The 40,581-nt window shown below is 44.0% G+C and carries 47 protein-coding genes and 1 pseudogene; 32 read left to right on the top strand and 16 right to left on the bottom strand.

From position 1 onward, the window contains the following. Nucleotides 1–946 (bottom strand): IS110 family transposase (locus tag DA100_RS10260; protein WP_138972052.1); only part of this gene is annotated, 946 nt, incomplete at its 3' end. A 382-nt stretch (nucleotides 947–1,328) separates the two neighbouring features. Then, nucleotides 1,329–2,357 (bottom strand): IS110 family transposase, encoded by a 1,029-nt coding sequence (locus DA100_RS10250; RefSeq protein WP_138972051.1) that lies wholly within the window; start codon nucleotides 2,355–2,357, stop codon nucleotides 1,329–1,331. Nucleotides 2,358–2,471: 114 nt separating this feature from the next. Here DA100_RS10250 and DA100_RS10245 point away from each other — a divergent pair, with 114 nt between their 5' ends. Next, entirely contained in the window at nucleotides 2,472–4,079 is a 1,608-nt protein-coding gene (locus DA100_RS10245) for a DUF4435 domain-containing protein (RefSeq protein WP_138972050.1), read from the top strand. A 337-nt stretch (nucleotides 4,080–4,416) separates the two neighbouring features. Here the strand turns inward: DA100_RS10245 and DA100_RS10240 are convergent, their stop codons facing one another. Then, complete coding sequence (locus tag DA100_RS10240; RefSeq protein ID WP_138972049.1) at nucleotides 4,417–5,445, bottom strand: IS110 family transposase; 1,029 nt, start codon at nucleotides 5,443–5,445, stop codon at nucleotides 4,417–4,419. A 105-nt stretch (nucleotides 5,446–5,550) separates the two neighbouring features. On the opposite strand from DA100_RS10240, the gene DA100_RS10235 reads away from it, so the two are divergent. From DA100_RS10235 to DA100_RS10180, 11 genes and pseudogenes are all read left to right on the top strand, one after another. Continuing rightward, a complete protein-coding gene (locus DA100_RS10235; protein ID WP_138972048.1) occupies nucleotides 5,551–6,261 on the top strand; it encodes a hypothetical protein in 711 nt (236 codons plus the stop codon). 103 nt (nucleotides 6,262–6,364) lie between these two features. Next, nucleotides 6,365–6,772, top strand: a complete 408-nt coding sequence (locus DA100_RS10230; protein WP_138972047.1) for a VOC family protein — start codon at nucleotides 6,365–6,367, stop codon at nucleotides 6,770–6,772. A gap of 253 nt (nucleotides 6,773–7,025) precedes the next feature. Beyond that, a complete protein-coding gene (locus tag DA100_RS10225; protein WP_240800905.1) occupies nucleotides 7,026–7,361 on the top strand; it encodes a hypothetical protein in 336 nt (111 codons plus the stop codon). Beyond that, nucleotides 7,324–7,788: a hypothetical protein gene (locus DA100_RS10220; RefSeq protein ID WP_138972046.1), complete on the top strand. Its 465-nt coding sequence runs from the start codon at nucleotides 7,324–7,326 to the stop codon at nucleotides 7,786–7,788. Before DA100_RS10225 ends, DA100_RS10220 begins: the two co-directional genes overlap by 38 nt. Nucleotides 7,789–7,962: 174 nt before the next feature. Beyond that, nucleotides 7,963–8,397, top strand: coding sequence for a GNAT family N-acetyltransferase (locus tag DA100_RS10215; RefSeq protein WP_138972045.1), 435 nt, complete (start codon nucleotides 7,963–7,965; stop codon nucleotides 8,395–8,397). 116 nt (nucleotides 8,398–8,513) lie between these two features. Continuing rightward, entirely contained in the window at nucleotides 8,514–8,969 is a 456-nt protein-coding gene (locus tag DA100_RS10205; RefSeq protein WP_138972043.1) for a GNAT family N-acetyltransferase, read from the top strand. A 384-nt stretch (nucleotides 8,970–9,353) separates the two neighbouring features. Then, nucleotides 9,354–9,782 carry a hypothetical protein gene (locus tag DA100_RS10200; RefSeq protein ID WP_171052198.1) on the top strand — a complete coding sequence of 143 codons (429 nt, stop codon included), beginning with the start codon at nucleotides 9,354–9,356 and terminating at the stop codon, nucleotides 9,780–9,782. Nucleotides 9,783–9,983: 201 nt separating this feature from the next. Beyond that, nucleotides 9,984–10,265, top strand: coding sequence for a type II toxin-antitoxin system Phd/YefM family antitoxin (locus DA100_RS10195; RefSeq protein ID WP_025633738.1), 282 nt, complete (start codon nucleotides 9,984–9,986; stop codon nucleotides 10,263–10,265). A 7-nt stretch (nucleotides 10,266–10,272) separates the two neighbouring features. Next, nucleotides 10,273–10,560, top strand: a complete 288-nt coding sequence (locus tag DA100_RS10190; RefSeq protein ID WP_138972041.1) for a type II toxin-antitoxin system RelE/ParE family toxin — start codon at nucleotides 10,273–10,275, stop codon at nucleotides 10,558–10,560. Nucleotides 10,561–10,665: 105 nt separating this feature from the next. Continuing rightward, on the top strand, nucleotides 10,666–11,034 hold the full coding sequence (locus tag DA100_RS10185; protein ID WP_138972040.1) for a VOC family protein: 369 nt from the start codon (nucleotides 10,666–10,668) through the stop codon (nucleotides 11,032–11,034). Nucleotides 11,035–11,075: 41 nt separating this feature from the next. After that, nucleotides 11,076–11,264: pseudogene (locus DA100_RS10180) on the top strand (AraC family transcriptional regulator); the annotation flags it as partial. A 14-nt stretch (nucleotides 11,265–11,278) separates the two neighbouring features. Here DA100_RS10180 and DA100_RS10175 read toward each other — a convergent pair. Further along, a complete protein-coding gene (locus tag DA100_RS10175) occupies nucleotides 11,279–12,007 on the bottom strand; it encodes a UTRA domain-containing protein (protein ID WP_138972039.1) in 729 nt (242 codons plus the stop codon). Nucleotides 12,008–12,218: 211 nt separating this feature from the next. Here DA100_RS10175 and DA100_RS10170 point away from each other — a divergent pair, with 211 nt between their 5' ends. Genes DA100_RS10170 through DA100_RS10145 form a run of 6 tightly spaced genes read left to right on the top strand, consistent with a single transcriptional unit; the run spans nucleotide 12,219 to nucleotide 17,503 of the window. After that, nucleotides 12,219–13,304, top strand: coding sequence for an ABC transporter substrate-binding protein (locus DA100_RS10170; RefSeq protein ID WP_138972038.1), 1,086 nt, complete (start codon nucleotides 12,219–12,221; stop codon nucleotides 13,302–13,304). A 12-nt stretch (nucleotides 13,305–13,316) separates the two neighbouring features. Then, on the top strand, nucleotides 13,317–14,141 hold the full coding sequence (locus tag DA100_RS10165) for an alkaline phosphatase family protein (protein WP_138972037.1): 825 nt from the start codon (nucleotides 13,317–13,319) through the stop codon (nucleotides 14,139–14,141). Beyond that, the gene (locus DA100_RS10160; RefSeq protein WP_138972036.1) at nucleotides 14,138–15,037 is read left to right on the top strand and encodes an ABC transporter permease subunit; all 900 of its coding nucleotides are present in this window, start codon (nucleotides 14,138–14,140) and stop codon (nucleotides 15,035–15,037) included. Before DA100_RS10165 ends, DA100_RS10160 begins: the two co-directional genes overlap by 4 nt. Continuing rightward, complete coding sequence (locus DA100_RS10155) at nucleotides 15,037–15,822, top strand: ABC transporter permease (protein WP_138972035.1); 786 nt, start codon at nucleotides 15,037–15,039, stop codon at nucleotides 15,820–15,822. The genes DA100_RS10160 and DA100_RS10155 overlap by 1 nt, the downstream gene beginning before the upstream one ends. Then, a complete protein-coding gene (locus tag DA100_RS10150; RefSeq protein WP_138972034.1) occupies nucleotides 15,822–16,841 on the top strand; it encodes an ABC transporter ATP-binding protein in 1,020 nt (339 codons plus the stop codon). The genes DA100_RS10155 and DA100_RS10150 overlap by 1 nt, the downstream gene beginning before the upstream one ends. A 2-nt stretch (nucleotides 16,842–16,843) precedes the next feature. Next, nucleotides 16,844–17,503 (top strand): HAD family hydrolase, encoded by a 660-nt coding sequence (locus DA100_RS10145; protein WP_138972054.1) that lies wholly within the window; start codon nucleotides 16,844–16,846, stop codon nucleotides 17,501–17,503. Between the two features lie 114 nt (nucleotides 17,504–17,617). On the opposite strand, the gene DA100_RS10140 is transcribed toward DA100_RS10145, so the two are convergent. After that, nucleotides 17,618–18,013, bottom strand: coding sequence for a hypothetical protein (locus DA100_RS10140; RefSeq protein WP_138972033.1), 396 nt, complete (start codon nucleotides 18,011–18,013; stop codon nucleotides 17,618–17,620). Between the two features lie 265 nt (nucleotides 18,014–18,278). On the opposite strand from DA100_RS10140, the gene DA100_RS10135 reads away from it, so the two are divergent. The 3 genes from DA100_RS10135 to DA100_RS10125 all read left to right on the top strand — a co-directional run bounded on the left by DA100_RS10135 (nucleotide 18,279) and on the right by DA100_RS10125 (nucleotide 19,668). After that, nucleotides 18,279–18,695, top strand: coding sequence for a hypothetical protein (locus DA100_RS10135; protein ID WP_138972032.1), 417 nt, complete (start codon nucleotides 18,279–18,281; stop codon nucleotides 18,693–18,695). A gap of 116 nt (nucleotides 18,696–18,811) precedes the next feature. Further along, on the top strand, nucleotides 18,812–19,162 hold the full coding sequence (locus DA100_RS10130) for a hypothetical protein (protein ID WP_138972031.1): 351 nt from the start codon (nucleotides 18,812–18,814) through the stop codon (nucleotides 19,160–19,162). A gap of 17 nt (nucleotides 19,163–19,179) precedes the next feature. Continuing rightward, nucleotides 19,180–19,668, top strand: coding sequence for a GNAT family N-acetyltransferase (locus DA100_RS10125; protein ID WP_138972030.1), 489 nt, complete (start codon nucleotides 19,180–19,182; stop codon nucleotides 19,666–19,668). A gap of 33 nt (nucleotides 19,669–19,701) precedes the next feature. On the opposite strand, the gene DA100_RS10120 is transcribed toward DA100_RS10125, so the two are convergent. After that, the gene (locus tag DA100_RS10120) at nucleotides 19,702–20,595 is read right to left on the bottom strand and encodes a cation diffusion facilitator family transporter (RefSeq protein ID WP_138972029.1); all 894 of its coding nucleotides are present in this window, start codon (nucleotides 20,593–20,595) and stop codon (nucleotides 19,702–19,704) included. Nucleotides 20,596–20,788: 193 nt separating this feature from the next. Further along, entirely contained in the window at nucleotides 20,789–21,667 is an 879-nt protein-coding gene (locus DA100_RS10115) for a LysR family transcriptional regulator (protein WP_138972028.1), read from the bottom strand. 144 nt (nucleotides 21,668–21,811) lie between these two features. Between DA100_RS10115 and DA100_RS10110 the strand changes: the two genes are divergently transcribed. Continuing rightward, nucleotides 21,812–22,390, top strand: a complete 579-nt coding sequence (locus DA100_RS10110) for a class I SAM-dependent methyltransferase (RefSeq protein WP_138972027.1) — start codon at nucleotides 21,812–21,814, stop codon at nucleotides 22,388–22,390. 52 nt (nucleotides 22,391–22,442) lie between these two features. On the opposite strand, the gene DA100_RS10105 is transcribed toward DA100_RS10110, so the two are convergent. Continuing rightward, nucleotides 22,443–24,443 (bottom strand): acetoacetate--CoA ligase, encoded by a 2,001-nt coding sequence (locus tag DA100_RS10105; protein WP_138972026.1) that lies wholly within the window; start codon nucleotides 24,441–24,443, stop codon nucleotides 22,443–22,445. Between the two features lie 226 nt (nucleotides 24,444–24,669). Here DA100_RS10105 and phhA point away from each other — a divergent pair, with 226 nt between their 5' ends. After that, the gene (gene phhA, locus DA100_RS10100; RefSeq protein ID WP_138972025.1) at nucleotides 24,670–25,461 is read left to right on the top strand and encodes a phenylalanine 4-monooxygenase; all 792 of its coding nucleotides are present in this window, start codon (nucleotides 24,670–24,672) and stop codon (nucleotides 25,459–25,461) included. Continuing rightward, nucleotides 25,454–25,783 (top strand): 4a-hydroxytetrahydrobiopterin dehydratase, encoded by a 330-nt coding sequence (locus tag DA100_RS10095; RefSeq protein WP_138972024.1) that lies wholly within the window; start codon nucleotides 25,454–25,456, stop codon nucleotides 25,781–25,783. Before phhA ends, DA100_RS10095 begins: the two co-directional genes overlap by 8 nt. A 53-nt stretch (nucleotides 25,784–25,836) precedes the next feature. On the opposite strand, the gene DA100_RS10090 is transcribed toward DA100_RS10095, so the two are convergent. Beyond that, nucleotides 25,837–28,119, bottom strand: a complete 2,283-nt coding sequence (locus DA100_RS10090; protein ID WP_346763719.1) for a bifunctional diguanylate cyclase/phosphodiesterase — start codon at nucleotides 28,117–28,119, stop codon at nucleotides 25,837–25,839. A 197-nt stretch (nucleotides 28,120–28,316) separates the two neighbouring features. Then, nucleotides 28,317–28,892, bottom strand: coding sequence for a hypothetical protein (locus DA100_RS10085; RefSeq protein WP_138972022.1), 576 nt, complete (start codon nucleotides 28,890–28,892; stop codon nucleotides 28,317–28,319). Nucleotides 28,893–28,946: 54 nt separating this feature from the next. Between DA100_RS10085 and DA100_RS10080 the strand changes: the two genes are divergently transcribed. The 4 genes from DA100_RS10080 to secF all read left to right on the top strand — a co-directional run bounded on the left by DA100_RS10080 (nucleotide 28,947) and on the right by secF (nucleotide 33,041). Continuing rightward, the gene (locus DA100_RS10080) at nucleotides 28,947–29,618 is read left to right on the top strand and encodes an SH3 domain-containing protein (RefSeq protein WP_171052197.1); all 672 of its coding nucleotides are present in this window, start codon (nucleotides 28,947–28,949) and stop codon (nucleotides 29,616–29,618) included. 102 nt (nucleotides 29,619–29,720) lie between these two features. Beyond that, on the top strand, nucleotides 29,721–30,203 hold the full coding sequence (locus DA100_RS10075) for a hypothetical protein (RefSeq protein ID WP_138972021.1): 483 nt from the start codon (nucleotides 29,721–29,723) through the stop codon (nucleotides 30,201–30,203). 85 nt (nucleotides 30,204–30,288) lie between these two features. Then, nucleotides 30,289–32,136, top strand: a complete 1,848-nt coding sequence (secD, locus tag DA100_RS10070) for a protein translocase subunit SecD (RefSeq protein WP_138972020.1) — start codon at nucleotides 30,289–30,291, stop codon at nucleotides 32,134–32,136. A gap of 2 nt (nucleotides 32,137–32,138) precedes the next feature. Further along, complete coding sequence (gene secF / locus DA100_RS10065) at nucleotides 32,139–33,041, top strand: protein translocase subunit SecF (protein ID WP_138972019.1); 903 nt, start codon at nucleotides 32,139–32,141, stop codon at nucleotides 33,039–33,041. Between the two features lie 50 nt (nucleotides 33,042–33,091). Here the strand turns inward: secF and DA100_RS10060 are convergent, their stop codons facing one another. The 5 genes from DA100_RS10060 to DA100_RS10045 all read right to left on the bottom strand — a co-directional run bounded on the left by DA100_RS10060 (nucleotide 33,092) and on the right by DA100_RS10045 (nucleotide 37,263). Further along, nucleotides 33,092–33,823: a dienelactone hydrolase family protein gene (locus tag DA100_RS10060; RefSeq protein WP_138972018.1), complete on the bottom strand. Its 732-nt coding sequence runs from the start codon at nucleotides 33,821–33,823 to the stop codon at nucleotides 33,092–33,094. 101 nt (nucleotides 33,824–33,924) lie between these two features. After that, entirely contained in the window at nucleotides 33,925–35,073 is a 1,149-nt protein-coding gene (yiaY, locus tag DA100_RS10055; RefSeq protein WP_138972017.1) for an L-threonine dehydrogenase, read from the bottom strand. Nucleotides 35,074–35,365: 292 nt separating this feature from the next. Next, on the bottom strand, nucleotides 35,366–36,016 hold the full coding sequence (elbB, locus tag DA100_RS10050; protein WP_138972016.1) for an isoprenoid biosynthesis glyoxalase ElbB: 651 nt from the start codon (nucleotides 36,014–36,016) through the stop codon (nucleotides 35,366–35,368). Between the two features lie 70 nt (nucleotides 36,017–36,086). Continuing rightward, a complete protein-coding gene (locus DA100_RS21505) occupies nucleotides 36,087–36,221 on the bottom strand; it encodes a hypothetical protein (RefSeq protein WP_276608339.1) in 135 nt (44 codons plus the stop codon). 133 nt (nucleotides 36,222–36,354) lie between these two features. After that, nucleotides 36,355–37,263 (bottom strand): LysR family transcriptional regulator, encoded by a 909-nt coding sequence (locus DA100_RS10045; RefSeq protein ID WP_138972015.1) that lies wholly within the window; start codon nucleotides 37,261–37,263, stop codon nucleotides 36,355–36,357. Between the two features lie 95 nt (nucleotides 37,264–37,358). Between DA100_RS10045 and yjjG the strand changes: the two genes are divergently transcribed. Beyond that, on the top strand, nucleotides 37,359–38,033 hold the full coding sequence (yjjG, locus tag DA100_RS10040) for a pyrimidine 5'-nucleotidase (protein WP_138972014.1): 675 nt from the start codon (nucleotides 37,359–37,361) through the stop codon (nucleotides 38,031–38,033). Nucleotides 38,034–38,122: 89 nt separating this feature from the next. After that, the gene (locus DA100_RS10035; RefSeq protein WP_138972013.1) at nucleotides 38,123–38,338 is read left to right on the top strand and encodes a cold shock domain-containing protein; all 216 of its coding nucleotides are present in this window, start codon (nucleotides 38,123–38,125) and stop codon (nucleotides 38,336–38,338) included. Here DA100_RS10035 and DA100_RS21595 read toward each other — a convergent pair. Next, complete coding sequence (locus tag DA100_RS21595; RefSeq protein WP_346763718.1) at nucleotides 38,318–38,494, bottom strand: WYL domain-containing protein; 177 nt, start codon at nucleotides 38,492–38,494, stop codon at nucleotides 38,318–38,320. The two genes, DA100_RS10035 and DA100_RS21595, sit on opposite strands and share 21 nt — an antisense overlap. Before the next feature lie 340 nt (nucleotides 38,495–38,834). Here DA100_RS21595 and DA100_RS10030 point away from each other — a divergent pair, with 340 nt between their 5' ends. Beyond that, nucleotides 38,835–39,431 (top strand): DUF1294 domain-containing protein, encoded by a 597-nt coding sequence (locus DA100_RS10030; RefSeq protein WP_138972012.1) that lies wholly within the window; start codon nucleotides 38,835–38,837, stop codon nucleotides 39,429–39,431. A gap of 362 nt (nucleotides 39,432–39,793) precedes the next feature. Next, entirely contained in the window at nucleotides 39,794–40,312 is a 519-nt protein-coding gene (locus tag DA100_RS10025) for an Hcp family type VI secretion system effector (protein ID WP_138972011.1), read from the top strand. The last annotated feature ends 269 nt before the right edge of the window (nucleotides 40,313–40,581 follow it).

Here is a 40,581-nt window from a genome sequence, read left to right as displayed (position 1 = left end):
CAACCTTTTTCCCACGTCTTACCGTCATTGCTTTAAGCCATTGCTCTTTTGATGTACGAGCTTCTCGCTTTTCTAATTTGCAAACGACCCCAATGGCTCCATTGTAGAGGGCGTTACGCAGAGTGTTGTTGCCACAGCGTTTAGCAATAGCCCCTATATTTTGTTTGCCTCCACTACTATGTTGAACAGGAGTTAATCCCAGACAGGCAGAAGCATGTCGTCCTTTTGAAAAATGGTCTTTTTGGCTGAGGGCAATTTTCAATAAAGCCGCACAAATAGGGCCGACACCTTCTAATGCTTGTAGGCGTTTGCACAATAGGTCTTGAGATGTAGTGACTTTCAGTTTTTGTGTAATGTTATCGATTTGGTGAACTAAATCGACGAATCGGTCATACATCATTGCTAGGGTTTCCCTGAATGTCCAGGTGAGACTATTTTCAGCCTCTTCGAGTATGAGGGGGATTTCGGTCCTAAGCGCAAAATCGCCTTTGTTGATAGGGAAGCCAAACTCAAGTAACAGCGCTCTTAATTGATTTGCGGAGCTGACTTTCTGTCGGACAAGCAATTCGCGAATATGAACAATAGATTGTTGGCACTGGTCTTCAATATTAAGTATTCGGCAAGCTTTCACGTTAGGTTGCATAGCGGCGATAGCGATGGCTAAAGCATCATTAGCATCTGTTTTTTGACCTTGCCGGAATGCAGAGACTCGTTTAGGAGCGATGGCTTTTACTTTATGACCGAGTTTAATAGCTAGTCGTCCCCAGTGATGAGCGGTCGCGCAAGATTCCATGGCAATGAGCGATGCTTTTTCTTTGATAAGAAGCTCTGTAAGTTTTTTTCGAGAGACTTCTTTGTTGAAAATAATTCTTCCATGTCGATCCATCTTACAAACTTGGAAAACGTTTTTTGCTAAGTCGATAGCGAGCACCGTAGAATGAGTCATGTGTTGGCTTCCTTGTAAAAGTGTCGTTACTTATTACGTTACTCCCGAGGGAGATAGGGAGTCCATACATCTTGGTATTTTTGCTATGCGTTGCGTTTAGTGTTTAAGGTGGTATGCGGTGGCTTTAGTATTGCGTTGCTCACCCCTTAACAGGGCTACATGGACTCCCTCTTTTGTCAACAATAGCTACCGCTGACAACAGTGGATCGGACAGCAGCTCTACATTCGGTGTTTTGCCGGATTCTATCCGTCACCCTGATGATATTCGCTTGATGCTGACCTCATTCGTTAGACAGTATTTGTTACTTCCCAATTAAACAGGTTTAAGCATCTCGGTCTGACCGTATTGTCATCAATTGCTATTGCTTTGACTCGGTGAGGGCTAACCGTTTATATAGTTAGCTTTATACTCGTTTCCTGTCGTCAATAATGCCCATATTATTCGTGCATTTTTGGCTGCTAGGGCGACAGCCGCGCGCTTGTAACCTCGTCGCTCAACGAGCTGTTGTAACCATAAGCTGTTTCTATCTGTTTTTTCTTTGCAGCGGGCAATAACAGCTCTCGCACCATGGATAAGCAGAGTACGAATGTGTTTTTCGCCTCTTTTACTGATACGACCAAGATGTACGTGACCACCTGTTGAGTATTGCCTTGGTACTAGGCCAATCCACGCCGCGAATTGGCGACTCGAGCCAAACTGTTTTCCGTCACAGACTGTTGCAACAATGGCGGTAGCACTGTGCTCACCCACACCCGGCACGGCCATGAGTTTGGCAGCTTGCTTCATTTCCTTACTCAAAAGATAGACTTTTCTATCATAACGAAGGATTTCTTCGTTAAGCTGGCGGATGTTATTCACTAAACCACTCAGCAACTCCCGAGCGAGGAATGGGATACCGTTTTCCGCATCCTCAAGAATGTCAGGCACCATTTTTTGAAGTGGATAGCGGCCTTGAGGAATGATAATTCCAAACTCGGAGAGTAAGCCACGAAGTTGATTAATCGTAGCTGTTCTATTTTTCACGAGACTGTGACGAATTCGATGCAAGCAAAGTACGGCTTGTTGCTCTTCACTTTTTACCGAAACAAAACGGGTTTTCGGTCTTGAAACAGCCTCGCATATCGCTTCGGCGTCGTTCGCATCGTTCTTCTCACTTTGTCGGTATGGAATGACGAATTTAGACGCCATGATTTTAGGCGTATGACCCAGTTTTCTGAGTTCACGAGACCAATGATGAGCACCTGAGCAGGCTTCCATGCCGACTATGCAAGGCGGTAAAGTGGCAAATGTGTCTAAGAGTTTGTTTCTTTTGACTGTTTTGCGTAAGACGCACTTGCCATATGCATCAACGCCGTGAATACTGAACACATTCTTGGCGAGATCAATGCCAATAGTTTGAATGTTGGACATGATAACCTCCAGTTTTTCAGCGTGTACTGAGTTAGTATGGCACGCGGAGTGTCAGGGAGAGGGAGTCCATATCATTCGTTATGCAGCAATAAAAATTTTAGTTAGGTGATACAGATGCATTCAATTATTTTACAAACAAAAGATAACGAACAAAAAGAGATACAGACCGATAAAAGTCTGTTGTTTGTAGGGGCAAACGGTTCAGGTAAAACTCGTTTAGGTACATGGATTGAAATGGAATCTCCCCAAAAGGATAAAGTTCACCGAGTTTCAGCGCAAAAATCACTAACAATGCCTGACTCTACAACTCCGACATCTTTAGAGCGTGCGCAAAAGGACTTATTGTATGGGTATGCTGAAGCCCCGTCAGATCAGGCTTGGCACTTTAAGTCTGGTCGCAGGTGGAACCAAAAACCAGCAGTAAGTATGTTAAATGATTACCAAAAACTGATGGTTTTTTTATTTTCTGATCATACGGAAGAAAGTGCGAAGTATCTGGCAGCATCAAAAGCCACCAACGAACGTGTTGTGCCTCCTGAAACAAATCTGGATAAGGTAAAAAAGGTTTGGGAGAAAATACTTCCTCATAGAGAGCTGAAAATCGGTGGTTTAAAAATAGAAACGCTTGTCAAAGGAGATCCTTCATCGAACTATAATGCCTCGGAAATGAGCGATGGAGAGAGGGTTATATTTTATTTAATTGGTCAGTGTTTAGCCGCCCCCCAAGATGGCATTATTGTTATTGATGAACCCGAGGTGCACCTACACAAGTCAGTTCAAGTACCGCTGTGGCAAGAAATACAGAAGTTAAGAGATGATTGTGTTTTTATCTTCCTAACACATGATGTCAGCTTTGCGTCTGGAATGAATGAGACTCAAAAAATATGGCTAAAATCATATGATGGTAATAGTTGGGATTGGGAAGTCGTTGAAGCGATAGATAACTTTCCAGAAGAGTTACTTATTGAGGTTTTAGGCTCAAGAAAACCGATTGTGTTTGTTGAGGGTGAAAATGGAAGTTACGACACGGCGCTTTATCAAGCCATTCTGAAAGAATACCTAGTTATTCCGAGAGGCTCTTGCTCAGAAGTGATTATGAGTACTAAGGCGTTAAGAGCAAGTAACCAACTACATCATTTAAATGTTATCGGTATAATTGACCGAGACCGGAGAGTTGATGAAGAACTTGCAGCTCTTAAAGCCGCTGGCATTTATTCACTCGAAGTCGCCGAAGTTGAAAACTTATTCTGTGTACCTGAAGTTTTAAAAGTAGTTAGCGAATATCTTTTAAGGGATAGCAGCGAAGATATTCAAGCGATATCTAATTTTGTTTTTAAAAATTTGCAAAAAGAGTTAGACACTCAGGTTTCTTTGAGGACCGCTGGAGAAATAAAGTTTAGGCTCAACTTGTTTGACGAAAAAGCTAAAGGCAAAGAAAAATTAAGCCTCGCTTTAACTAATTTATCTAGTTCAATCAATGTGTCGGACATTTATGATAATATTGAATCACAATTTACGAATATCATAGAGAGTAAAGATTATACTGGGTTATTAAGGTTGTATAATCGAAAATCTATTTCAGCACAGATAAGTAAATACTTTGATTTGACAAATGGTGGTTTAGCTCAATTAGTCGTAAGATTGGCTCTTAGTAATCAAAAAGATGATATAGTTGCAGCTATAAAGCCTTATTTGGGTGACCTCGAAGAACCAGCTGCATAACAAGCAATTCAAGCTGATTCGCAACGCTCGGCACTTTCGGTTTCAACTTGTTTGGTGATTACGGTGCAGTGTTTTAGTAAGGTGGCAGCGTTGCTCACAACTTAATTGGGCTACATGGACTCCCTCTTTTGTCAACAATAGCTACCGCTGACAACAGTGGATCGGACAGCAGCTCTACATTCGGTGTTTTGCCGGATTCTATCCGTCACCCTGATGATATTCGCTTGATGCTGACCTCATTCGTTAGACAGTATTTGTTACTTCCCAAGTAAACAGGTTTAAGCATCTCGGTCTGACCGTATTGTCATCTATTGCTATTGCTTTGACTCGGTAAGGGCTAACCGCTTATATAGTTAGCTTTGTACTCGTTTTCAGTCGTTAATAATGCCCATATTATTCGAGCGTTTTTGGCTGCTAGGGCGACAGCCGCGCGCTTGTAACCTCGTCGCTCAACGAGCTGTTGTAACCATAAGCTGTTTCTATCTGTTTTTTCTTTGCAGCGGGCAATAACAGCTCTCGCACCATGGATAAGCAGAGTACGAATGTGTTTTTCGCCTCTTTTACTGATACGACCAAGATGTACGTGACCACCTGTTGAGTATTGCCTTGGTACTAGGCCAATCCACGCCGCGAATTGGCGACTCGAGCCAAACTGTTTTCCGTCACAGACTGTTGCAACAATGGCGGTAGCACTGTGCTCACCCACACCAGGCACGGCCATGAGTTTGGCAGCTTGCTTCATTTCCTTACTCAAAAGATAGACTTTTCTATCATAACGAAGGATTTCTTCGTTAAGCTGGCGGATGTTATTCACTAAACTACTCAGCAACTCCCGAGCGAGGAATGGGATACCGTTTTCCGCATCCTCAAGAATATCAGGCACCATTTTTTGAAGTGGATAGCGGCCTTGAGGAATGATAATTCCAAACTCGGAGAGTAAGCCACGAAGTTGATTAATCGTAGCTGTTCTATTTTTCACGAGACTGTGACGAATTCGATGCAAGCAAAGTACGGCTTGTTGCTCTTCACTTTTTACCGAAACAAAACGGGTTTTCGGTCTTGAAACAGCCTCGCATATCGCTTCGGCGTCGTTCGCATCGTTCTTCTCACTTTGTCGGTATGGAATGACGAATTTAGACGCCATGATTTTAGGCGTATGACCCAGTTTTCTGAGTTCACGAGACCAATGATGAGCACCTGAGCAGGCTTCCATGCCGACTATGCAAGGCGGTAAAGTGGCAAATGTGTCTAAGAGTTTGTTTCTTTTGACTGTTTTGCGTAAGACGCACTTGCCATATGCATCAACGCCGTGAATACTGAACACATTCTTGGCGAGGTCAACGCCAATAGTTTGAATGTTGGACATGATAACCTCCAGTTCTTCAGCGTGTACTGAGTCAGTATGGCACGCGGAGTTTCAGGGAGAGGGAGTCCATATCATTCGTTAGCTGAATAGAAGGAAAATTTGAGTATGGAGTGGATAGCTAAGATTCTGATATTTTTGATCGGCGTGTACTGGACTGGAGATCGGGTCAAATCAAATCCTCATGTTGGGCAGCTCCTTACCGAAGCAGAAGGTGGGTTTTCCTCTTTAATTCTGTCGTTAAAAGCACTGAAGATGCCAGACGCATTGAAATTCCTTTCAAAAGTTTATTGTGTGCTAACTATTGTTAGTTTTTGCACATTGCTAGCACTCAGCGAGATTAGTGTTCAGACCGGAGTTAAAGAAATTGTACTTTTAATCTTTGGCACCTCATTTTTAATGTACAGTTCGTTGGGGTGGGTCTTAAGTCATAAAAATGTCATTAAATCCAATTGGTTAATGATTTTTATTTTCTTGTCGTGGCCATTTTTTATGGGTTGGCTTGAGTTCTCTCAAGGGATTCCAGTTTTAAATGACCCCTTTTTAACCATGAATCGTATACTTGTAGTGACCAATATAGGTGATTTAAGTGGCATTGGGGTATGGTGGCAGGCCGTGGCACTGTCAGGTTTTTCAGCGATTCTTTTGATTTTTTACTATGTTATAGCGTGGCTCGGAGCTCTGCTATTTACCTCAATTTCAGTTTTTCTAGTTCTGATTCCAGTATACTTGGCGAAGCTTATTCATAGGTTTTTCCCAAATGATTCGTTTTTCTTTTTTACCATTATACTCTTTGGCTTGTTGACGATATTCAGCTAACAATAAATTTAAGAGTGATTCACAACGCTTGGCAGTTTCGCTTCGCTCAAGTATAGCCAAGCCGCTCACACCTCAATGCGGCGTCATGTGAATAGGAAAAATAATGACATTACGAGTAGTTCCAGAGCTGTACTGTATCGATATAAATGTGAGCAAAGTTTTTTTCACAGATATTCTCGGTTTTTCCGTCAAATATGAAAGACCAGAAGAACAGTTTGTACATTTGACACTAGATGGTGTCGATTTAATGCTAGAAGGTCTATCGAGTAAAAGCCGAAAGTGGCTTACTGGTAAACCCGAGTTTCCACTGGGCTGTGGTGTGAACTTTCAGTGGGACGTTAACGATATTGAAAGCTTATATAGTGAAGTTTGCTCGAAATCTAATGACTCGATTTATCTAATGCTTGAATCTAAATCGTATGAATGTGGTACCAAGTCTGTTATACAAAAGCAGTTCATTGTGCAATCGCCAGATGGGTACTTGTTTAGGTTTTGTCAGGATGTTCTTTAACAGAATTTCCCATACAAGCATTTAAGAATGACTCACAACCCTTGGCGATCTCAGTTTAGACTCGGCTTTAGTGTTTAAGGTGCAATGGTTTGAGTTAGGTGTTTAGCGTTGTTCACGCCTTAATTTGGCGTTATGTGTCCTTTGAAAATCCGATAATATAGTGATCTTTCTGCATATTTTAATTGGTCGTTTTGTCATTTGATTGGCGAGCAATTAGTCTGCTTTAGAAGAATTACACTTTCGTGAGGTTCATATGGCAGAGCTTGGTTACTGTTCTATTAATAACTTAAAGTTATCTAGTCGAAGTCGGGATTCCGTAAAACAAATTCAAAGTATTATAGAAAGTAGTCGGTTATTTACCCTATCTTTATCAGCGGTTCCCATTTTAGACATTTTTTTAGGCCGTAAGAATGCCGCTAATCAATTGATCGACATAGCTGCATATGATTGGGTAGAGTTTGGTAAACTGGCTCAAGCTAGCGGTGCTATTACGAAAAAACGGATTCGAGATATAGCTGAACCTATGACGTGGATGACACAAGGAGAAGAAGGTGAATTTTGGAGGTGCGTTAGTCGTGCTGCACTATAAATTATTTTTGGCATTATCGATTTTCTCTGTTTCTGGCTGTGCCGCATCATTCGAAGAAAGGTTCGAAGACTATGCAAATAAAATTGAGGAATGCAAAGTTATTGAACTAGAAAACTCAGAGAGTTTTCCAATGACTCCTTGGTTTGTCTCACTGAATGAAGAAGATCAGAAAAGAGTCGTGTTGTATCTATCTATAGACAATAGAGATAATTGCTCAAAAACTGAAAGAGAGGCTTTGAAAGACTCTGAAAGTCAGTTGTCTCAAGAGCAAAAATCACTATTTGATGCTATGGGAGTAACAGAGCTCCCAAATCATGCACAATACATTGATGGCCTTGATCTAAAGGAAATTCAAAAGATTCAGTCACTATATGGAATGCCGTTTGACTCAATTAAGTTAGGTGAGTCTCTAGGTCTTTTAAGGTAATCAGTGACCGGGAACATAACAAGCAATTTAAGAGGGATTCACAACGCTTGGTACTTTTTTGCTTCTACTTCAGTTTTAGTGTTTATGGCACAATGGTTTAAGTAAGGTGGTAGCGTTGTTCATACCTTAATTTGGCGTTATTATCTATCCGTAGTTGTAGGTTTGGAGAGTTAGGTGTACGAAACCCGTAAAGCTGAAAATAGTGACTATGAGTTCCTATTCGAACTTAAGAAATCAGCAGAATTTGAACCAATCAAAGCTGTATTTGGTTGGGACGAAAGTGTTCAAAGAGAAATTCATCACAATGAGTGGGGCGAAGAAAAGCCAACCATAATCGAAGTCGATGGAGCCCCAGTGGGCAGTTACTTGGTGCAGTGCCATTCTGAGCATCTGTACTTTGGTCGTTTTTTCCTATTACCAGAATATCAGGGTAAAGGAATTGGTAGCCAAGTATTAAAAGCGGTCATTGAGCTTGCTGCACAAAAGTTGTTACCGATAAAGCTTTGCTACTTACAAGGAAACCGAGTAGGGCAACTTTACAAAAGGTTTGGCTTTGAGGTTACAGGGCAGGACGAACAGTTCGTGCACATGCTCAAACCACGCTTATAACAATAAATTTAAGAGTGATTCACAACGCTTGGTGCTTTCACTTCAAGCCCGTTTAGTGTTTACAGCACAATGCTTTAGGTCAGGTGTTAGTGTGGTTCACCCCTTAATTTGGCGTTATGATGCATATGGATATTCAGCTAATACAAATAGAAAGTGATGAATTTGAAAGTCTGTTTTCTGTTGTGAAACAGGGACTTTATTCGCATGTTGATGCCGTCTTTGGTTGGTGTGATGATTTTCAGGTCAATCGTTTACAAAGTGACTATGAGCCGCATTGGTTTCACTGGGTTTACCTGCATGAGACGCGAGTTGGAATGCTATGCTTCAAGCCTTACGATAATGCACTTCATGTACATTTACTCATTGTGTTCCCAGAATTTCAAAATCAAAAATTGGGTGAAAGCGTCATGAATATGGTTCACAAAATAGCGCGAGATCAAGGGCGTAGTCACGTAACCTTATCAAGCTTCACTAGAAATGAGTCAGCAGTAAGGTTTTACAAATCTCTCGGCTATAAGGTGACTGAATGCGATGAAAACTTCCTTTCTTTGTCGCTTCAAGTTGCATCATAACAAGCATTTAAAAGGGATTCTCAACGCTTGGTATTTTTGCTTTTACTTCAAATTTAGTGTTTATGGCACAATGCCTTAGGTAAGGCGTTGGCTTTGTTCAAACCTTAATTTGGCGTTATGTTTATCGACATACTGTGACTTCTATTCAGTGTGCACCAAGTTTCTCAATCTGTTGGCTTTTATTGGTTTAAACTGCCTTCACATTTGTTAGTTTGGAGTTCATATGTCTTTAAAAGACTACTGTTCCGTTAAAGGACTGAAACTCTCTGCTCGACCATGCGATGGCATCTATTAATCCTTTATTGAGAAAGCAAGTTTACTATCTTGCTCAACAAGAAGAGCTGTTTACTTATGGTGAAGAACAAAAGTTTTGGAAGTGTGTCAGTGAAGCTGCTCTGTAGCATTGCTTTTATATCATTGGTTGGTTGTACGGCTTCGCCTCCAAGCTTGACTCAGCCATATAGTCAGTTAATGGCTAAAAAAGAAGCCTGTTTTGAGAAAGCTAAAAATGGTTTACATTCGTTCCCTGAGTCTCAATGGTTACGAAGTCTAACTGAAAACAAGCAAAAACAAGTACTTAGTTATCTAGCGCAGTATGCTTTCAATTCGTGCATTAGCGAAGAGGTCAATAACGTTGAAATGTCATTGGCAAAGCAATCTGATGACATACAACTGTTTTTTAATCAGTATGTTGGTTTGCATGAGTTCAAGCAAGAGCCTCCAAAAGGCGTTGGTATCCCAGAACTAAACACTCTGCAAAAAGAGATTAAACAGCCATTTATCGCCAATGAGATATACGAAAGTATAAGATAAACATACAACGCGTTTAAGAATGATTCGCAACGCTTGGTGCTTTCACTTCAAGCCAGTTTAGTGTTTACAGCACAATGCTTTAGGTTTGGGTGCAGGCGCTGTTGAGCCCTTAATTGGGCTATAACACAAAATCAGGCTATTGTTCAAAATGGCTAGTTGAACTATTATTTGTACATTAAATTGTACTATTAGGAGTTCAACATGAGCCGTATCCATTTTGACCAAGATATTCAGCCTTTGTCTGAATTTCGTGCTGGCGTAACGTCATTTATTAAACAGATTAACGAAACTCGCAGACCACTGGTAATCACACAACGTGGTAAGGGTGTTGCGGTTGTCCTTGATGTTGCGGAATATGAAGCAATGCAAGAGAAGATCGAGTTACTAGAAGAAATGCGTACTGCTGAAGCACAGTTAGCTTCAGGTTTAGGTGTTTCCAATGAAGACGCTCGTGCTCAAGTGTTGGGGCGTCTTAAGAAATGATTAAGAAATGAATGTAGTCTGGTCACCACTAGCATTACAAAAGTTAGGTGATGCAGCCTTATTTATTTCACTGGATAACCCAGTGGCGGCAGAAAACTGGGTTAATGAGGTTTTCGATAAAACTGAACTTCTCTCGAGTATGCCTGAAATGGGGCGAATGGTCCCTGAGTTACCTCATACTAACTATCGTGAAATCCTATTTGGTCACTATCGAATCATATATAGCTTCAGCCATGAAATTCGTGTCCTTACAGTAAGAAATTGTCGTCAAATACTCACGGAAAGTGACGTGTAGCAATGGTGTTATAACAATCTGTTTAAGAATGATTCGCAACGTTTGGTCACTTTCATTTTAATTGGCTTAACTGTTTGCGTAATGTATCTAAAAAGGGAATTTAAATTGATTCTAAACCATGTCTCAGTGGGTGTTTCGAATGTGACCTCCTCTGTCGCTTTTTATGATTCACTGCTTTCTACTTTGTCTATTAAACGCTCTCATTACATCGAAAATGTAGCAGCGGCTTATGGTGAGCATTTTGAGTTTTGGGTCGGTTGTCCATGCAAAGAGGGTGCGTCTGCCGGGAATGGAACTCATATTGCTTTTAATGCGCCAAGTCGAGAGGCGGTTGATCGATTTTACGCTAGCGCGTTGGCGCTAGGAGGTTCGTGTGCAGGCAAACCGAATTTGCGTCCCGAATACGGTGAGACTTACTACGCTGCATTTGTGCGTGACCTTGATGGAAACAAACTGGAAGCGGTATTTATCTAACTGAATCCACATCTTCTTTGTTCGTTGTGCTGTGGCTGCCGCCTTTTTATGCGCAAGGCAACATTGCGACAGCTGGAGGCTGTTTGTCTTCACAGTACTTGGCGGCTTGGGTGATTGGCAAACTTGGAGGCCGAGAAGCCGTTGAGAGTGCCATTCACTACGTTGCGCCCGTCGGTGAAAAGGAGCAAACCGTTACCCACTGCATGTCCGTAGTGAGCGTCTACCAATAGAGTCAGTGCCGCGTTCACTCGACACTATCGATGCAGATCATCATGGCGTCTGGTCGCCAGTACTCTAGCTCGCAGTCCATCAGTTGTCCGTCTTGCTTGTAGTTCACGCGACAGATTTTTAGTACGGGTTGGCCTTCTGCTAGATTGAGGGCCTTGGCAACATGTGCTTGAGCTGAGGTGGGAATGACGTCAAAGCGTGAGCGCAAAGTCTCATAGCCGAACTTATCACGATAAATGCCCGTCAACGACATAGTCAGGTTTTCGCTTAATATGCCTTCAAATAAAGACGCTTTTAAAACGTTCTCGACAAATAGCACTGCCCGCCCATCAATGCATCTCAGTCTTTCGATGATATGAATTGGTGTGATTGTGTTGACCTCTAGAGCTTGAGCATATTCACCTGCCGCCATTTCACTTCGTACATTCACCAGTCTGGTTTCTGCAATACGGTTTTGGTCGCGAATCATTTGATGAAAATGAGATCGGCACAGAGGGTTATAGCGAATTCGTTGAGGAGAGACATACCAACCACGGCGTTCTTCGCGATAGATTCGCCCTTCCGTTTCGAGTGCGATCAATGCATCTTTGATGGTAATGCGCGTGGTTGAGAATAACTCGCTAAGTTCTCTTTCAGAGGGTAATTTTTGGCCTTCAGATAGGACTCCAGACTCGATTTGCTCTCTTATGTTAGTTTTAATTCTTGCTAGTTGGGTTCCTAATGGAGGGGCCACTGTTGTTCTCATTGCTGATCTAGTCCATGTGTTGAGCTAGAGATAATGTAAGTCGGACAGATAACAGAATTATGACATACGTTAATTGATCAAATTGCGCCCAAATGACATATATCTGCCATAGAAATTCATTCAAACTGTCAAAATAGTTGCGCCAAATCGTCACATTTACTGCCTAGGATAAATTTTGAACTTACTGACCTAGTCCAGAAGGATGGAGACAATGAAAACTTTGCTAAGTCGTTCAACGGCTATTTCTGCCAAGAAAATGGTACCTGCTGCTCTCATTGCAGTATCACTCTCGATGCCAGCCATAGCAAAACAGGCGGATCTCGAATCACTGATCCAAGCCGCACAAAAAGAAGGCGCGGTGTACAGTGTGGGAATGCCAGATAGTTGGGCAAACTGGAAAGACACATGGGTAGACCTGAAATCAAACTACGGTTTGAAACATCAAGATACGGATATGAGCTCGGCGCAAGAGATCGCTAAGTTTGAAGCAGAGAAGAAAAATGCAACCGCTGATATAGGCGATGTTGGTTTTGCTTTTGCACGTGTCGCAGTGAAGAAGGGCGTGACTCAAGCTTATAAACCGACAACCTGGAGCGATATTCCTGATTGGGCGAAAGATAAAGAGGGTCATTGGGCACTGGCTTACACTGGCACCATCTCATTTATCTCTAACAATAATCTCGTCAAAAACGCTCCGAAATCTTGGGATGACCTGTTGAAAGGGGACTACAAGGTGACTGTCGGAGATGTGGGTGTTGCAGCACAGGCAAACAATGCCGTTCTTGCAGCAGCATTTGCCAATGGCGGCAATGAATCTAACTTAGAACCCGCACTGAAATTCTTTGCTGAGTTAGCAAAACAAGGGCGCTTATCGTTCACAGATCCAAGTATCGCTAACCTAGAGAAAGGCGAAGTTGAAGTGGCGATTTTGTGGGACTTCAATGCGCTTAACTACCGTGACAAGATTGATCGTCAACGCTTCACCGTTAACATTCCTCAAGATGGTTCTGTCATTTCGGGATACACCACCATCATCAACAAATTCGCTAAAAATCCGAATGCGGCTAAGCTGGCTCGCGAGTATATCTTCAGTGACCAAGGGCAGATCAACCTAGCTCAAGGTTATGCTCGTCCAATTCGCTCTAACGTAGTATTGCCTAAGTCAGTTCAAGATAAGCTGATTTCTAATGACCAATACAGCAATGTGCATCCCGTAAAGGATTTCAATGCTTGGGAAAAATCTGCGCGTAAATTGCCACGTCAATGGCAGGAAAGTGTGTTAATTCACCAACAATAAGAGTCCGTCACTATGAACAATAAGGTTATCCTTGTTGTTCTAGATGGACTGAATTATCAGGTAGCCCGTGACTGTATGGGCTACCTCAATGGCCTTCTAGAACAACACCACTCAGGCTCGCGAATGTGTGCAACATTGTATCCCGTCCTTTGCGAGCTGCCTTCATTATCACGTCCACTTTACGAATGTATATTGACTGGAGTGCGCCCCGTTGACAGTGGCATTGTGAATAACAATGTAGTGCGTTTGTCGAACCATGAGTCGATTTTTAGCATCGCGAAATCGCAAGGCAAGGTGACAGCTGCCGCAGCGTATCATTGGATAAGCGAGCTCTATAACCGAGCCCCTTATGAACCAGTGAGAGATCGTTTTACACATGATGAAGCGATGAATATTCAGCACGGCTGCTTTTACCACTGGGATCACTATCCTGATGAAGCTCTCTTTCTTGATGCGGAACATTTGCGCCGAGCGTATAGGCCAGATTTTTTGCTGATTCATCCGATGAACATTGATGATATGGGCCATAAATATGGTTTGGATTCTAGCCAGTACCGTAATTGTGCACGTCACGCAGACATTATTTTGTCTAACTATATTGAGCAATGGCTAGCAGACGGTTATCAAGTCATCGTCACCAGTGACCATGGTATGAACGACGATCGGTCACACGGGGGAATCTTGCCACAAGAACGCCAAGTACCGCTGTTTTTGATCGGGGATAAATTCACCCATCAAGAAGGGCAAATTAAGCAAACAGAGCTCTGTGGCATGGTTTGCCAATTGCTCAATCTCGAGCACACTAAGCCTTATTCTCAGGAATTGTTAGCATTATGAGCAGTTCTGTTTTATCGACTCGTACACAAGAGTCAAGTTCAGCGAAGCCACATTGGCATCGATGGGTTGGGCGTATCAAACCCGCATTGTGGCTGGCGCCTTTTGCGCTATTTTTCTATCTCTTTCAGTTAGCTCCTATGGTTTGGGTGCTGATCAACAGCTTTATTTATGATGGCGAATTTGCACTTGATAACTATATTGAAGTGCTAGATTCAGCTTTTATGATCCAGGCTTTTAATAACAGTCTTTGGTTAGCTGTTTGGTCGAGCGTTGTCGGCTTAGCGATTGCAACCTTGCTGGTATCTTCGCTACGCCGTGTTGAAGGGAAAATTCGAGATAGTGTTATTGCGTTTACCAATATGAGCAGTAACTTTTCGGGTGTGCCTTTGTCATTCGCGTTTATCATCATCTTAGGTACCAACGGTGCATTGACCTTGCTGCTGAAGCAGTATGGCTTATTAGGTGATTTCGATCTGTATGGTAAGTGGGGTTTGCTGGCCATATATGTTTATTTTCAGATCCCTCTGGCTGTTTTGTTGCTGTATCCCGCTTTTGACGCGCTCAGTGATGACTGGCAAGCCGCCGCTGCACTCCTAGGAGCTCGTACAGACCAGTATTGGGCCAGAATTGCGTTACCAGTGCTTTCTCCGGCACTGCTTGGCACCTTCATCATTCTGATTGCCAATGCGATTGGCGCCTATGCCAGTGTATACGCATTGACTTCGGGCAATTACAACGTGATCACCATTCGTATTGCCAGCTTAGTATCGGGTGACTTGTTCCTTGAGCCGAACTTAGCGGCTGCCATTTCTGTGATTTTAATGGCCTTGCTTGCTCTGATCACCATTATCAATCAATGGCTTATTGCAAAAAGCTATGCGGGTAGGAAGTCGTGATGCATAACGTTAATACTCGATTCCACAAAACGGTAGTGTATTCCATTGTGGGCATTATGCTGATACCGATTTTGGCAACATTCGTCTATTCGGTGTCATCCCGCTGGGGCGCGACCATTTTGCCTGATGGCTTTACGCTAGACTGGTATCTCAACTTACTGAGTGACCCACGATTTTTGCAGGCATTTGGACGCTCGTTGTTCATTTGTATCGCATCACTTTTTTTGAGCGTGGTGTTGATTCTACCCGCGATATTTGTGGTTTTTTATTACTTTCCGAAACTAGATAAGGTTATGAATATCATGATCTTATTACCCTTTGCGGTACCACCAGTGGTTTCGTCTGTGGGATTGCTTCAGCTTTATGCAGACAGTGAAATTTCTCTTGTTGGCACACCTTGGATTCTAATCGGCACTTACTTCACTATAGCGTTGCCATTTATGTATCGTGCTATTGCTAATAGCTTCGAGGCAATCAATCTGCATGATTTGATGGACGCTGCGCATCTTCTCGGGGCGAGCACCGCCAAAGCGTTTCTGCTAATTATTCTGCCAAACTTGAAAAAAGGATTGATGGCATCGCTGTTTCTTTCCTTTTCATTTTTATTGGGCGAGTTTGTATTCGCCAATATCTTGGTTGGTACGCGTTACGAAACGCTACAGATTTACCTTTATAACATGCGTCAGACCAGCGGCCACTTTACCAGTGCGCTGGTGATGACCTATTTCCTGTTTATTTTTATCCTGACTTGGCTGGCAAGTCGCTTTAGCCGAGGAGTCAAATAATGAGTTATGTAGTCGCAAATAACCTGACCAAACGCTTTGCGGATAATACCGTATTCGAAGAGATTGAATTCACTATTGAGCAAGGTGAATTTATTACGCTGCTTGGCCCCAGTGGTTGCGGTAAATCGACCTTGCTTCGTAGTCTGGCAGGATTGAATCCTGTGGATGGGGGAGAGATTTGGGTAGATGGTGAGGAGATTACGCACCAGTTACCTCAGCAGCGGGGCATTGGTATGGTGTTTCAGTCCTATGCGTTGTTTCCTAATATGACTGTGGAAGGCAATATAGGTTTTGGTTTGCAGATGAAAAAACTGGCAAAGCAAGAGATTCAACGCCAAGTCGCTAGGGTAATCGAACTGGTTGATCTCAAGGGTAAAGAGAAACACTATCCACATCAGCTCTCAGGAGGGCAACGTCAACGAGTCGCTCTTGCTAGGGCGTTAGTGGTTAAGCCGCGTATCTTACTCCTTGATGAGCCTCTTTCCGCACTGGATGCCAAGATACGTAAGCACCTCCGTCAACAGATCCGTGATATTCAAAAAGAGATGAATTTAACGACAATTTTTGTCACTCATGATCAGGAAGAAGCGATGATCATGTCAGACCGCATTTTCCTAATGAATAAAGGCGAAATTGTTCAGGCTGGTTCTCCGGAAGAGATTTATACTCATCCAGCCAACGAGTTTGTGGCAAGTTTTATGGGGCATTATAATTTGGTTGAAGCAACGAAAGCGAAGCAACTGTTTAATATCGAGACCGATTGGAAGGTAGCGATACGTCCTGAATCCATCTATGTCAAAGAGCAGGGGCGCAAATATGGCAGCCATGTATCTGCCCCGCAAAAGGCGACAATAAAAAACCATCAATTGTTGGGAAATGTGATTCGCTATCAGGTCGAGGTCGACCAGTGTGAGCTTACCGTTGATCTCCTCAATCGCTCATCTGAGCGTTTACTGGCCAATGGTAGCCAATTAGAACTCTTGTTTAATCTCAATGAAATTCAACCTGTGAGAGCGTAATGATGTCAAAGCCGTTGTATGTATTTGATATGGATGAAACCTTGATCAATGCTGATTGTGCAATGATCTGGAACGAGTTTATGGTTGAGAAAGGTATCGCGACCAGCCCCGATTTTATCGAGCAGGATCAGAGATTAATGGCTCTTTATGCTCAAGGGAAAATGGATATGGAGGATTACCTCAAGTTTTCCATCTCTCCTTTGGTTGATATACCCATAGAGCAAGTGAATGTGCTGGTGGAAGAGTGCGTAGAGCGCCATATCCTCACCAAGCAATTCAAACAGTCCAAAGTTTTAATTGATCAACTTAACGAACAAGGTATTCAGATGGTAATCATCTCTGCCAGCGTAACGTTTCTTGTGCAAGCGGTTGGGCGACGCTTGGGAATTGACGTGGCGTTGGGTATTGATCTCGTTGAAGCTGGCGGACGCTATACTACCGAGATTAGAGGTGTTCCAAGCTATCGCGAGGGTAAGGTAATCCGATTAAAACAATGGTTGGATTCACAACCCGAGACTTACTCCAACATTCATTTCTATACCGACTCAATCAATGATTTGCCGCTATGTGAATACGCGGATCACGCTTATTTGGTCAACCCATGTCCACGTTTGAGAGCCCGTGCAAGCTCTATGGATTGGCAAGTGTTGAACTGGACTTAGCCGTGATGTTGTTTAGTTGGTCGGTGGTGGGCAGCTTGGATAAAGAGTAAGCGTTAAACAGAAAGTAACGGATTCCAATGAACAAATTTGATCGCTATTTTGGGCTTAGGCTTGCTAGCGCTGATAGTCTTCAGGCAACAAACTATGACCATTGCAGTCGGCTAAATACACCAGTGCATCAATAACGCGAATCGGGGTCAACAGATTCTCTTCGTTGCAAGGGGCTAACTCAAACGAGAGGTACAGTGTATCTGCTTCAATCTTGACGAACAGATTACCTTGCGGTGCTCGTTCTTGAGTTAGAGCGAAGGTGCCCACACCGAGGAAGTGGGAGCTGTTCAAGTTGCGCGTAGCGTAGATATCACATTGCAATTTATGAGCAAGGGTCAAGAAATCGAGCAGGAGATTCACTTGGTCGTCCGATACTCGATCGAGCGCATCAATATGGGGCGCTTTGCAGTAACGGTCGAAATAGCCGATCATTTCTTCTATGTCATTGTCAAATAGCATCTTCTGGCACCTGTGTTGTTTGGCTGGCGATTGTACCTATACAACTCTCTATTCACAAAGCGTTTAGTACGGCTTTTATCCTCAGTATGTGGTTGATCGTTTGTCACGAAAATTCGGCTTATCGCGGTGTCGGAAAATAACAGATATTCGTACCGTTTATATATGTTGCATTGCTTATTTGGCTGTATTATAAAGTGTTTCTCAGCACAATAACTTCATGATTATATTAGTTTTTACTAACCTTTAATAACATGGAGAAAAGGTGATGAGCAAGAAAACTAACAACTATAGGCTAGTGGATATTCTCCGTTTTCGTCGGGCTTACGTAATGTCGGATTTTAATCTCAACACAGACCAAATATCGGTTCGTGGTGACGATTACCAATTGCGTAAGATAAAACAGGTAGAAGTACGTAAGCTTGGGATAAAAGATAACATGGTGAATGTTATTTCCCTCGCTTTAATGTTGTCGGCCGCGACTTGGGCGTTTGTTCCGCAATTTGGTTTTTTAATGCTCGCATTGACTCTAATTCTTGCGTTTGCGTTTTGGAGAAAATACGAACTTAGGGCTGAGTTTGTTGCAACGGATGAAACGGGAGATTACTGGGTATCGATTGCTCGCGGCTGCAGTAACGCAGAGTACAAAGTATTTCAGCAAGTTGAATCTCAACTAGCGTCTTAGGTTAAAAAACGAAGGCTCACCCACTTACGGTGGGCCTTTTGTTTATTGAGGTGCGTAGGGGATGGGGCTTTCAAACCGCCTTAACACTGCGGAAAGATCAGCGTTAGGAGGTTCAGATGCTGAAACTGGTAGTAAAGGTTGCGATCATAAATGTCATTGCGGCTATAGTTGTGTGGTTGCTTTCCTACGTAGTTGATTTTTTTGTCGTCACACGACTTTCTGATTTCTTATTTATGGTCGTTTTTGTTATCTGGGGCTTGGCAATGCTAACTTGGGAAGGTGGAACAGATAGCAAAACCGCTAGGTACAATAACCCCAAGCTCGATTCAGTCTACAAGATGGTCAAAGGTTTTGACGTCGAGAAAGATGAAAGAAAACGCTATCGACAAAACTACCAAGATGGTTTGGTATTGTTTATTGCAGGTATTCCCTCGTTAACTGGATGCATCATTTTAAACATTTTATAGCTTAGGAAGAGCGTAATATGTCACTGATACCTTTTATGAGTTCGCATTATGGTGTGCTAATCGATTGGATCGACTCAGACCAACTCAACTATTTGTGGGGAGGAAACTGTTACCAGTTTCCATTGACCGACGAACAGATTGAGTTTCACTGCAATAAGGACATTGTTCACCCTTTTATGCTGGAGCACAACGGCGAATACGCTGGTTATGTTGAGCTTTACCAAGAAAGGGCAGACTGTTTTCGTATCTGCCGAGTGTTTATTGCACCTCCATTTCGTGGCCAAAAGCTCGCGGCGAAGATGCTGCAACTATTAATCGACCATGCACAATCCCATTTTGTGGTTTCTCAGTTGAGGTTAGCTGTGTTTGAACACAATGATGTTGCGCGTAAGTGTTACCAGTCACTCGGGTTTCAGGTGGATAAGATAGAGCGGGGAACGCGTCGTTATGAAGGGCAAGATTGGAATCTAGTGTTGATGAGTAAAGAATTGAGTCACATAGAGTAAGCCCCACAAAGCGGACGTTGTGGAGCTAATCCATTAGTTTGCGATATTCATGGTCACGTTCAGATCCAATGAGAGACGCGACAGTTTATCCTTTAGAATACGACGCGCTTTCTCCAGTTCAGCCACCTGAACTTGTTGTCCTTGAGAATGTACATCCAGTCTGACGCGCAGCTCACGACCTACCTTAATAACCCCCGCCACGGCAAGTTCCTGATCAACTTGTGTCTCTAGGGCGAGCACCTCTTTGTTAACCGCGTGACAGATCTCTTCGTCAGGTTTCATCATCAGTAGTTCGCGTAGTGCACCTGCTAACATCTCAAGTGGTACTTTAATGAAGTAGAAAGACATCAGCAGCATCATCACCGGATCCGCATAGACGGCATATTGTGCGAACGGTGAAACGGATACCAGCCACGCAGCCACGAAACCTAAGGTCACAGCGACGCTAAGCAACGTGTCCATCTGCCACTGTTTTACTTCAGCGTCTACCAAGCCAGATGAAATAAGTTTCGACTTATTCGCGATGTACCACCATGCGTAGCTACAACCAACAACACTTACCGCACCGAAAAGCGTTGCAATACTCGCGTCAACTTCACGGCCACCATTCATTAATGCCTGCACAGCTGAATACAGTGAGTAGGCAACGATCGCTAAAATCACACTACCTTTTATTGCGATCACTAGGGGCTCAAGCATCGCTTTACCAAATGGAAACTGGCGCTTGGACGGCTGAGCAATGTATCTAGACACGGCGAGCGACAACAAAGTTAATAGCAAACTGACCAGTGAATATACACCGTCAAAAACAATGACAAGTGAGCCAACTAGTAAGCCGAGTACGAGTCCGCTACCCGCAAAGCCCGATGCTAAAAGAGCTGAGAAGGTTAGGATTCGTTTTTCGTTAAGGCTTGTTCGGGCACACATAATGAGTTCTCTTGTAAAATTCCCCTATATTTTTCTCAATATAAGAGAATTAGACAATCCCTATATGAATACCCAATATGTCAAATAGATGAATTTTAGTTAAAATTGTTATTTTTCAATGAGATGCGAACATAATGCGGTGTCAATAATATTGTCGCTGACTGATTGATGGATCAAATAATCGTCGCAATGGTTAAAAATCAAACAAAAATTCGTTTAATTTGTCTGCCAGCCAAGACATTCCAGGATGCTCTGCCATACCTGAAGAGGTGAACATACAGTAATCTTCTTGGGTCAAGCCATAAGTGTGTTTTATTACCGAGAGTTCCTGTTTGCGTAGCAAGTGTCGGATCAGCGGTTCAGGGAGTACGCCCCAAGCGTCTTCTTCAAGAATCGTGTTGAGTATGTAGTCAAAGCTTGAGAAGCCTATGTGACGCAGAGAGAAGGGTTGTAATTCTGGATTATCCTTTTCATTTAGATAAACCATAACGGCTTGCATAGCGTTACGCAGTTCGTCATCCGAGACCCGACGAAGTTTGGCCAGTGGGTGAGTGGAACGACATACTGACATCAGGCGTATCTTGCCTAATGGCTGAAACGTAATGTGAGGGTCATTGAGTCGTTCGTAATCGACGCCAAACGCGAAATCAACTTGGGAAGTTGCCACAAGATTTGCCAAGTCACCACTAGAGGCTAAAACAATGTTAAATGCGGTTGCGGGAAAGCGGTTGTTAAGCTTATGAGAGAGATCCTGCCACAGTTCGTCAGGCAGAGAATCGTCACGAGCTATCCATACCTCGGCGTTAAACTTACCTGATACGTGAGTACAGGTTTTACGAATACGCGCTGCGGTAACTAGCATATTGTGACAATCTTTGTAAATGGCTTTACCCGCTTCAGAAAGCACCAAATTATTGCCACTACGAACAAAAAGTTCGACATCGAGATCTTTTTCTAGTGCTTTAATCGCCATACTCAAGCGTGTGCGGTTGCACTCTAGTTGGCGAGCGGCCTCGGAAACCGAGCCTGTGTCGGACACAGTACAAAAAGCTTCGATCTGAGTAAGGTTCATCTTTTGTTCAATTTGGTTAGTCTCGAATCGATATTATATCAATCTCTGTCAATTGTCTGTTTTCCGAATTGAAATGCTATGAATTTCATGCAGTTTTGATACTCTTGGGGCATGCCTAATGAATGTTGTTACAGGGAGATCATGATGGCTAATAGTTGGGACGATGTCGCACTCGATTGGGACTCGGATAACACGACTAGTGTATATGCGGATAAAGCTTTTGAATCTCTACAGCAAGTAGTTGATGTTAAAGGGTTACATATTTTTGATTTTGGCTGCGGAACAGGTCTGCTTAGCCAAAGAATGTCTCAAACGGCAAAAGATATTGTCGCGCTCGACAGCTCCGAAGCAATGATAGAACAACTCGATAAGAAAGAGCTTCACAACGTAGAACCCGTAGTTGATCTACTGACTCGTGGTTTAGTGGCGATGCACCCTGCATTTCGAGCACAGTTTGATCTAGTGGTTGCCTCTTCAGTGTGTAGTTTCCTACCAAACTATTCAGATGTCGCGGATATTGTTTACAGCATCCTCGACGATGGCGGACATTTTGTTCACTGGGATTGGTTGTCGGACAAAGACGAAGTTGGCGGAATGACGATTGTTCACGCTCAGCAAGTGCTGACGAGTGTGGGTTTTAGCCAAGTAGAAATCACGACGCCGTTTACCATCACAACCCCGCACGGCGAACAAACCGTGTTGATGGCGGTTGCCAAAAAGTAACTCGATTCGGTTTAAACATTAAAGCCCAGTAGAAATACTGGGCTTTAATGTTTTATACCACTGGGACGGTCTGATATTGACTGACTTCATCTAGTACCCAAGGGTTGGCAATCGCCCCCTGATTTTTAACTTCTTGTCCATGAAGAACTTGTTTGACTGCCAGTTCGACCAATTTACCCGATTTGGTTTTGGGTATTTCACTTAACGGATAGATTTCAGCCGGAACGTGTCGGGGTGAGCACTGACGACGCAGCGTCTCTTTTATGGTCGAAATCATATGCTCGGTCAGTGATGCATGAGGCTCAAGCTGAACGAACAGAACGACTTTTTCATCACCATCTACTTGCCTTGCAACGGCGATAGAATCTTGGATCCCAGCCAGTTGGTTAACTTGCTGATAAATTTCTGCCGTTCCGATGCGGACACCGCCGGGGTTCAAAGTGGCATCACTTCGTCCGTAGAAAATCATTCCGCCTCGTGGAGTCATTTCGACATCATCGCCATGGTGCCATGTATTTTCGAACTTATCCCAATAAGCCATATGGTAACGCTCACCATCATCGTGCCAGAACCCTAACGGTTGGTTGGGGAAACTGTTTTGACAAACCAACTCACCGCGGGAGGCAATAATAGCTTCACCAGATTCATTGAGCACTTTGACATCCATACCCAAGCCTGCACCTTGGCACTCTCCTCGATAAACCGCAGAGATTGGATTGCCCAATACGAAGCAACCGCAAATATCGGTTCCGCCAGATATGGATGCAAGGTGGATATCGACTTTGATATTGGAATACACAAAATCAAATTGTTGAGGATAGAGGACTGAGCCAGTTGAACAGAGTGTTTTGAGAGATTTTAGTGGCAACTGGCTACTAGGATTAAACTGCTGTTTCTCTAGAGCTTCTAAGTATTTTGCCGATGTACCAAACAGCGTGACCTTAGCATCTTCAGCCAGTTGCCAAAGTATTTGCTCGTTAGGGTACATAGGGCTGCCGTCAAATATCACCAAGGTCGCGCCGCTTGCTAAAGCGGATACGTGCCAGTTCCACATCATCCAACCGCATGTCGTGTAGTAGAAAATACGATCTTTCGGTTGAATATCACAGTGAAGTTGATGCTCTTTGAGATGGTTTAATATCGTCCCTCCCACGGAATGAACGATACATTTCGGTTTGCCTGTCGTACCTGAAGAGTAGAGGACAAAAAGAGGATCATTAAAACTAATCCGCTCATAACGCATCGCGCGTGGCAGGTAGCTGGCAAAAATCGCTTCCCAATCAGAGAATGACTCACAGCGGTCATCCATTGACATATCTATTTGTAAGTAGTCAATTTGGCACGTATTTAGGATGCTTGGAATCGCATCAACAATTTTGCGGTTTTTCTCTTCTATTTGGAAGGTCTTACCGTTGAAGTCGTAACCATTACAGCAAAACAGAATTTTGGGTTGTACTTGTCCAAATCGTTCGATGACGCTTTCCGCGCCAAAGTCAGGTGATGTTGAAGTCCAAATCGCACCAAGGCTGGTCGTTGCGAGCATGGCGATCACAGTCTCTGGCATATGTGGAAGATAGCCGGCGACGACATCGCCTTTTTCGACGCCATTTTGAACCAACCATTGCTGAATGATTGAAACTTGGTCACACAGCTCCTGCCAAGTCAGTTGACGACTCGACCCTCGTTCGTTCTTAAACCAAATTGCGGTGTCATCTGGTGCCTGAAAAGAGTAGGCCAACAGATTTTCGGCATAATTTAGTTGCGATTGTGGAAACCAGATCGTATCTCGGCTTGGGTTAAACTGGCCCCACTTGGCCAACCCTTCGCCTAAAATGCAGTCGCCCTTGTAGCCTATGACGTCGCAAAACTGCCAAATCTCGAGCCAGAAGTTCTTTTTGTTTTCAATCGACCACTGGTGCAAGTCAGCATAGCTATCGATTTTATTTCCCTGAATATTAATGTGTTTTATAAATTGACTCAGGTTTGATGACTCCACTCGCTCACTACTTGGAACCCAAATAGGTGCTGGAAGGTTCGTCTGCGAATTAGACATGACATCCTCGTCTTATTGTTCTCCGTTTTCTCGAATAAGCTTTGATGAAAAGGTAGCCAAAGTCAAACTTACCGAGCTTCAACAGATGGCTGAAAAATAAGAAAAAAGTGTTCAAATGTAAAATAATTGTTACACAGAGTCGGTATGAGAGAGTTGGCTGGCTAAATTGTCACCGCCCCTGCATGACGATAGGCTTAATGTGAAGGAATTGTTAATGGAGCTGGTCATGACACAATATCGTTCTAAGCCTGTGAATGATAAAGGGGTAGTTGAATGGAGTTCAGAAGAAGACCAAGTATGGAGTGATTTGGTTAGTCGCCAACTCCACTTGGTGAAACAACGCGCCTGTAAAGAGTATTTGGCAGGGTTGGAGTTGCTGGATCTGCCACTAGATAGAGCGCCTCAAATTGTTGATATCAATCGGGTTCTCAAGCAAGCGACGGGCTGGCAAGTTGAACCCGTGCCAGCGTTGATTAATTTTGACCGATTTTTCGCATTGCTTGCAGACAAGAAGTTCCCTGTAGCTACTTTTTTGCGGAGTAGAGAGGAGTTTGATTATCTCCAAGAGCCGGATTTCTTTCATGAGATATTTGGCCACTGTGCAATGCTAACCAACCCTGAGTTTGCTGAATTTACCAACATGTACGGCAAGTTGGGTCGAGATGCGAGTGATAAGCAGAGGGTATATCTGGCGAGACTTTACTGGTTTACTATTGAGTTTGGTCTTGTCAAAGAGGGAAGTGAGCAAAAAATTTATGGCGGCGGGATTCTATCCTCTCCAGGTGAGACTTTGTATGCACTGGATGATCCGCTAGCTAAACGGGTTGAGTTTGATCTCCACACCGTGCTCAGGACACCTTATCGAATTGATATTATGCAGCCGGAATATTTTGTCCTAGACGACATCGATCAGCTTTATACCCTGAGTAAGATGGATCTGATGTTTCATGTAAAACAGGCGATGGCTGCTGGATTATTACCCCCACTATTTGAACCAAAGGAAGTAAATCATGCTTGATGAATTGCGTTGCGAAGCGTGCACCGCTACTGCTGTAGCTCTAGGCGCAGAAGAAAGAAGGCTGCTATTGACTGAGCTAGAAGATTGGCAAATGCTTGAACGAGACAGCATTCCCCAGCTAGAAAAAGTTTACAAGTTCAAAAACTATAAACTTGCTTGGGAATTTGCCAACAAAGTTTCAGAGCTGGCTGAAGAAGAATTTCACCATCCTTCAATTTTACTTGAGTGGGGTAAGGTGACGGTGACATGGTGGAGTCATTCGATAAAAGGTCTGCATCAGAACGATTTCATCTGCGCAGCCAAGTGTGACAAGCTGATTTAGCATACAACCTGGTTCAAAAAAGTCTGATTTTATCAGGCTTTTTTGATGCGAGATTACGCAGATAACGGCTGTTTATGATCCAGAACTTGCTCGATTTTGCAGACCGTAAGTGGCTTTGACTTTAAGTACCCTTGAACATAATTACAATGATGTTGGCGAAGTATTGCGAGTTGTTCTGGCGTTTCGACACCTTCAGCAACCACTTCGAGGTCAATGGTATGTGCCATTGAGATGATCGCTCGACATAAGTTATCCGCGTTACTCTGACCAAGAGCGAGACGACTAACAAAACTTCGGTCGACTTTAAGTACATCAACGGGGTACTCGTTGAGCACCGAAAGGGAAGAGTACCCAGTACCGAAATCATCGAGATATAAGGTGACCCCCAGCGCTTTGATACGCTGAAGTTGATGAGCACTGCATTCTTCCCGCAATAGCATAGACTCGGTTATCTCTATTCCGACCAGATGGGCAGGGAAATCATATTGGTCTAGCAACTGAACCAGTGTGTGGTATATGTGTTCAGACTCAAATTGTTTGGCAGATACGTTAATGTTGATCCTTGGCACATCGCGTTCTTTCCGTGAATGCCAAAGCCGATTCAGAGTCTTACAACACTCATTGGCGACCCAGTCACCAATCTTGATTATCATTCCAGTCTCTTCAGCGATTGGGATAAACTCTGCGGGAGAGACTTGACCAAGTTTAGGATGATTCCAGCGGAGCAATGACTCAAACCCCGTCACTTTATCGGTATCTGCACAATAGATTGGCTGATAAACCAGCGATAGCTGCTTTAACGCGAGAGCGCTGGTTAGCTCTTGTTCTAAAGTGAAACGCATTTTCGCTTGCGAGAACATTTTCTCGTGAAAAAAGACTACTTTTTCATGGCTAGAGCTTTTGGCGCGATACATAGCGGTATCGGCCTCGCGGAGTATGCCTGCTAATGTCTGGTTTGGATCAGTAACAATCGAAATTCCGATACTGGCACCAATATGGCAGGACTGGCCGTCAATAGTGTATGGACGGCTTAATACGTTTGAGTAACGTTGACAGATATCGGTGAGTGCTGAACGTGAAATAAGGCCCGGTAAGCAGATGACGAACTCATCCCCCCCAAAGCGAAAGCCCATATCATTGCTGCGACAGTGTTCAGTTAACCGGCTTCCGACTTGTTTAAGGAGTTTATCGCCATGCAGATGCCCCATTGAGTCGTTAATCACTTTGAAACGGTCGAGATCAATAAACAGAATCGAGAACCCAACGGATTCTCCACGAGCCATGAGGTTGAGTTGAGCCGCCACTTCATGACCCAAGGCGTTACGGTTTTTTAAGTTGGTTAGGTTATCTTTGATGGCTTGATCGGCCAGTGAGCGCGTTTTCTCTTCGATGACACTATCGGACACTTTGAGTCGCGTCGCGTAGAAATTTGTGGCGATCGTCGCTGAACAGGTGAGCAAAAAGATCAAGATAATCAATGTAAGCCCATATCGAGCTGTACTACCCGTTCGGTCTAGCGTCGTGATCGATACTTGCCAATATTGGTTGAACAAAGGGATCCGTGTGACGCGAGTGGCTTGCGCGAGACGTGTTGTGATCCCGTCAGATTCCAGCTCAGTATTAATGTGCGACTCAAAGATGAGTTGCTGACTGGGCTCGATATGAGCTTGAATTTTTGTTGTGGAAGAGTTGATTTCTTTGTGCCATATCTGACCTAGCAACTCATGTAGCACGAGATTGGCTACAATGAATCCTTCCAAGTTGCCTTTATCCGAAAACTTGGGTAATAGAAGACGAACGTTAGCTTGACCATTTTGAGTGAAGTCGGAGACACCAATTCTTCCGGTCGTTATTGCACGAGACATTGCACTGACATTATTCGGGTCGGATTCTAATCTAACACCTAATTGGTCACTGCCCTCAAACCATGATGACAGATAGAGTACCGGTAACGTCGTTTGATCAAGAAACCAGATATCCGAGTCGGCTCCCTCTAATGTAGGGGCTATTTTGAAACCGAGAAAACCATCGCGCTGCGCTTGCCGTTCGAAGTCTGTTATTTGGTCTAACTTGACTGCTGGTGCCCACATCACAGAACCGACGCTCAAATTGGTGTGAACTTGCTCGGTAAAATAGGATTCAAATTGTTTGGCTGATGGCTGGTTACTATTCGATATAAATGCACGGGTCGAATAGATTAAAGACTCAACACTCTTAAGCGATTGCGACAGAGTTTGAATTCGGTTGGTCAATTGCGCTTCTAACTGGGCGTGGATCTTTTGCGTTTCATACTGGTGAACCGTGAAGTAACTCAGTACGGCCAGTATCGTCCCCAACAGCCAGATTAAAATTAAATGTTTATAGGAAAGAGCAAGTTTCAAGAGGCGTATGAGTCAAATCGAAAAAAATGTATAACGCAAATGGTAACTATTATTATTATCAATGCAAGATAATCTTGAGTAGATAATATGTGAGATTGATCCAGTAATTGAGAGTAATGTAGCTATCGATAGACAACCGATAGCGGTTGGAATCAAGGGGAGTCGTTTTCTGTATCTGGTCTGGCCCTGCGTAATGTTTCGACTTCATTCACATATCGTTGCTCTAGGATGAGCAGTTTAGTAAACAGTTTATTGATATCAAGTATTAACGCCTGATTAAGCTGCGCATACTTTTCGCTTGCTACGGCGTTTGATTGATTGTCCACCTGCTTGCAATGCTGGCTGATGTTTCGCCAGCGTAGCAGTAGTTGTTCTGCACGCTCAGATAGTTGCTGTAGGGAGTCTCGCTCTAGTTGTATTTTATCAACGACAAAAAGCGATGCCTCAATTTGGGAGTTCATACTTTGATGTAAGGTGTCCTTATTGCTGTCCCAAAACTGGCGAATCTCCTGAGGAGTGAATTCTTGGTAAAGAAAGGGCTGCTCGTTATGGATGTGCAGAAACTGATTAAATTTTTGAGCATGGAGGTTATAAGTTCGGTCAAGATCGGTCTGAAGATTGAGGATTTCGTTCCATGCTGGAGCCGAACAATGGGCACTAAGTACCTTAAAAGGTAAAGTGATCAGCAGTGCTGCCGTTATAGTAATATTAATACAGTGCCATTTCATCGTGGTTGTGGTGGTGGTTATAACTCGATAAGTATAGGAAAAGATTAGGCGGATATGAAAAAACTCATCATGGTTGTCTTGTTGTTAGTGGGTATCGCCTGTGCTGGCGGTGGTTACTACATTTTCTATTACAAACCGCAACAAGATGCTCTAGCGCTAGCGGCGGCTGAAGACGAAAAGCAACCTGTTACGCCACTGCCTATTGTCGAAGAAGAGGAAGAGATTCGACCCGCGCCCCCAGTGACAGATTATTACGTTAGCCCACCTAGACTGGGTGTACGTGAAACCCCAGATGTCGACGCGTTTATTGAGAGTGCTGTGTACCGTGGCGACAAGTTGCACGTACTAGAAAAGAAAGATGGCTGGGGGCGAATTTCTCCCTACTATGTTTATGAAGAAGGGGGGCCTGAAGTCGCAGAGTGGGTGCCGATGGACGCACTGCTTGAGGTCGCGCCAACCATTTCAAAGCAAGAGAGGATGGAAACCATCAGCCAGTACATCGAGCAATCTGATGACTTTAAGCAACACTTTGAGATGTTTATAAAAACAACCGACCAACTGCTTAAAGAGGGGACTTGTACTCCTGAAGACTTTGAAGAGACCAAAGGATGGATTCGTTCCGTGACATTCAATCAACAACAAGCTTACTTTGTTTACTGCGGTGGTTTAAAGCAAGCCAACAAAATCTATCTTGATGTGTTAAGCGGTAAGATATTCTACCGATAGTGGTTTGACTCAGATATGGAATATTAGCTTTTAGAACATTTTAGTTGTTTGTCATATGGGTTAGATCTACTATCTCGCTGTTAGATATAATCAGGCTGGTCAATGCTTCGTCGATTCATTTCATACATTTGGCTTTTTACTCTTGCGATGGTTGTGCCTTCGCAGGCGTTTGCGTATCTGCTGCAAGCTGAAAATGAAGCCTCCGCTCGATTAAGCTACCGAATTAATACTCTTCTACCTGCGTCTAAAAGCGATGCTCAGGCCCTGTTTGACGAAGTAAGAGAAGACTCTCAGCCTAAACCGATCACACAATCGGAATTTGCTCAAGATTGGTTAGCGATCGTAAGTACTAATCGCTGGCTACATTCTACTCGTTTTGTTGATGACGCTGATTCTTCGTCGAATTTAGAACTACCGACTTTTGAACCTGCGATCGTTGCCCTTTTCCGTTTATACAAGGCAACCTGTCTATCTTCGACTAATGCCCTTGCTACTCGTTATACCTCGCCAAGTCGAATTGCTGGCTGGAAAGAGTCCAACGCACTTTATGTCGCGTTAAACGCCCAATACCCGGTATTTCTTTAACTTACTTTTTCGGAAGCGATTACGCCTTCTTACGTTAGTAATTTAGGTTCAGGCACGCCTGAGCCGAACAAAGTTAAGAAATACAATGAAAAAAAATCCTGCTAAACAGGCGAGTTCTGCTCGTCTCATGAACCATTATTCAGCTTGGAAATACGTGGTACTGATTGCCACGATTATCATGCTAACATTGAGTGCTATCCCAACATGGTATGGTGAAAAACCGTCGATTCAGGTGACAACGTCACAAGGGCAGGCAAATACTATTTTAAATAACGTCACTGAACTGAATCATTATCTTGATCAGCGTGATATCCAAGCAAGTCAAATTGAACAGATGGGTAACAAAACCACCTTGGTGTTCGATAACGAAACTGAACAGACACTGGCAAGAAAAGAGCTAGATAAATTGCTCAGCAAACAGGATAGTATTAGTTTCTCTTACGTCTCGGTGGCACCTAAGTGGCTGAGCGACATGGGCTTTAGTCCGATTAAGCTCGGGCTAGATCTACGCGGTGGTGTTCAATTCCTCCTTAATGTAGATATTGATAAAGCGTTCGAAGACCAACGCAATAGTTTGGTCGATGAAGTGAGAGATTTTCTCCGTCAAGAGCGTTTGCGTAGTGTGCAGATCGCTTCGGTTGGATCAGAAGCATTTGATATTAAATCAGACTCTGAACAGGCGTTAGGATCGATTCAGAGCTTCCTCAAGCAGAACTACCCAACTTGGGACGTAAAACGACATTCAGATTTCATTGCGGTTAAACCGACGGTTGAAAGCAAGAGTGAGTTCCAGTCCGTCACAATAAAGCAAAACTTAAAGATCATGCGTGACCGTATTGAAGAGCTTGGTATTACAGAAGCGTTGGTACAGCGTCAGGGTGAACACAGTATTCGTATTGAGTTACCGGGTGTCCAAGATCCATCGTTGGCGAAAAATGTCATTGGTGCGACCGCAACGCTAGCCTTTCATGAAGCCCGCACGCCTTCGGAAGGTAAGGCGTATGGTGACATTGCACTTAAAGATAACGATGGCCGTGATGTCACTTTAGCAAAACGACCAGTGTTGACTGGTGAACACATCATTAATGCTCGTGCTGGCGTCGACAAAATGGGTTTCTCTGAAGTTAACATTTCACTCGATCATGCGGGTGGCAAGATGATGAGTGACTTCTCCGCTGGTCATATTGGTAAACCAATGGCGACCGTGTACCGCGAATACACCACCAATGCGAAAGGTGAAACAGAACGCAGCGAACGTGTTATTAGTGTCGCGACTATTCAGTCTCAGCTTGGCAGCCAGTTCCGCATCACTGGAGCAGGCTCAATGGAAGATGCACAAAACTTAGCCTTGTTGCTTCGCGCGGGCTCTTTGACTGCGCCAGTGACTATCGTTGAGGAGCGCACGATTGGTGCTTCATTAGGTGCTGAAAACATTCAGAATGGTTTTGCCGCTTTAGCGCTAGGTCTTGCGATGACGCTGACTTTCATGGCGCTCTGGTATCGTCGACTAGGTTGGGTCGCTAATGTGGCGCTATTGGTCAACATGGTTAGCCTACTTGGTCTTATCGCACTCCTACCAGGAGCAGTACTGACACTGCCGGGTATCGCGGGTTTGGTACTGACTGTCGGTATGGCGGTCGATACCAACGTGCTCATTTTTGAACGCATCAAAGACAAGCTTGCAGAAGGGCGCACGTTTGCGCAGTCCATTGATCTTGGCTTTGGTAGCGCGTTGAGCACCATTCTTGATGCCAACATTACCACCATGATTACCGCAGTTGTACTTTACTCGCTTGGTAATGGCCCAATTCAAGGTTTCGCTCTGACTCTTGGTCTCGGTTTGCTGACCAGTATGTTTAGTGGTGTGTTTGCATCACGTGCAATTATCAACTTAGTTTGGGGACGCGATGCGCGTCGTGATGTGAGGGTTTAATCATGGTTGAGTTTTTTAAACAGCGTATTCGCCGTATTCGTTACATCACAAGCTTTGTTTCTTTAGCGCTGATGGTCGTTTCTCTGGTCGCATTGGCGATGAATGGCCTGAACATGGGCTTAGACTTTACCGGTGGTATGGTGACTGAGGTCAAGGTTGATAACAATGTGACCCACTCGCAGTTGGTAGAGGTATTGCAACCAGCCCTTGGTGAGTTTACCAACGTTACGCACTCAGACCAGGATGGAAGATGGGTGATTCGTTACCCAATTCCTCAAAGCGACGCACAGGTAGCAGACCTAAGTCAGACCCTAGCACCGATTTCGCATCAGGTTGACGTGATCAGCAACAGCATGGTGGGTTCACAAGTTGGGCAAGATTTGGTTGATCAAGGTGGCTTAGCGCTGATGATTTCGATGCTGAGCATCTTGGGCTACCTCTGCTTCCGTTTTGAATGGCGTCTGGCAAGTGGTTCACTGCTGGCGTTGATTCACGATGTCGTACTGGTATTGGGATTCTTTGCTGCAACGCAGATGGAATTTAACTTGACCGTATTTGCGGCAATTCTGGCAATTTTGGGTTACTCACTCAACGATTCAATCATTATTGCTGACCGTATCCGTGAGTTGCTCATTGCAAAACAGTCTCTATCAACGGAAGAAATCAATGACCAAGCTGTGATAGCGACCTTCTCACGTACTATGGTGACTTCAGGAACCACCTTGCTCACGGTCTCGGCACTGTGGATTATGGGAGGCAACGCATTACAAGGGTTTGCTGTGGCGATGTTCATTGGTATTTTGTCTGGCACTTGGTCATCGATATCGATCGGTACTGTTTTGCCAGAGTGGTTGAAGCTCGAACCTAAGCACTATCTACCAGTAGAAATAGATACGGCGCCATAGACGATAGGGATGACAGAGCCCCGCGATACTGCTATCGCGGGGCTTTTGCTTTAATTGGTGTTGGCGGCGAGGAAGCGTGTGAAACTATCCCATGATTTCTTGTCGGCATCTTCGCGATAGCGTGGACTATCGAAAACAGTGAAAGCATGCGGCGCTCCACTATACGTAATCATCTCATGTGGGACTTTGGCAGTTTCAAGTTGCTCAGCCAGCTCAGCAAACTGTGACATAGGAATGGCACTGTCTGCCGTGCCATGGAGAATCATTATAGGTGCAGTGGTGTTCTGATAAGATTGACCTTCAGGAGTACCTAGCCCTCCGTGGAAGGTGACAAAGCCTTTGGCTTTCATACCTGCTCGTGCAGACTCCAGAACTGCTGCACCACCAAAGCAATAGCCCATCACAACGGTGTTGTCACTGTTTCCTCCAAGCTGGGCGGCAAAATCCAAACTGCCCTGCATTAGCGCACGAAGTTTTTCTCTGTCTTTGTAGAGTTCTCCTGTGTGCTGTCTTCTGTCTTCAATCTCTGTTGGTCGTATCCCTTTACCGAATAGATCAGCTGCAAATACGTTGTAGCCTAATTGATTGAGCATATCGGCTCGTTTCATTTCGTAGTCTGTTAAACCGTCCCAGTCATGGATAAGCAATACTAGTGGTGCATTGTCACTGACTTTGCTCCAGTAGCCCTCGTAATCACTACCGTTTACATTGTAAATTTTGTTTTCACCCGCCACGGTAAAAGTCGATAAAGTGAATAAGATAAGACCGAATATTGATTTCATAAAACACCTCCATTGTCGTAGAAGTGTAGTACGTAAAATGCAAAAGACTGGTACAAAAAAAGCCTCCCGAAGGAGGCTAGGACTAAAGGAAAAGACTTTAATTACATAGCGGCTGCAAAGATTGCTGAAATTTCTTCATGCGTTGCTTGTTTAGGGTTAGTAAAACCACACGCATCTTTTAGTGCATTATCTGCTAGGGTTGGGATGTCTTTAGCATCTGCACCAAGCTCTTTGATACCCGATGGAATACCTACATCTTTAGCTAGCGCAACGATAGCGGCAATTGCCGCTTCAGCGCCTTGTTCTGCGGTCATATCTTTAACATCGACACCCATCGCTTTCGCAACGTCACGTAGACGATCTGGGCAGACCTGAGCATTGTAGCGTTGGACATGAGGAAGCAGAATCGCGTTACAGACGCCGTGTGGCAGGTCATAGAAGCCACCTAGTTGGTGCGCCATTGCGTGTACGTAGCCCAACGATGCATTGTTAAACGCCATACCTGCCATAAATTGTGCGTAAGCCATTTGTTCACGCGCTTCAATATCATCGCCGTTTTCTACCGCAGTGCGAAGGTGAGCTTGAATGATTTCGATCGCTTTGATGGCAACAGCATCAGTGATAGGCGTTGCTGCGATAGAGACATAAGCTTCAACAGCATGGGTTAATGCGTCCATACCTGTTGCAGCAGTTAGCGAAGCAGGTTTAGCTAACATTAGCTCTGGATCATTGACGGATACGAGCGGTGTTGTATGTTTGTCGACAATCGCCATTTTTATGTGGCGCTCTTCATCAGTGATGATACAGAAGCGAGTCATCTCAGAAGCTGTGCCAGCCGTTGTGTTGATTGCGATCAGCGGCAGCATTGGTTTAGCTGATTGGTCTACACCCTCATAATCTCCAATCTTGCCACCGTTGGAAGCGACCAATGCGATACCTTTAGCGCAGTCATGAGGTGAACCGCCACCAAGGGAAATTACGAAGTCACAGTCGTTATCCATAAGCAGTGCGAGACCATCATTCACGTTGCTGATTGTCGGGTTTGGTTGAGTACCGTCAAATACCACAGTGTCTACTTGGCGCTCAGTCAATAGATCTTGAACTCGCTTTACAACACCAATCTGATTAAGGATTTTGTCAGTTACGATCAGGCCTTTTTTAAAACCTTGAGCTTGAATATTGTCTGCTGCGTCAGTCAGGCAGCCAGCGCCCATTAGGTTTACAGTAGGGATAAAAAATGCACTCGTCATTGGATTGCTCCATATTGTTATATTTGAAATCTGCATTTAGATTCGCATAACTATCCAACCTCAAATCTTGATCTCAAACAATTTTGCTACCCAAAAGTGGTAGGTGTTGCAGTAAAATGTGAACTCCGACCAGTTCAATTTGTATCGAATGTAAGTTGTTAAATATTAGTGGGTTAGCGCAATCGTTTTCTCAACACAAACAGAAATTGTTAAATTTTTTGCGTTCGGAGCAAACAAAAAGCCCCTGTCAGTAGGAATACCGACAGGGGCTAAATAGCGCATAGATATCTAGCTAACTGAGTGAGACTAATTTCTCGACTAGTGCTTCGATTCCTATTGCTGCTTCAGAGATGTTTTCGGCGAGCATATAGGCGGGCGTCGAGAGCACGAGATGTTGCTCGTCAAATACAACTTGGTCTACTTGCGACTCAACGTGAAGGCCGCCTAGGGTATTAAAAGCCGCAGCGGTCGCAGCATCGTTACCAATAGTGGCTTTGACGCCTTGGTCGTAAATGAGCGGAATGATTGTTGGAGCAATGCACAGGTATCCCGCGGGTTTACCTGCTTGAGCGAACGCTCTGCATGCACTAGCAACATGAGTGTTAATGCTACATTCCGCACCTTTTACCGCGAAATCGGTGAGATTCTTCGCGGCACCAAAACCTCCAGGAAGCAATAGTGCGTCGTAATCATCGACATTGAGCTTTGCAACATCCTCTATTTTCCCGCGTGCAATACGTGCCGCTTCAACCAAGACGTTGCGTGTCTCGTCCATCTCTTCACCGGTCTTGTGGTTTATAACATGAAGTTGATCGATGTTGGGCGCGAAACAGTGCCAGCTCGCACCTTGTTTTTCAATCGCGTGCAGCGATAGTACGGATTCGTGAATTTCAGCCCCATCAAAGACACCTGAACCACTTAGTATTACGGCAACTTTCTTCATTGTTGTCCTCCCTTGTTGTTGTGCGCTGTTAGCGTAGCCAATTAATAACCGCTACGGTCTGATTAGAGTCTCATTCTTCCAATTCGCGTGACTCATTGGGATCTGATTGCTGGTCGGTGTCACCGCTATCCTCTTGCTGTTCTTCAGAATAGTTCTTCACCACAAAAGGAATTAGCATGATGTTAGAAGGAAAGAATCGTTTCATATCGGACGCCTCCTAGGCATTTAGCAACACCTAGATTGTGACTGGAGAATAGCGGAGAAAGTTTGTTTCAGGTCATAAAGTTTTGCGTAAATCAATTTAACAAGAATAGTTGAGCATGGAGTCACATTAATGGTTAACACTTGTCCCAGTAGGGGGTGTCAGTGCCCAATCGTTCGTTGATGAAATCTAAGAAAACTTTAACTTTCAATGGCATATGTTTTCTTTCAGGAAAAACGGCATAGACGGCATGTACTGGCAACCGGTAATCGACAAGGACAACTTCAAGACGACCTGCATGGATGTCCTTGGCCACAATGAATGTTGGTAAGTTCCCAATGCCTGCCCCCTCTAATACTGCACGACGAATCGCTTCGCTGTTGTTCACTGATAAACGACCTTTAGGAACAACGCGATACTCTTGCCCAGCCGAATTGAGGCTCCACTCGGTACCACCGCGATAGTAGCTGTACTGTAAGCAACTGTGATTGACCAGATCGCTAGGCTGCTGTGGGCGGCCATGTTGTTCTAGGTACTCTTTTGATGCACATAGCACGCTGACACATGGTGCGAGTCTTTTCGCAATTAGGTTTGATAAAGGCAGGTGGCCAATACGGATGCCGATGTCAAAACTGTCTTGTATGAGGTCAACCATTTGGTCTTCGAGTTGCAAATCAATTTCTACATCAGGATAGAGAGCGAGGAACTCTGCAATCAGAGGAGCTACGTGTAGGACACCAAAGGACATGGGAGCCGTCACTTTTAGCTTACCGCGAGGCTTGCCTTGCAGCTCGCTAACCGCATCTAGTCCTTGTTGCGCTAGGTTTAGAGATTGCACGACATACTCGTAATAGCGTTGACCCGCTTCCGTTAAACTCAGTTTTCGTGTAGTGCGATTAAGAAGTCTAATTCCTAGTTCATCTTCTAAGTGGGTGATTCGTTTACTGACGGCGGATTTGGTGATATTGAGTTTTTCGGCTGCGCCAGAGAAACTGCCATTTTCAACCACTGAGACAAAAACAGGTATCGAAGAGAATGCTTGCATAGTTGACTGTAGGTAAACAATAAATTTCTTAACTTAGAGATTATCATCTTATTGAAAACAATCTACACTAGCGATGAAATTTTTAGGAGATAGCAATGAAATACGATTGGATCTTGTTTGATGCTGACGAAACCCTGTTTCACTTTGATGCCTTTAAAGGGATGCAGCTCATGTTCTCGCGCAAGGGGGTAGAGTTTACTTCACAAGATTTTGAGCACTATCAAACGGTCAATAAGCCTCTATGGGTTGATTATCAAAATGGCACCATCAGTGCCGATGATTTAAAACACACTCGCTTTCAAGAGTGGGCAGACCGGTTAGATACGACCACCTCTGAGTTAAACAGTGCTTTTCTAGAGGCAATGGCTGACATATGTACCTTACTTCCAGGAGCAAAAGAGCTGATGGAAGCGGTTCATGGCAAGGCGAAGATGGGTATCATCACTAATGGTTTTACCGAGCTTCAGGCAATCAGACTTGAAAGAACCGGTATGAGCCAATATTTCGAACACGTCGTGATATCCGAGCAAGTGGGTTTTGCTAAGCCCGATACAGCCATTTTTAGCCATGCGATGGAGAAAATGGGGTCGCCTTGTAAGAGCAAAGTTCTCATGGTGGGAGACAACCAACATTCTGACATCCTAGGTGGACTTAATTTTGGTATCGAAACCTGTTGGTTAAATAGTGTAGGGGCTGAAGCAGATGCCGATATTTCGCCGCACTACACGGTAAGTTCTCTGCATGAGCTGAAAGATATTTTGCTGGCCTAGCAACTATTTTTTATTAACAGTGATCGAAGTGAACCTGTGCGCAGTAAGAATAACAGAATTCACTGTTACTGTTATAGCGAGGAAGCAGCATGTCAGTTCTTGGAAAAATCATCGATTTAGATCCGAAGCACGGGTATGGCTTTATTGAAGATGAAAACTGCAACGATAAGGTGTTTTTTCATGTTCGTGATATGCGTGGCACTTCAATTGACGTTCATGTTAATGAGTTGGTGGAGTTTGATGTTGAGTCTGACCTCAACGGCTGTCGAATCGCGCTCAATATTTCACCTATGGTCATGAAGTAACGAATACTTCAAAGCTTCAGGTGCGTGAAGTGTAATGTAGCGTTCGAGATATTTGCCAGTCGATGTCTCGAACCTTGTATCGGTAATCGTGAGCGTCTCGATTCTATCAATTCGAAAATGCCGATAACCCTTTCTCAATTCGCACCAAGGGTCCATACTTTTCCCTAAAAGATTTGTCATAGTGGTTGTAAACAGCGAGAAGAATTTCCGGCACAAAAATCGCAAATTCTTCTCGCTGTGCTTTAAGCATATCTGGCAACACAGATAAAACTTTAGTCGAAGCGGAGCGCGATGCCTGAGCGAATTCATCGTCTGATCAAGCTCGCTCATCTCTATCGAGTGGTGGTGCCAGAACCTGTCAGTCGTGTTCTAGATCAAATAATTTAAGCAAAGTTGGTTAGAATATGCGCATTGTATAATATGTGTGCTATAGCTAATGTTAACGCAATAATAATTATAGGCTTATCGCAACTTCAGGCTAGGTAAGGGAAATAACATGGCAATACAAGGAACAATTGCTCAATGGGATCAGAGCAAGGGTTATGGTTATATTTCTGTAGAAAACCAAGATACTCAAATTTTATTTCATATCAATGATTTAGAAAATAACTCTCGGTTACCCTGTGTCAGCGAACCTGTGGTATTTCGTTTAGGATCTGATAGTAATGGAACCATGAGAGCGGTCGACGTAACTCGGCCTTTGGTGTTTAATTTTTCTCTTGCTATAGCCGTCTGGTTCTGTAGCGCACTTTTCGGTAGCGTCGTCTTGCTAGATTTTCCACTCATATCCTGCGTACTTTATTTTGCAGCCAGCACAGCCACATACACCTTATATGCGTTAGACAGACACGCAATGATGAACGATGGGTGGCGAGTTCCGGAAGTCGCTTTCCATATAATGAACGTGTGTGGCGGATGGGTTGGGGCTTTGCTTGCTCAGTCGATTATGCATCACAAGTATCATGATATTGGATTTAAGTTCCTCTTCTGGTCGAGCTTGGTACTCAATATTGCGTTGTTTGCTTGGTCATTGACCAGTGAAGGTGCTTTTTTACTGGAACAAGCGATCTCAATGTTGCGCTCTATTTCGTGAGAAGAATCTGCCTCTAATACTGTTTGATATCACAAAGCCGCCCATCTGGGCCAGCTCCTATCACTTAACGTGTTCGCAACGCACTGGATAGCAAACCTTACTGTTGCGAACGACCCCTCTGTAGCAGTGGGGTATTTTCTGATTTTTCATCATTTGTGATGGTTCACAGTCTCCTCGGTGCATTTCTTGCTTCCGGGCAACTTTTTGCTCGACCTGAGCAAGATCTTGCTCGATTCGAGCAAAAAGTTGCTCAGCTTGTATATTAACAAATGCTTAAATTGTTGAAATATATACATTTTCATTTTGGCACGCTTTTTGACTAAGAGTAAGTGTTATTACACACAACCTCTAAGGATTTTACTATGCCAACTCCATGTTATATTTCTATCGACGGTGAAACTCAGGGTCTGATCACGGCGGGCGCCTGTACGGCTGACTCTATCGGTGACTCTTATGTAGAAGGTCACGAAGACGAGATGCTGGTTCAGAAGTTTGACCACGTCATTTCGGTTCCGACCGATCCACAATCTGGTCAACCTTCTGGTCAACGCGTCCATAAACCTTTCAAGTTTACTGTCACTCTCAACAAAGCCGTACCACTGCTGTACAACGCGCTTTCTTCTGGTGAGAAGATGAAGAACGTCGAGCTTAAATGGTACCGCACTTCTATCGAAGGCAAACAAGAGAACTTCTTCACCACTAAGCTAGAAAACGCGTCTATCGTCGATATCCAGTGTGAGATGCCACACTGTCAAGATCCGTCGATGTCCGACTTCACGCAAAATCTAACGGTCTCAATGTCGTACCGTAAGATCACTTGGGATCACGTCAACGCAGGTACGTCTGGTTCAGACGATTGGCGTAAACCTATCGAAGCTTAATCACTTTGATTTTCAGAGGCTTCCTACAGGAAGCCTCCTGAAAGCCTTAACCCCAAATTACCGTTGTCGCGGTAATTTGTATTTAAGGTTTTTGTGCTTGGTGTTAACGATAGGAGAGACGTATGGCGACATTGGCGTACACCATAGATATAGAAGGACTCGGCGATGATGCCTTGGTTGTGACTCAGTTCGATGGGCAAGAGTCCTTGTCTGCCAGCGTGTTTCATCATCGACCTTGTTACGGTTTTTGTTATCAAATCACCTTAGCC

The organism is Vibrio sp. Hep-1b-8, assembly GCF_006124995.1.
Lineage (GTDB): Bacteria > Pseudomonadota > Gammaproteobacteria > Enterobacterales > Vibrionaceae > Vibrio.
Note: the sequence above shows the minus strand (reverse complement) of the source record. Positions and strands in the feature narration are given on the sequence as shown.

Coding starts and splice junctions, on each gene's coding strand:
- DA100_RS10250 (WP_138972051.1), bottom strand. CDS start 2,357: ATGTCCAACATTCAAACTATTGGCATTGATCTCGCCAAGAATGTGTTC.
- DA100_RS10245 (WP_138972050.1), top strand. CDS start 2,472: ATGCATTCAATTATTTTACAAACAAAAGATAACGAACAAAAAGAGATA.
- DA100_RS10240 (WP_138972049.1), bottom strand. CDS start 5,445: ATGTCCAACATTCAAACTATTGGCGTTGACCTCGCCAAGAATGTGTTC.
- DA100_RS10235 (WP_138972048.1), top strand. CDS start 5,551: ATGGAGTGGATAGCTAAGATTCTGATATTTTTGATCGGCGTGTACTGG.
- DA100_RS10230 (WP_138972047.1), top strand. CDS start 6,365: ATGACATTACGAGTAGTTCCAGAGCTGTACTGTATCGATATAAATGTG.
- DA100_RS10225 (WP_240800905.1), top strand. CDS start 7,026: ATGGCAGAGCTTGGTTACTGTTCTATTAATAACTTAAAGTTATCTAGT.
- DA100_RS10205 (WP_138972043.1), top strand. CDS start 8,514: ATGATGCATATGGATATTCAGCTAATACAAATAGAAAGTGATGAATTT.
- DA100_RS10195 (WP_025633738.1), top strand. CDS start 9,984: ATGAGCCGTATCCATTTTGACCAAGATATTCAGCCTTTGTCTGAATTT.
- DA100_RS10190 (WP_138972041.1), top strand. CDS start 10,273: ATGAATGTAGTCTGGTCACCACTAGCATTACAAAAGTTAGGTGATGCA.
- DA100_RS10175 (WP_138972039.1), bottom strand. CDS start 12,007: ATGAGAACAACAGTGGCCCCTCCATTAGGAACCCAACTAGCAAGAATT.
- DA100_RS10170 (WP_138972038.1), top strand. CDS start 12,219: ATGAAAACTTTGCTAAGTCGTTCAACGGCTATTTCTGCCAAGAAAATG.
- DA100_RS10165 (WP_138972037.1), top strand. CDS start 13,317: ATGAACAATAAGGTTATCCTTGTTGTTCTAGATGGACTGAATTATCAG.
- DA100_RS10160 (WP_138972036.1), top strand. CDS start 14,138: ATGAGCAGTTCTGTTTTATCGACTCGTACACAAGAGTCAAGTTCAGCG.
- DA100_RS10155 (WP_138972035.1), top strand. CDS start 15,037: ATGCATAACGTTAATACTCGATTCCACAAAACGGTAGTGTATTCCATT.
- DA100_RS10150 (WP_138972034.1), top strand. CDS start 15,822: ATGAGTTATGTAGTCGCAAATAACCTGACCAAACGCTTTGCGGATAAT.
- DA100_RS10145 (WP_138972054.1), top strand. CDS start 16,844: ATGTCAAAGCCGTTGTATGTATTTGATATGGATGAAACCTTGATCAAT.
- DA100_RS10140 (WP_138972033.1), bottom strand. CDS start 18,013: ATGCTATTTGACAATGACATAGAAGAAATGATCGGCTATTTCGACCGT.
- DA100_RS10135 (WP_138972032.1), top strand. CDS start 18,279: ATGAGCAAGAAAACTAACAACTATAGGCTAGTGGATATTCTCCGTTTT.
- DA100_RS10130 (WP_138972031.1), top strand. CDS start 18,812: ATGCTGAAACTGGTAGTAAAGGTTGCGATCATAAATGTCATTGCGGCT.
- DA100_RS10125 (WP_138972030.1), top strand. CDS start 19,180: ATGTCACTGATACCTTTTATGAGTTCGCATTATGGTGTGCTAATCGAT.
- DA100_RS10120 (WP_138972029.1), bottom strand. CDS start 20,595: ATGTGTGCCCGAACAAGCCTTAACGAAAAACGAATCCTAACCTTCTCA.
- DA100_RS10115 (WP_138972028.1), bottom strand. CDS start 21,667: ATGAACCTTACTCAGATCGAAGCTTTTTGTACTGTGTCCGACACAGGC.
- DA100_RS10110 (WP_138972027.1), top strand. CDS start 21,812: ATGGCTAATAGTTGGGACGATGTCGCACTCGATTGGGACTCGGATAAC.
- DA100_RS10105 (WP_138972026.1), bottom strand. CDS start 24,443: ATGTCTAATTCGCAGACGAACCTTCCAGCACCTATTTGGGTTCCAAGT.
- phhA (WP_138972025.1), top strand. CDS start 24,670: ATGACACAATATCGTTCTAAGCCTGTGAATGATAAAGGGGTAGTTGAA.
- DA100_RS10095 (WP_138972024.1), top strand. CDS start 25,454: ATGCTTGATGAATTGCGTTGCGAAGCGTGCACCGCTACTGCTGTAGCT.
- DA100_RS10085 (WP_138972022.1), bottom strand. CDS start 28,892: ATGAAATGGCACTGTATTAATATTACTATAACGGCAGCACTGCTGATC.
- DA100_RS10080 (WP_171052197.1), top strand. CDS start 28,947: ATGAAAAAACTCATCATGGTTGTCTTGTTGTTAGTGGGTATCGCCTGT.
- DA100_RS10075 (WP_138972021.1), top strand. CDS start 29,721: ATGCTTCGTCGATTCATTTCATACATTTGGCTTTTTACTCTTGCGATG.
- secD (WP_138972020.1), top strand. CDS start 30,289: ATGAAAAAAAATCCTGCTAAACAGGCGAGTTCTGCTCGTCTCATGAAC.
- secF (WP_138972019.1), top strand. CDS start 32,139: ATGGTTGAGTTTTTTAAACAGCGTATTCGCCGTATTCGTTACATCACA.
- DA100_RS10060 (WP_138972018.1), bottom strand. CDS start 33,823: ATGAAATCAATATTCGGTCTTATCTTATTCACTTTATCGACTTTTACC.
- yiaY (WP_138972017.1), bottom strand. CDS start 35,073: ATGACGAGTGCATTTTTTATCCCTACTGTAAACCTAATGGGCGCTGGC.
- elbB (WP_138972016.1), bottom strand. CDS start 36,016: ATGAAGAAAGTTGCCGTAATACTAAGTGGTTCAGGTGTCTTTGATGGG.
- DA100_RS21505 (WP_276608339.1), bottom strand. CDS start 36,221: ATGAAACGATTCTTTCCTTCTAACATCATGCTAATTCCTTTTGTGGTG.
- DA100_RS10045 (WP_138972015.1), bottom strand. CDS start 37,263: ATGCAAGCATTCTCTTCGATACCTGTTTTTGTCTCAGTGGTTGAAAAT.
- yjjG (WP_138972014.1), top strand. CDS start 37,359: ATGAAATACGATTGGATCTTGTTTGATGCTGACGAAACCCTGTTTCAC.
- DA100_RS10035 (WP_138972013.1), top strand. CDS start 38,123: ATGTCAGTTCTTGGAAAAATCATCGATTTAGATCCGAAGCACGGGTAT.
- DA100_RS21595 (WP_346763718.1), bottom strand. CDS start 38,494: ATGGACCCTTGGTGCGAATTGAGAAAGGGTTATCGGCATTTTCGAATT.
- DA100_RS10030 (WP_138972012.1), top strand. CDS start 38,835: ATGGCAATACAAGGAACAATTGCTCAATGGGATCAGAGCAAGGGTTAT.
- DA100_RS10025 (WP_138972011.1), top strand. CDS start 39,794: ATGCCAACTCCATGTTATATTTCTATCGACGGTGAAACTCAGGGTCTG.